Raw genomic sequence first — 57,671 nt, 5'->3', positions numbered from 1 at the left:
TCACGTCCGTGGCGACGACCGTGGCACCCTCGCGCTCCAGGGCTGCCGCCTCGGCCGCGCCCTGGCCGCGGGCGGCGCCCGTGACGACGACGACCTTGCCCGCCAGGCGCCCGCCGTTCACGGCCGCTCCCGGTTACGGCGCCGGCCCTTGGGCAGCGCGACCGGCTCGGTGCCCGGGACCACGCGGGTGGTGAGGGAGCCGATGGCCTCCACGGTCAGGGTGACGGTGTCGCCGGGCTTGAGCGGCGGCGGGGCCTGCCGGCCGTTGCGGCCCCAGAGCTCGGCGAGGCACCCGCCGTTGCCGCAGGTCCCGGAGCCGAGGACATCGCCGGAGGCGATCCGGGTGCCGCGCGAGGCGTAGGAGGTCATCTCCTCGAACGTCCAGCTCATGTTGGACAGCAGGTCGCTGCCGACCTTCTCGCCGTTGACCTCGGCCGTCAGGGCCAGCCGCAGGAAGCCGTCGGCATCGCGGTAGGGCTCCAGCTCGTCCGCCGTCACCAGGTAGGGGCCGAGGGTGGTGGCGGTGTCCTTGCCCTTGCAGGGGCCGAGTCCGACCTTCATCTCGGCGGACTGCAGGTCCCGCGCCGACCAGTCGTTGAAGACCGTGTACCCGACGATGTGCTCCCGTGCCTGCTCCGGGGTGAGATCACGGCCCTCGCGGCCGATGACGGCCGCCACCTCCAGCTCGAAGTCGAGCACGGACGACCCGGGGGGCATGGGGACGTCGTCATGGGGGCCGAAGACGGCGTGGGGGTTGGTGAAGTAGTAGGTGGGTGCCTCGTACCACTGGGCGGGCACACCGGATTCGCCGCTGACGGAGCGGCGCACGCCTTCGACGTGCTCCTCGAAGGTGACGAAGTCCCTGATCGAGGAGGGCTGGAGCGGCGAGAGCAGCCGGACTTCGGAGACGTGCGGTCCGGGCGGAACGTCCAGGGCCGCGGCTCCGGCGGAGAGGAGGCCCGGCAGGCCGTCGGTGTCGCGGATCAGGTCCGTGAGCGAGGTGACTCCGGGCAGCGGGAACAGGGTGCCGTCGTCCTCGACGACGGCGACGCGGTTCCGGTGCCGGTATGCGTAAGCGGCGAAGCGCATGGTGCGGCTCCCAGGTGGAGAAACGGGGGACACGGGACCGGGCCGTCCGGGACGGAGGGAAGGCCCGTTGCCGGCCTTCTTCGGGCGGCCCGGTCCCGTGGACCGGAGCCGGGAACGCGGCGGTGGCAGTCAGGGCGGACAGGGTCCGCCGCGTTCCCGGGGATCGGGCGGCCGGAGGCCGGGCCGGCCGGACGCCGGCTGTCGGACTAGACCGGCGGGGCGAGGAAGCAGCCGCGGTCGGGGTCGTTGAACGACTCCTTCGCGACGAGCTCGTTCATCGCGTTGGCGGTGCCCCACTGGTCGGTGACCTCGGGCTGGGAGAAGTCGTAGACGTGGGGGTGCCAGGTGTCCTCGTCGAGGTTCTCCAGCTCGGTGGTGTACTCGACGGTGTTGCCGTGCGGGTCGAGGAAGTAGGTGAAGGTGTTGTCGCCGGCCATGTGCCGGCCCGGCCCCCAGATCTTCGTGTGGCCGGCCCGCAGGACCCGGCCCGAACCGCGCATGTACTCGTCGATGCCGCGCATCTCGAAGGAGATGTGGTGCAGGGAGGTGTGCGGGCCCTTCGCCAGTGCCATGGAGTGGTGCTGGGAGCTGATCCGCATGAAGTGCATGACCTCGCCCATGTGGGGCGAGCTGAGCGTGTCGGACAGCCGGAAGCCGAGGTGCCGCTCGTACCAGGCGCGGGTGCGCTCCAGGTCGGGGGAGTTGAGCACGACGTGCGACAGCTTGACCGGGATCGCCTCCTTCTCCTCGATCTTGCGGTGCCGGCGGACCGCGACGTCGGCGGAGACCTCGATGGTGCGGCCGTCGATGTCGAAGAACCGGAAGCCGTAGCCGCCGCCGGGGGTGTCGACCGTGCCGGGCCGCGAGACCAGCTGCACGCCGCCGGCCAGGAGTTGTTCGGCGAGGGTGTCCACGTCGGCCGGGGCCGCGGCGCCGTAGGACACCAGGTCGAGACGCTTCTCGTCGGCCTTGCGCAGCCGGACGACGTACTGCTCGGGGCTGCCCTCGGCGGCGAGGAAGGAGATGCCGGAGTCCTCCGCGACCTTGGTCAGCCCCCACACCCCGGCGTAGAAGTCGAGCTGCTTGTCGTAGTCGGGCACGGCGAGGTCGACGTGTCGCAGGTGGGTGAGCAGGCGGTTGTTCGTCATGGGGTGCCTCCTCAGGCGGGGGAGAGGTCGAGCAGGGCGGCGGCGTTGCCGCCGCGGACGGCGTGGAAGTCGGTCTCGGACAGGTCCGCCGCGCGCAGCGCGCCGACGGGGTCGTCGGATCCCATGTCGAAGGGGAAGTCCGAGCCGAGCACCACCCGGTCCGCGCCGGCCGCTTCCACCAGGGCCCGCAGCACCTTCGGGTCGTGCACGAGCGAGTCGAAGTACAGGCGCCGCAGGTAGCTGCTGGGGAGCTCGGCGCATCCGGCCGACGCGTCGGTCCTGGCCCGCCAGGCGTGGTCGCTGCGCCCGATGTGGGTGGGCAGGTAGCCGCCTCCGTGAGCCGCGACGATCCGCAGCCCGGGGTGCCGGTCGAGGACGCCGGAGAAGATCAGGTGAGAGAGGGCGACGGCGTTCTCGGTCGGCTGGCCCACGGTGTTGGACAGGTACCACTGGCTGATGCGCTCGTCGAGGGTGCAGCCGAAGGGGTGCAGGAAAATGACGGCCCCGGTCTCCTCGGTGCGCGCCCACAGCGGCTCGTAGGCCGGGTCGGACAGCTCCCGGCCGGGGGCGTGGCTGGAGATCTCCACTCCGGCCAGCCCCTGCTCCAGAGCGTGGTCCAGGGCGGGAACGAGGAGTTCGGGGTGCTGGAGCGGGGCCAGCCCCAGGCCCTTCAGCCGGGCGGGTGCCGCCGCGCAGTGCGCGGCGGTCGCCTCGTTGGCCAGGCGGTAGACCTTCTCCGCTGTGTCCGCGTCCGCCCAGTAGTGGTAGTGCGACGGCGAAGGGCTCACGAGCTGCACGTCGACGCCCTGGGCGTCCATCCGCGCGAGCCGGACGGCGGGATCGGTCAGGGCCGGGATGCGGTCGCGGACCATGGGCCCGCTGACGGCGAGCGCGTCGGGCCCGTTGCGACGGGCGTCGAGCGCCTTGGCCTCGGCGTGTCCGGGAAGGCCCGCGACGAGCGCCTCGATCTGCGGCAGCAGGACGTGGGCGTGGACGTCCACGGTCGGGGTGGTCACGGGAGCTCCCTGAGCATGGTCATGGTGCGGGCCATCAGCCCGGGGACATCGGCGTCGCGGACGCCGTCGAGCTGCCACTGGCCGATCTGGACCGAGCCCTCCACGACCGGGCGGACCCGTGCGATCCGGCGTTCGTAGTAGGCCTGGAGCAGTTCGTCGTCCCAGGTGTCCGAGGCGATCAGCATCTGGGCCAGGACCCAGGAGTCCTCCAGGGACAGGGCCGCTCCCTGCGCCATCGTGGGCGGACAGCAGTGGGCGGCGTCCCCGACGAGCACGACCCGGCCGCGGTGCCAGGCTCCCTCGACGAGCAGCCGGTCGAACCACGTGTAGTTGACCTTCGACGGGTCGGTGATCGTCGCGGTGATCTCCGGCCAGGCGCCTCCGTAGGCCGAGGCGAGACGGACCATCTCCCGGGCGTAGGACTCGGGGGGTATGGAGGAGCGGTCGCGGTTCTTCTCGACGACGTACGCGTACAGCGTGGTGTCGCTGGTGGGGCAGTAGCCGGCGATGAACGCGGGCCCACCGTAGGCGAGGTCGGTGTGCTGGACCCCGGCGGGCCGGGGGGCGGCGACGCGCCAGATGGCCATGCCGGTCGGTTCGGGCTTGTCGGTGATCCCGATCTGGGCCCGCGTGGCGGAGCCCAGACCGTCGGCGGCGATCACCAGGTCGTAGCGGTGCTCGCTGCCGTCACCGAACAGGACCGAGACACCGGTGGCGTCCTGGTCCTGGATCGTGGCGGTCGTGCCCAGGCGGACGGTCGCGCCGCTGGCGCGGACGGCGTCGATCAGGATCTGCTGGAGCCGCGGCCGCTGCATGCCGACGGTGGCGGGCAGGTCGTCGCCGCCGGTGCGCAGGTCGCGCTGGACGTGCAGGACGGTGCCGTCGGGCGCGGTGATGCCGACCGATCCGAAGGGGAAGCCGGAGGCCTTCACCTCGTCCCAGACGCCGAGTTCGCGCAGGACGCGCAGCGCGTTGCCCTGGAGGGTGATGCCGGAGCCGGCGGTGGCGTTCCAGTCGTCCTTCGCCTCGACGAGGTCGACGTCGATCCCGGCGCGGCGCAGCAGGATCGTGGCGGCGTTGCCGGCCGCTCCGCCTCCGACGACCAGGACCTTGCGGGGTGTGCTCATGGGGAACTCCCTTGTTCCTCGGGCTGTGGGCCCCGGGACTACTTGACGGCGACGGGGTTGACGGGGGACCCGACGGCGCCGGTGATGGGCAGGGGGGCCGCGGTGAGCCAGAACGCGTACACGCCGTCGGCCGCGCAGTCCTCGGCGAGGGCCTCGAAGTCCCACATCTCGCCGATCAACAGGCCGATGTGCGGGATGGCGACCTGGTGCAGGGGCTGGAAGGCGTGGTCGAACTCGTTGGGCCGCACCTCGAAGCCCCAGGTGTCGGTCGCGATCGCGGCGATCTCGCTGCCGTGCAGCCAGGACGCGGTGGTGAACGACAGACCGGGGGCGGCGCCGCCGGCGTAGTCGCCCCAGCCATTCCGGCGGACCCGGGCGAGCTGCCCGGTCCGTACGAGGACGATGTCGCCGCGCCCGACCGCGACGCCGTGGGCCTCGGCGGCGGCCGTCAGGTGTTCTTCGGTGATCGCGAACCCGTCCGGCAGCTCGCCGTCCTCGCCCGCGACGCGGCCGACGTCGAGGAGCACGGCACGGCCGGCGACGTGCGGGGCCATGTGCTCGATGCCGGTGACCTGGTCGCCGTCGGAGGTGACGACCTGTTCCGCGGGCCGCCCGTTCCACGCCTTGCCGTGGTCGAAGATGTGGCCGAGCCCGTCCCACTGCGTGGAGCACTGCAGCGGCATCGCGATCACGTCGTCGGCGCCGCCGATGCCGTGGGGGAGTCCCTGGTTGCCCAGGGCCGCGTCGGTTCCGGTGTCCAGCATGGTGTGGACGGGGTTGGTCCGGCGCCGCCAGCCCTTCTGCGGGCCGTCGATGTCGAAGCGCTGCGAGAGCGAGAAGCTGACGCCGCGCCTGACGAGCGCCGCACCTTCGCGGCGCTTGGCCTCGTCCAGGAAGTTCACGGTGCCCAGCCGGTCGTCCTGCCCCCAGCGGCCCCAGTTGGAGCATTCCTTGGCGGCCTGGGCGATCGCGCCCTCGGGATCGGTACGGTTCACGACTCCTCCGCGAGGCAGCGGGTGCGCTGAGCACCGAGACCGGTGATGGACGCGTCCATGACGTCGCCGTCGCGCAGCAGCCGGCCCCAGTGCATGCCGTTGCCCGCGGGGGAACCGGTGAGCACGAGGTCGCCGGGCAGAAGCCGCGCCGTCTGGGAGGCGTAGGCCACCATGCGCGCGACGTCGAAGATCATGTCCTTGGTGGACTCGTCCTGCATGACCTCGCCGTTCAGCTTCAAGGTCAGCTGCAGGTCGCCGGTGTCGCCGATGGACTCGGCCGGCACGATCCACGGCCCCAGCGGGGTGAACCCGGGGGCGTTCTTGCTGCGCAGCCAGTCCGTGCCGATCTGCGGCATGTCCCTGCGGAACACCGTCGCCCGGTCGGTCAGGTCGTTGGCGATCGTGTAGCCCGCGACGTACTCCAGCGCCTCCTCGACGGAGACCTGATGGGCGGGCCGGCCGATCACCGCGACCAGCTCCAGCTCCCAGTCCGGCTTCGCCGCCCAGGCCGGCAGCGTGACGTCGTCGTAGGGGCCGGTGACCGAACTGGGCAGCCCGATGAACACGTAGGGCAGGTCCTCCGCGGCACGGCGGTCCATGATCTCGGCCGCCTCGGCGCGCCGCTCCTCCTCGGGGCGGTCGTCGTCCGGAGCCCGATGAGCGACATGCAGGTCGATGACGTGCTGGCGGTAGTTCGCGCCGGACTGGAAGATCTGCCGCGGCTCGACGGGCGCGAGCACACGGAGTTCCTCCAGCGGGCGCCGTACGGGCTCGGAGCTGGAGGCCAGCTCGCGCAGCTGCGGGAGAACGGCCGACCAGCGCTCCAGCAGACCCCGCATCGTCAGCGCCGGGTCGGACAGAGCCGTCCGCAGGTCCAGGACCTGCCCCTCGCGGTCGATGAGACCAGGGAAAGCCGGACCGCTCGCGGCCGAGAAAGTACCGAGAGCGAAAGGCCCGGAGAAAAGCTCAGAAGCGGATTCAGGTTTCACCGACATGTCCTCCTGATTGCGATGGGACTAATCTGGACCCGCCCCAAGCAATCAGGGAAATCGATTATGTGGATGCTCGCCATTTGCCTGGCGAATAGTTCCTGACCGGCTCACACCCAACGGAGGCAATCCCGTGAATCTCGCCCGCCTCGACCTCAACCTCGTCGTCGCCCTCCGTGCCCTTCTCGAAGAACGCAACGTCACGAAAGCAGGACAGCGCGTCGGCCTCAGCCAGCCGGCCATGAGCGCCGCCCTGGGCCGGCTGCGCCGCCACTTCGGCGACGAGCTCCTGTCCAGAGTGGGCAGTCAGTACGAACTGACCGCCCTCGGCCAGGTCCTCCTGGACCGCACCGCCACCGCTTACGACGTCCTCGAACGGCTCTTCACCAGCCAGGCCGCCTTCGACCCGGCGACCGAAACCCGCGAGTTCCGCCTCGTCGCCTCCGACTACGCCGTCGACGTCTTCGGCGTGGAACTCGCCCGCGTCATCCACGACGAAGCCCCGGGCATCCGCCTGCGCTTCACCCGCACCCCCCTCACCGTCGTCGATGACACCGCCAGCCTCCTCAGCGCCACCGACGGCCTCCTGATGCCCCACGGCGTCATCAGCGACTTCCCCGCCACCGACCTCTACGACGACCGGTGGGTCTTCGTCGTCGCCGACGACCACCCCAGCATCGAGGACCGCCTCACCCGGCAGGACCTCGCCCGGCTCCCCTGGGTGACCTACCAGCGCACCTACGACGCCCCCGCCGTGCGCCAGCTCGGGATGCTCGGCATCGAACCCCGCGTCGAGGTCTCCGTCGACAGCTTCCACGCCCTGCCCGCCCTCGTCGCCGGCACCCGCCGCATCGCCCTCGTCCAAGCGCGCCTCGCCCGCCTCATGGCCCCCCTGGCCCCTGTCCGGCTCCTCGAACCCCCCTACGAAGCCGTCCCCCTGCGCGAGGCCCTGTGGTGGCACCCGGTCCACACCCACGACGCCGCCCACATCTGGCTCAGGGAGACCGCGGCCCGCGTCGGCCGGCGCATCGCCGACACCTGAACCGCCCCAGCACCGGCGAAACACCCCCCATGACACCCAAACCCCTGCTCAGCCCCTATCCACCCGGTGGATCCGACCCATCGCGAACCTGGATGACCAGGGGGGTGGGCACCACGCTCACCGGCACGCATAGTCGAGGGCACCTCCGCCCCCGGTCCCGGCACCGCTCCCTACACACCTGCCGCCACCGACCGGGCGCCTCCACCTCCCTCGCGCTCTGGAGTGCCGTCGTGCCCGCACCCCTCGCACCGCCGTCCCCCGACCACATCGGCGCCCCCGCCGGGCGCCTCCCCGCCGCCGTCCTCATGACCGGCAGCTGCCTGCCCGTCCTCGGCGCAGTCCTCCTCGCCCCCGTCCTGCCCCGCATGCAGGACCACTTCGCCGACGTGCCCGGCAGCGCGGCCCTCGTCCCCGTCGTCCTGACGATCCCCGCGCTCGCCCTCGCCCTCCTCGCCCCCTTCGCCGGCATGATCGTCGACAGGCTCGGCCGCAAGCGACTCCTCGTCGCCGCCACAGCCCTCTACGCGGTCTTCGGCACCGCGCCGCTCTGGCTCGACTCCCTCCACGCCATCCTGATCAGCCGCGTCCTCGTCGGCGTCACCGAAGCGGCCATCATGACCGCCTGCACCACCCTCATCGGCGACTACTACGACGGCCGACTCCGCGACCGGTACCTCGCCCTGCAGACCATGTGCGCCTCCGCCTCCGCCACCCTCTTCTTCGTCCTCGGCGGAGCCCTCGGAGCCGCGAACTGGCGCGCCCCCTTCTGGCTCTACGCCGTCGGCCTGCTCATCGCCCCCGTCATGGCCCGGGTCCTGCCCACCCCCGCTCCGCCGGCACAGGACGACAAGACGCGGGCGCGGACCGCCCCCCGCTCCTTCCCCGTACGCCGCATGGCGGGCATCTGTCTCCTCACCGTCTTCGGAGCCGTCGTCTTCTACACCGTCCCCGTCGAGATGGCCTACCTCCTCGACGACCTGGGTACCGACTCCACCGGCACCATCGGCGCCGTCACCGCCGTCGCCAGTGCCGCCACCGTTCTCGGCTCGATCCTCTTCACCCGCCTCGCCCCGCACCGGCGGCCCCTGCCGGCGCTCCTCGCCCTGTGCGCACTCGGCTTCCTCCTGATGGGGCTCGCCGACGACCTGCCCCTGCTGATCACCGGCGCCGTCCTCAACTGCATCGGCACCGGCATGCTGCTCCCCTCGCTCGTGACCCGGGCGATGGACCGGCTCGACTTCGCCGACCGCGGCCGCGGCATGGGCCTGTGGACCGCGGCCTTCTTCCTCGGCGAGTTCCTCTGCCCCCTGGCCCTGCTGGCCGGCAAGGAAGCGGTCGGCAGCCTCGCCGCCGCCGTCGGCGTCCTCGGTGCGGCGACCGCCCTGCTCGCCGCCGCCCTGCTGCCCCGGGCCCGACGCCGAGCGCACTCGGTCGTACCGGTCGGCGACCCGTGATGACGCTGTCCTGCCGCGAAGCCGCACCCAGTTCGGAGCGCCGTACCGCGATACCGGGCGCCGGCACTTCGTGAGCGTGAACCTGATAGCCCGTCCGGGCCGTGTGCTCCGTGAGCAGACGGCCCGGACGCATGCCCGCTACGCCTGTCGGTTCCCGTCCCGGCAGCAGCGGCGCCGACGGAAACCCGGTGCCGGCCCGTCGCAGCGGCCGGGCCCCCTCGGCTCAGGTCCGCGCCTACCGCACGTGCGGGGCACCGGTGCTGCGGCGCACCACCAGCCGGGGAGTCATCGTGGTCTGCATGGACCGGTCGCGCCTCCCTTCGACCCGCTCGATCAGCATCCTCGCGGCCGTCGCTCCCATGGTGTGTCCGGCCTGATCGACGCTGGTGAGCTGGACGGGCGCGAGCGAGGCGATCGCGGTGTTGTTGTAGCCGACGAGGGAGACGTCCGCCGGGATCGACAGTCCCAGTTCGTCGGCGGCGCGGTAGATGCCGAGCGCCGCGACGTCGGCGCCGGTCAGGATCGCCGTGGGCCGGTCGGGCCCGGACAGCAGGGCGAGGCCGGCCGCATGGCCGCCGTCGTCGGAGTACGCGGCGTGGTGAACCCGTGCGTGCCCGGCGAGACCATGACGGTCCATCGCCCGCAGGTATCCGTCCGCCAGGGCGATCTCCGGTGTCCGCTGCCAGCGGCCGGTCCTGCTGCCCGCTGCCGCGACCAGGGCGATGTCCCGATGGCCGAGCGCGACGAGGTGGTCGACCACCAGGCCCGCGCCGACGTCGTCCGCGTCGACGACGGAGTCGTGGACATCGGAGGCGTCGTGGTGACCGATGACCACCGTGGGCGTCGCCTGTGCCGTCGCCAGAACCTCGGCGCGCGGAGTTCCGGGGGCGATCAGGACCAGGCCGTCCATCTGACGGTCCACCAGCGAGCGGATCGTGCGCGCCTGTTCGTCGGCGCCGAATCCGGCCGCGCCGATCAGCACGGTGTACTCGCTGTCCTGCAGCTCCTCGTGGATGCCGTCCAGGACGTCGGCGAAGAAGGCGTTGCGGACGTTGTCGAGCAGCACGCCGATCGTGTACGTCCTGCCGCGCATTCCCCGCGCGGCGGCATGGGGCCGGTATCCCAGCTCGGCCATCGCCGTGCGGACCCGCTCCTGCATGGCCGGGCTCGTGCCGTAGGCGTTGCGCATGACCTTCGACACGGCGGCGGTGGACACGCCGGCATGGCGCGCGACATCGGTGATCGTCACCCGCTTGGTGTTCCTGGACGAGCTGTCCGGAGTCATGAAGGACCCCGCCTCCTCACACGTAGTGCAACGTTCTACACGCTTGGTCTTAAGGGGATTCCCTTATTCGACCAGGCAAAGGCGATGTTACGCGTCTGTGTCTTGACGACGCCAGAGGGATGGCGTCATGGTGTTGCCAGTTCGGATGGAGAACGTTCTACACGCTCCGTCTCTGCGCGGCCGGTTTTCCCCGCCGCCCCTTGCGCCCGCTGAGCGCCCCTTCTTCTCTCACGATCCTGGGAGTCTCCAGTGCCCCACCGCACGATCCGCGCCCGCCGCCTCGCCCTCACCTCGGCCGGCGTCATGTCCCTGGCCCTCCTCGCCACCGCCTGCGGCGGCAGCAACGGCGGTGGCACCTCCGCGGCGCCCAAGGACTTCACGTACCTCAGCGTCACCGAGAACACGACCACCCGCACGGCGCTCACCACGCTCTCCACGAGCACCTGCAAGGCCGAGAACGATGCCCTCCCGCTCAAGGTCGAGACCATCCCCCAGGCGCAGCTCGACCAGAAGCTCCAGCTCCTCGCCGGCCAGGACGCGCTGCCTCCGATGTTCGCCGCGGGCAACGCCCCCGCGCTGACCAAGCAGCTGGCCAAGGGCAACAAGGTCGCGGACATCGAGCTGGAGCTGAAGCGTCTCGGAGTGCTCGACCAGCTGGAGCCGGCCGCCGTCTCCACGATCAAGGCGCTGTACGGCGGCAAGCTGATGGCGCTGCCGTACGAGTACAACATCGAGGGGATCTTCTACAACAAGAAGCTCTTCCAGGAGAACGGCATCGCCGTCCCCGGCACGTGGGACGAGCTGCTGACCGCCGCGGACAAGCTGAACGCCAAGGGCGTCCAGCCGTTCTCCGCCTCCGGCGCCCAGGGCTGGCCCCTCACCCGACTCATCAGCGGCTACCTCTACCGCAGCCTCGGCCCCGACGCCCTCGACAAGGTCGACGCCGGCACCGCCAAGCTGACCGACCCCGAGTACGTCAAGGCAGCCGAGGAAGTCGCGGCCCTCGGCAAGAAGGGCTACTTCGGCAAGGGCGTCGGCTCCATCGACTACGACACCGCGATGAACCAGTTCCTCACCGGCAAGTCCGGCATGTTCTACATGGGCAGCTGGGCCCTGGCGAACATCGCGGACCCCAAGCAGAACAAGGTCGGCACCGAGAACGTCGGCTTCATGCCCTTCCCCGCCGTCAAGGGCGGCAAGGGTTCCATCGACCAGTACCCCTCCAACATCGGCCTGGCCGTCACCCTCGGCTCCAAGAGCTTCGGCGACAAGACCGGCGCCTGGGTCGGCTGCATCGCCAAGAACTTCGGCAGCACCGCCCTGAAGGACCACGGCACGATCACCGGCTTCAAGGTGAACACCCCGGTCAAGGACACCAGCGAGGTCGCCGGCACCGTCCGCAAGACGATCAGCGGCTCGAAGCAGAACGTCCTGTGGTTCGAGGCGCTCTTCAGCACCAAGGCCACCACGATCAGCAACACCAGCGCCCCCGGCCTCGTCAACGGCAGCATCAGCCCTGAGAAGTTCATGGCCACCGTCCAGGACGCGCTCGGCAGCCAGTAACACCCCGTGAGGCGGGCGGCCCGCCGGCCCAAGGCGCGCCGCCCGTCATCGTCTGGCCGGCCCTTCACAGAAACGAAGTGGACACCACTCATGCACCGCGTACTCGGTGACCGCAGGGCGATCATGATCCTGCTCGGTCCCGCACTCCTCCTCTACACCTTGATCATGCTCGTCCCGATGGTGTGGTCGCTCGGGTACTCCTTCACCAAGGGCAACTCCATCGAGGGCTTCACCGGCAGCGGCCTGGACAACTTCACCCGGCTCCTCGACGACCCGGCCGTCCACGACGCCCTCTGGTTCACCCTCAAGTACGCGGTCATCGTCACCGCCGGCCAGGTCATCGCCGGCTACCTCCTGGCCCTGCTCTACGTCTTCTTCCTCAAGAAGGCCTCCGCGCTCATCCGCACCCTGGCCTTCTTCCCCGTCATCCTGCCGACCGTCGCCGTCGGCCTGCTCTTCCAGAAGCTCTTCCAGGTCGCCCCCCAGCCGGGCCCCGTCAACTCCCTGCTCAACGCCTTCGGCCTGGAGTCCATCGACTTCTTCGGCAACGCGGGCAGCGCCTTCTGGGTCCTGATCATCATGGACATCTGGCGGTCGATGGGCTTCTACGCCGTCCTGCTGTTCGCCGGGCTCGTCGACATCCCCGACGAGGTCCTCGAATCCGCCCGCCTCGACGGCGCCTCCGGCCTGCGCCTGATCCGCCACATCGTCCTGCCGCTCTCGCTGCCTGTCCTCATGTCGTCCCTGATCTTCAGCATCAACGGCACCCTGAAAGTCTTCGACTCCGTCGTCGCCCTCACCAACGGCGGTCCCGGCAACGGCACCACCCCCCTGACCCTGTACATGTTCCAGTCGTCGTTCACCTACAGCGAGTACGGCTACGGCAGCACCATCGCACTGCTCCTCACCGTCGTCTGCCTCCTGGTGAGCCTGGCGGTCTACCGCGTCTCCCGGCGCGACAACACGGAGAGCTGAACGCCATGGCCATCGACACCCTCCACAAGACCACCGGCAGCGGTCACAAGCGCCCGAAGCAGCCGCCGCTCCGCGCCGCCCGCAAGGCCGGCGGACGGCTGTGGGTCAGGCTCGCCGTCGCCCTCCTCCTCGTCGTCGAGGTCTATCCGCTGATCTGGATGTTCCTGACCTCGGTCAAGTCCAACAGCGACTACCTCAACAACTCCACCTGGAGCCTTCCCGCCACCTGGGAATGGGCCAACTACGCCGAAGCCTGGACCACCGGCAACATCGGCCTCTACGTCAAGAACAGCCTCCTGGCCGTCGTCCCCGCACTCGCCCTCATCCTCCTGCTCGGCACCGCAGCCGGCTTCGCCCTGCAGATCATGGTCTGGAAGGGCCGCAGCCTCACCCTCCTCGTCTTCCTCGCCGGCATGATGATCCCCCCGCAGATGATCCTGCTGCCCCTGTTCACCCTCTACTTCCAGACCGGCCTCTCCGGAACCCTGTGGCCGCTGATCCTCACCTACACGGGTACCGGTCTGCCCCTGACCGTCTTCATGATGGCCACCTACTACAAGACCGTCCCGCGCGAACTCTTCGAGGCCGCCACCCTCGACGGCGCCGGCATCCTGCGCGCCTTCTGGACCATCAGCCTCCCCGTGGTCCGCAACGCGCTCCTCACCGTCGGGCTGGTGCAGTTCTTCTTCATCTGGAACGACCTGCTGATCGCCCTCACCTTCACCAACAGCCAGGACCTGCGCACCGTCCAGGTCGGCCTGCTGAACTTCACCGGCGACTTCGGCGCCACCCAGTACGGCCCCCTGTTCGCGGCCATCTGCATCAACGTCTTCGGCACCCTCGTGATCTACCTCTTCCTCAACCAGAAGGTCATGAAGGGCCTCACCTCGGGAGCGGTCAAGGGCTGAGCACACGCCCTCCGGCCCACACCCGAGCACACGAAAGGCCCCTTCCTTGCACCCCCACCCGCCCTCCCCGGTGCGCTTCGAGCACCTCACGGACGGTCTCGGCATCGGCACCGCCGCCCCCCGGCTCTCCTGGACCCCCGCCGCCGAAGCCGGCGACCAGCACGCCTACGAAGTCGACATCGAACGCCACGGCCACACCCGCCGCACCGGCCGCGTCACCGGTTCCGACCACGTCCTCGTCGCCTGGCCCGCCGAACCGCTCACCTCCCGCGAACACGCAGTCGTCCGCGTCCGCACCTGGTCGGCGGGCGACGGCGAGCCGTCGGAGTGGAGCGAGCCCAGCACCGTCGAGGCCGGTCTGCTCGCCGCCACCGACTGGTCCGCCGTGCCCGTGGGCGCCGCCTGGGACGAGGACCCCACGGCGGAACGCCGCCCGGCCCGCGTACGCAAGCATTTCCGCCCCGACGACAAGCCGATCGAGCGCGCCCGGCTCTACATCACCGCCCACGGCCTGTACGAGGCCGAGATCAACGGCGTCCGCGTCGGCGACGAAGCCCTCGCCCCCGGCTGGACCGTCTACCCCCACAGGCTCCGCTACCGCACCCACGACGTCACCGGCCTCCTCGCGCCCGGAGCCAACACCATCGGCGCCTGGCTCGGAGACGGCTGGTACCGGGGCAAGTACGGCTTCGACGGCGGCACCCGCAACATCTACGGCACCGACCAGTCCCTCATCGCCCAACTGGAGATCACCTACACCGACGGCACCACCACCGTCGTCGCCACCGATCACACCTGGCACGCCGCTCCCGGACCGATCCTGACCAGCGGCCTCTACGAGGGCGAGACCTTCGACGCCCGTCTCGACGACGCCGACTGGGCCACCCCGGCCGCCTCGCCGGACGGCTGGACCCCCGTGCGCACCGGCACCCGCGACCCCCGCACGCTCGTCGCGCCCGACGGGCCCCCGGTCCGCTGCACCGAGGAGATCGCGCCGGTCTCGATCACCCGCACCCCCGACGGCCGCCACCTGCTCGACTTCGGACAGAACCTCGTCGGCCGCCTGCGCGTCACCGCCGACGGTCCCGCCGGCACCACCCTGGCCCTCCGGCACGCCGAGGTGCTCCAGGAAGGAGAACTCGCCACCCGCCCGCTGCGCGAGGCGTACTCCGCGGACACCCTGATCCTGCCCGGCACCGGGCCGTACACCTGGGAGCCCCGCTTCACCCTGCACGGCTTCCGGTACGCCGAGATCTCCGGATGGCCCGGCGAGCTCGACCCGCAGGCCGTCACCGCCCGCGTGTACCACACGGACATGCGCCGCACCGGCTGGTTCGAGTGCAGCGACCCGATGGTCAACCGCCTGCACGAGAACGTCCTGTGGAGCATGCGCGGCAACTTCGTCGACATACCCACCGACTGCCCCCAGCGCGACGAACGCCTGGGCTGGACCGGCGACATCCAGGTCTTCGCTCCCACCGCGAGCTTCCTCTACGACTGCGCCGGCATGCTCGACTCCTGGCTCACCGACGTCGGACTCGAACAGCTCCCGGACGGCACCATCCCCTGGTACGTCCCCGTCATCCCCGGCGAACCGATGTGGACCCCCATCCAGCCCGGAGCCGCCTGGGGCGACGTCGCCACCCTCACCCCCTGGACCCTCTACCAGCGCTTCGGAGACCTCGAACTCCTGCGCCGCCACTACCCCATGGGCAAGGCGTGGGTCGACCTCGTCGAGAAGCTCGCCGGCCCCGACCGGCTCTGGGACACCGGCTTCCAGCTCGGCGACTGGCTCGACCCCGCTGCCCCGCCCGACGACCCCGCTGCCGGACGCACCGACCGCTACCTCGTCGCCACCGCCTACTTCGCCCACTCCGCCCACCACCTCGCCCGTGCCGCCCGCGAACTGGGCGACACCGCCGAATCCGCCCGCTACGCCGCACTGGCCGAAGAGGTCACCACGGCCTTCCGCCGCCGCTACCTCCGCCCCGACGGCCGCCTGACCAGCGACAGCCCCACCGCCTACGCCCTCGCGATCGCCTTCGACCTCCTGGACCCGAGCCGACGCCGGACCGCCGGCGACCGCCTGGCCGAACTCGTCGAGCAGGACGGCGCCCGTATCGCCACCGGCTTCGTCGGCACCCCCCTCATCTGCGACGCGCTGACCGACACCGGCCACCTCGACACCGCCTACCGGTTGCTGCTCCAGACCGAATGCCCGTCCTGGCTCTACACCGTCTCCATGGGCGCCACCACGATCTGGGAACGCTGGGACAGCCTCCGACCCGACGGCGCCCTCAACCCGGGAGGCATGACCTCCTTCAACCACTACGCCCTCGGCGCCGTCGCCGACTGGCTCCACCGGGTCGTCGGCGGCATCGCCGTCACCGCACCCGGCGCCCGGACCCTCGTCTTCCGGCCCCGCCCCGGAGGCGGGATCACCTGGGCACGCACCCGCCACGAGACACCCCACGGCACCGCGTCCCTGTTCTGGGAGGCCACCGCGGACGGGATGAAGGCAGAGATCACCGTCCCCCCGAACTGCACGGCCGTCGTCGACCTGCCCGGAGGCGAACCCGGCACGCTCGCCCCAGGCACGCACATCCTCCACTCCTCGGACGTCACACCGAGATAGCGAGCGACAACTCAACAATTCGAGCGTACCCGGCATGGAATTCCAACCATGTCGGGAACGCGTGCATGGGCACGAAAAGAGTGGCCTCATCCATGCGATCGATGAGGGATATTCGATATGTGCATGGTGGCGCGAAGATGCCTCGTCGATCTGTTGCTGAAATTGTTCATGCTCGTAAATGGTTGATATATCTGCGCAGCTCAGAGTGCATGCACCGAATTAATGGAACCCCGAGGGTTGACCGGTACTGCCCTTGGTCATATTTTTCGGCTTGCGTGAAGTGCTGATTGCGACACCTGAAATACCTGAAGGCTCCCGCGGGACTCGGGAAGGCTTTCCGGAGGGTGTCGATCGGCCTGGCGTATCCCCACGGGCTGGAGAGCGGCAGTCGATTCTGCGGCGCCGGCCCCTTCACCCCCACCGCCCGGAGAGTCGCCGTGAACCGACGTACCTTCCTGTCCGCCGCCATCGCCACAGCGGCAGTCGCCACCCTGACCCCTGGAGCCACCATTCAGGCCCTCGCCGCCACCGATCCCCGCGCCTTCGACCGCGCCGACGCCCTCCTCGCGCGGATGACGGCCGCCGAGAAGGAGTCGCTCGTCCGATGCGACTTCGCCTCTCTGGCCCACCTCGGCATCCCCGCGCTGGCCATGGTCGACGCCTCCGCCGGACTGCGCGGCGAGCGGAACGTCACCGCCTTCCCCGTTCCCCTCGCGCAGGCCGCGGCCTTCGACGAGGACCTGGCCCGCCGCATCGGCACCGCCATCGGCACAGAAGGACGCGCCAAGGGCTACAACACCCTCCTCGGCCCCACCATCGACCTCACCCGCACCTGGCACTTCGGCCGCCAGGCCGAGAGCCTGGGCGAGGACCCGCTGCTCGCCGGCAGGCTCGGGGCCGCCCTCACCACCGGCATGCAGAGCCGTCAGGTCACCGCCACCGTCAAGCACTTCGCCGCCTACACCCAGGAGGTGAACCGCTTCTTCACCGACACCCTGGTGTCCGACCGGGCCCTGCACGAGACCTACCAGAAGCCCTTCCGCCACGTGATCGCCGCGGCCCCCACCACCTCGGTGATGATGGCCTACCCGAAGATCAACGGCACCTTCGCCACCGAAAGCCCCGCACTCTTCGGCGACGTCAAGAACCGCCTCGGCCTGCAGGGCTACACCGTCCCCGACTTCTGGGCCGGCGCCGACCAGGTCGCCGCCGCCAAGGCGGGCATGGACCTCGCGGGCCTCGGACCCGGTGGAGTCAAGCTTGCTCCCGGTTCACTCACCGGCGGCTCCATCCCGGCCGCACGCCTGGACGACGCCGCCCGTCGCATCCTCATCACCATGTTCGCCAACGGCCTCATCGACAACCCCCTCCCCGCACCGGCCCAGGACGTCAGCACCGCCGAACACAAGAGCCTCGCCCACGAAGCGGCCCTCGGCTCCACCGTCCTGCTCGCCAACCGCGCCGCGGCCCTTCCCCTGCCCGCCACCCTGAAGTCGCTCGCCGTCATCGGCCCCGCCGGCACCGACGCCCTCACCGGCGTCGCCGGCTCCACCTACGTCGACCCCGGCACCTGGACCACGCCCCTCCAGGCCATCAAGGCCCGCGCCGGCAGCACCATCACCGTCACCCACGCCCAGGGCACCACCGGCGACATCCCCCTCACCACCGTTCCCTCCACCGTCCTGCGCACCCCCGGCGGGACCGCCGGCCTCACCGGCCGCTACTACGCCTCCGCCCAGCCCACCGGCACCCCGGTCGCCACCCGCACCGACCCCGTCGTCGACTTCACCAGCACCCCGGTCGAGAACCTCCCCACCGTCTGGTCCGCGACCTGGTCCGGCACCCTCACCCCGACCCACACCGGCCTGCACCGCTTCTCCCTCCTGCCCGCCGGCACCGCCACCCTCAAGATCGACGGCGCCACCGTCGTCTCCGGCTCCCGCGGTACCCGCCGCTTCTTCCTCGGCACCCACGACTACCCCCTCCAGGGCACCATCGAGCTCACCGCCGGCCAGGCCGCGACCATCGAGCTCACCTACGACAACGCCAACGCCGACCCGGACGCCATGGGCCGGAGCACCTGCGGACTCACCCTCGGCTGGCAGCCCGCCTCCCTCATCCCGGCCGCCGTCCAGACCGCACGCGCCGCCGACGCCGCCGTCGTCTTCGTCAACCGCATGGCGGGCGAGGCGATGGACCACGAGCAGCTCGCCCTCCCCGCGGACCAGAACCAGCTCATCACCGCCGTCGCCGCCGCCAACCCCCGTACCATCGTCGTCCTGAACACCGACGGCCCGGTCGCGATGCCCTGGCTGGGGGACGTCGAAGCCGTCATCCAGGCCTGGTACGGAGGCCGCGGCATGGGCACCGCGCTCGCCGCCGTCCTCTTCGGCGACAGCGACCCCTCCGGTCGGCTGCCCGTCACCTTCCCCGCCGGCACCGCCCAGGGCCCCGGCACCACCACCGCGACCTACCCCGGCGCGAACGCCACCGTCTCCTACGACGAGGGCACCGCCATCGGCTACCGCTACTACGACGCCAAGGGACAGCAGCCCCTCTTCCCCTTCGGGCACGGCCTGTCATACGCGTCCTTCGCCCACGGCTCCCTGGAAGCCGCCTACAACACCGTCGCCAAGACGGTCACCCTCTCCGTCACCGTCACCAACAGCGGCACCCGCCAGGGCACCGACGTCGTCCAGGTCTACGCGACCCTCCCGGCCGCGGCGGCAGCCGAACCGCGCCGCCTCGTCGCCTTCCGCAAGGTCGCCCTCGCCCCCGGCGCCAGTCAGCGCATCACCTTCACCGTCCCCGCCGACGACCTCACCATCTGGAGCGCCGGCACCTGGAAGCTCGTCCCCGGCCTCTACACCTTCGTCGTCGCCCGCGACTCCCGCACGGTGACCGCACAGCGGGCGGTCACCGTCAACTGACCGCCAGGAGGCCGGCGCGCCCGGCAGCCGGCGTCGGCTGTCGGGCTCCGGCCGGAACGCCGGTGTGAGCCGCCTCGGGTGGGGTCGGCCGCAGTGGCCCGTGGGCCCACCGGACGGGGGCGGGGCGGCGGGTCAGAAGACGCCGTCGGTCGTCGTGACGACGGCGCAGCGGCCGGCCGCCCACTCCAGGGCCATCCGGTGCTCCCGCTCGGAGAAGTCCGCCACTGCGTCCGCCACGACGAAGGCCTGGACGTCGCGCATCCACGCGTCGCAGGCCGTCATCAGGACGCCGATGTGCGCGTACACGCCGGTGATCACCAGCTGGTCGCGGCCGTGGGCGCGCAGCAGCTCCAGGAGGTCGGTGCGGACGAAGGCGCTGTACTTCCACTTGGTGAGGCGGATGTCGCCGGGCTCGGGCGCGACGGCGTCGGCGACGGCGACGGCGTGCGGGTCGTCCGGGACGCCGGGGCCCCAGAAGTCCTGCTGGAGGCCGCGCTGTTCGGGCGTCTGGCCGCCGGGCTGGGCGGTGTAGACGACGGGCACGCCGAGCCGGGCGGCCTCCTCGCGGAGCCGGTTCAGGTTGCCGAGGAGGGCGGTGAGCGGTTCGGCGCCGTCGTCGAAGGGGGCCAGGAAGTGGTTCTGGAGGTCGTGCACGAGGAGCACGGCGCGGTCGGGGTCGACGGTCCAGTCCACGCGGTTGGCCGGCAGCTCGCCGGGGCGGGGCATCGGGTAGGGCGGGACGGCGGGGAGGCTCATGGCGGTCCGTTTCGGAGGGGGGCGGAAGGGGGGAGGGGACGGTCAGGTGTCCGCGCTCTCCGCGCGGAGGTCCTTCTTGGAGATCTTCCCGACGCCGGTGGTCGGGAAGGCGTCGACGAAGACGATGCGGTCGGGGACCTTGTAGGCGGCGAGCCCGCGGTCCCGGACGAAGCGCTTGAGGGCGAGGGCCCGCACCTCCTCGGCGCCCCGGCGGCGGATGACGTACGCGCAGCTGCGCTCGCCCAGGTACGGGTCGAACTCGCCGACCACGTTGGCGTCGTGGACCGAGGGGTGGGCCAGGAGGTGGTTCTCGACCTCCTCGGCCGCGATCTTCTCGCCGCCCCGGTTGATCTGGTCCTTGGCGCGTCCCTCGACGACCAGGTGGCCGCTCGGGGTGAGCCGGACGAGGTCGCCGGTGCGGTAGAAGCCGTCCTCGGTGAAGGCGCGGGCGTTGTGGTCGGGGGCGTTCCAGTAGCCGCGGATGGTGTAGGGCCCCCGGGTCAGCAGGTGGCCGGTGGTGCCGACGGGCAGGTCCTCGTCCGCGTCGTCGACGATCCTGATCTCGTCGTCCGGTGAGATCGGCCGGCCCTGGGTGGTGACGATCGTCCGCGGGTCGTCGTCGAGGCGGGTGTAGCAGACCAGCCCCTCGGCCATGCCGAAGACCTGCTGGAGGGTGCAGCCCAGGGCCGGCCGGACCCGGCGGGCCGCCTCGTCGGAGAGCCGGGCGCCGCCCACCAGGAGCACGTCGAGGGTGGAGAGGTCGTGGGCGGAGCCGGGGGCGGCGTCGATCCAGGCGAGCGCGAGCGGCGGCACGAGGCCGGTGACGGTCACGCCCTCGTCCTGGATCAGCGGGAAGGCCACGTCGGGCGCGGGCTGCGGGCACATGACGACCCGCCCGCCCGCGTACAGCGTGCCCAGCGAACCGGGCGACGAGAGCGGGAAGTTGTGGGCTGCGGGCAGGGCGCACAGATAGACGCTGTCCTCGTCGAGCGCGCAGATCTCGGCGGAGCCGCGCAGCGAGCAGACGTAGTCGTCGTGCGTCCGGGGGATGAGCTTGGGCACGCCGGTGCTGCCGCCGGAGAGCTGGAGGAAGGCCACGGCCGACGGGTCGGGGTCGGGCAGGTCGACCGGCTCGGCGGGGACGTCGGAGAGCGCCTCGAAGGGACCGGCGTCCCCGCCGGCGACGAGGACGTGCCGCAGCTCGGGGCAGCGGGCGAGGACCGTGGTGCCGAGGGTGCGGTAGTCGAAGCCGGCGTGGGTGTCCGGGACGACGTAGGCGACCGCGCCGGTGAAGGAGCAGAAGTAGGTGATCTCCGACTCGCGGTGCGCGGGCAGCGCGAAGACCGGCAGCGCGCCGAGCCGGAAGAGCGCGAAGATCACTTCGAGGAACTCGGCGACGTTGGGGAGCTGGACGACGACGCGGTCGCCGGCGCCGATGCCGCGGGCCGCGAGACCGGCCGCGAGCCGGTCGGCGCGCAGGTCGAGTTCGGCGTAGGTCCAGGAGCGCCGGGTCCCGCCGGGCCCGGCGCGGTCGACGACGGCGACCCGGTCGGGGTGGGCCGAGGCGCGTCCGCGGAGCATCGCGCCGAAGGTGAGGCCCTCCCAGTGGCCGGCCGCCCGGTAGCGCTCGGCGAACGCGGCGGGCCAGGTGGGGGCGGCGTACGGGGCGGACCCGGTGCCGGGGGCCGGAGGGGCGGGGGTCGGCGCGGTCACAGGGAGGCCCCCACGGCGTCGAGGAAGGTGCGGAACTTGGCGGCGGTCTCGGCGGTCTCGTCCTCGGGGACGGAGGCGGCGACGACGCCGGCGCCCGCGTAGAGGCGCAGGGTCCGCTCCTCCGCCTCGGCGCAGCGGATGGTGACGACCCATTCGCCGTTGCCGTCCGCGTCGCCCCAGCCGACGATGCCGGTGAAGAAGCCGCGGTCGAAGGGCTCGGTCTCCCGGATGACCCGGCGGGCCAGGGGGGTCGGGGTCCCGCACACCGCCGGGGTGGGGTGGAGCGAGGAGGCGATCTCCAGGGCCGACACCTCGGGGCGGGCCAGGGTGCCGGTGACCGTGGTGGAGAGGTGCCACATGGTGGCGGTGCGGATCAGCGACGGCCGGGCCGGGACGTGGAGGGCGGAGCAGTACGGGGCCATCGTCTGGTGCACGGCGTCGACGACGACCGCGTGTTCGTGGAGGTCCTTGGCGGATTCCAGGAGCGCCGCGGCGCGCCGCACGTCCTCGGCGAGGTCGTCGCTGCGGGGGGTGGAGCCGGCCAGCGGGTTGGAGACCAGCCGGTCGCCGTGTCTGGACACGAGGAGTTCGGGGCTGGCCCCGAGCAGGGTGCGGCCGGGGCGGGTGGGGAGCGCGAAGGTGTAGCCGAGCGGGTCGCGGCGGGCGAGCCGGCGGACCATGGCGGCGACGTCCGGTTCGCCGGGGCCGGTGAGCTCCAGGGTGCGGGCGAGGACCACCTTGCTGAACTCGCCGTTCCACATGCGGTCGACGGCGGCGCCGACGCCCCGGGCGTACTCCTCCGGGGCCGGATGCGGGCGGACGGTCCAGGCGCCGGCGCGGGGGGCCCCGGCGGGCAGCGCGACGAGCGGGTCGGAGGCGAGGGCCGGTCCCGTGCGGACGGTCCCGGGCACGACGAGCGCGGCCGGCGCGTCCTGGTCGAAGGGGATGGCGCCCATCACGACGGCGGCGGCGCGCCGGCCGGCGCGGGCCTCGGCGAGGGCGTCGGCCACCCGTCCGGCGATCGGTCCGGCACCGTGCGGGACCTCCTCCAGCACGCCGTGGGCGAGCAGGGTCCGGGTGGGCGTGGCGAGGAAGCGGTCGCCGGCGCGGTAGGCGTCGAGCAGGCCGGTGGCGGCCCCGACGGCGGAGGAGGTGGGCGTGGGGGAGGGGGCGGTTATGGGGGCGGGCGCCGGCGGATGCGCGGCGACCTGGGGGACCGTCGACACGGGTGGGCTCCTTGGTTCGGTGAGGTGGGTGGGCGACGCGGTGCGGTGGCGGCCGCGGACCGTCAGCGCAGGGTGGCGCCGCCGTCGACGTAGAGGTCCTGCATGGTGATGTGGCGGGCCCGGTCGGAGGCGAGGAAGACGACCGCCTCGGCGACGTCCTCCGGCTGGGCGATGCGGCGCAGCGGGATCCCGGTGCGGTGGGCGGCGAGGTCTCCGTCGAGGACGCTGCCGGGCACGGACTCGCCCTCCCACAGGGCACGCTGCATCGGCGTGTCGGTGGAGCCGGGACAGACGGCGTTGCAGCGCACGCCCCGGGCGGCCACTTCGAGGCCCAGGCACTTGGTGAAGGCGACGGCGGCCGCCTTGGAGGCGGCGTACACGCTCATGTCCGCGCGGGGGATGCCGGCGGCGTTGGAGGCGACGGTCACCACGGAGCCGGAGCCCCGGGCGGCCATGCCGGCGACGACGGCGCGGGAGAGGTGGAAGACCCCGGTGGTGTTGACCGCGAAGACGTCCGCCCAGTCGCGGTCCGTCGCCTCGACGGCGGGGCCGGTCCGCAGCACCCCGGCGACGTTCACCAGGACGTCGACGGGGCCGAGTTCGCGGGTGACGCGGGCGACCGTCGCCGCGACGTCGTCCGGTGCGGTGACGTCGAGCCGGTACGGGACGACCGGCCCCGCGGCGGGGTCCGTGCCGGCGCCGGCGGCGAGCCGTGCGAGGCTCCGGCACAGCTCCGGCTCCGAGCGGTCGGTCGCCGCCACGGTGGCCCCGCGCGCGGAGAGCGCGCGCACCACCGCCTCGCCGATGCCCTGGGCGGCGCCGGTGACCAGCGCCACGCGGCCCGCGAACTCGCCGCCCGGCCCGGTGGCGCGCGGCGCGTAGTCGTCCATACCGATCTCCTTACTTAGGTAAGCCTAACTTAAGTCGTGTTGATTGTCCGTCAGTTCCGCCGGCCGGCCGCGGCCGGCCGGGACCCGGACGCCCGCCGGAGCGCCACCGCGCGCAGCGCCCCGTCCAGGAGCGGGCCGATCTCCGCCAGCGCCTCGGGGGCCATCAGCTCGTCGTGCCCCCGGTCCAGGACGTGCTCGGTCAGCACCCCCGACACGTGCGCCGGCCACACCGCGCCCGGCACGTCCCCCGGCGCGGTCGTGCGGGAGGCGGTGAAGAACAGCACGTCACCGTCGAAGTGACGGGTCGTGCTGCGCGAGAGCAGCCGCACGCAGTGCACGTGGGTGTCCACGATCGACCGCAGCAGCTCCTCGTCGAACCCGGCGAGCAGGCCCTGGCTGTCCCGGATCGCCGCGACCGCCTCCTCCCGCGTCAGCCCGTCCCGGCCGGACTCCTCCGCGCCGAGACCGGCCACCGAGAGCAGGAAGCCGTTCTCCTCCCGCTCCAGCAGCTCCCGCCAGTCCGGACCGTCCAGGTACGACCAGTCGTCCCGCTCCGGCGGATAGGCGTCGAGCAGCGCCAGGAAGGCGACCTCCTCGCCCCTCTCCCGGAGCATCGCGGCGAGCGTGTGCGCCACCGTCCCGCCGAAGGAGTAGCCCGCGAAGTGGTACGGACCCTCCGGCTGCACCTCCCGGATCGCCGCCAGGTACAGCCCGGCCAGCTCCGCCACGTCGGCCACCTCCGGCAGCTCCCCGGCCAGCCCCGGCGACTGCACGCCGTACAGCGGCCGGTCCGCGTCCAGGTGGCGCAGCAGGCCCGTGTACTGCCAGCTGAAGCCGGACGCCGGGTGGAAGCAGAACAGCGGTTCCTTCGTGCCCCGTTCGCGCAGCGGCAGCAGCACCCGCAGCGCGTCCCGGCGCGCGTCCGACCCGATCCGGGCCGCCACGTCCGCGACCGTCGGCGCCGACATCACCGTGGCCACCTGGACCGGCACGCCCAGCTCGTCGCGGATCCGCCCCACGAGCCGCATCGCGAGCAGCGAATGCCCGCCCAGCTCGAAGAAGTTGTCCTCGACGCCGACCCGCTCCAGGCCGAGCACGTCCGCGAAGATCCCGCAGAGCAGCTCCTCCCGGGCGTCCCCAGGCGGCCGCCCGCCGCCCGCGTCCGCGAACACCGGGGCAGGCAGCGCGGCCCGGTCGACCTTGCCGTTCACCGTCAGCGGCAGCGCCGCCAGTTCGACGAACGCCGACGGCACCATGAACTCCGGCAGCGTCGCCGACAGCAGCGCGCGCAGCGCGGCCGTCCCCGTCTCCGGGCCGGCGCGGACCGCGTCCGACGCGGGCACGGTGTAGGCGACGAGCCGCTTCACGCCGTTCGCCCCGGCGTGCACGACCACCGCCGCGGCGGCCACCCCCGGAGCGGCGGCGAGCGCCGACTCGATCTCGCCCGGCTCGATCCGGAAGCCCCGGATCTTCACCTGGTGGTCGGCCCGGCCCAGGTAGTCGATCTGCCCGTCCTCGCGCCAGCGCACCAGGTCGCCCGTGCGGTACATCAGCGTGCCCGGGGCGCCGAACGGGTCGGCCACGAACCGCTCCGCCGTCGGTGCCGGCCGAGCGAAGTAGCCCCGGGCGAGGCCCGCGCCCGCCAGGTACAGCTCGCCCGGCACCCCGCGCGGCACCGGCCGCAGCGCGCTGTCGAGGACATAGGCCCGGGTGTTGAAGATGGGGCGGCCCACGCAGGACGAGACGCTGGTCTCCACGTCGGCGCCGAGCGCGTTGATCGTGTACTCGGTGGGCCCGTACAGGTTGTAGCCCCTCGTGCCCCCGGTCTCCTTGAGGAGCGTCCAGAGGCAGTCGGGCACGGCCTCGCCGCCCAGCAGGACGAGCGCGGGACGGTGCCGGTCCGCGTCCAGCAGACCCGCGTCGACCAGCTGCTGCCCGTACGACGGGGTGACGTTGACGACGTCGATGCCGACCCGGTCGTAGTGCGCCGTCAGGGCCGCCGGGTCGAGCCGCAGCTCCTCGCCGATCACGTGCACCTCGTGCCCGTCGACCAGCCAGAAGAACTCCTCCCACGACATGTCGAACGCGAACGACACCGTGTGCGCCACCCGCATCCGGCGCCCGCCCGCCGGCTTCACCGCCGGGTCGAAGATCCGCTCCCGGTGGTTGAGCAGCATGTTCACCAGACCCGAACCCGGCACCACCACGCCCTTGGGGCGGCCGGTCGAACCCGAGGTGTAGATCAGGTACGCCGGGTGGCGGCCGTCGCGCGGCTCGGTCAGCTCCTCCTCCGCGACCGGGGCGCCGGACAGCGCCGCCAGCTCCGCGACCGTCGCCGGGGCGTCCAGGGCCAGCTGCGGCACCCCGTCCACGACCGGGACCCGGCCCGCCACCGCGTCCACCGTGACCAGGCAGACCGGCAGCGCGTCCTCGACCATCGCGGCCAGCCGGTCCACCGGGTGGTCCAGGTCCAGCGGCAGGTACGCCGCGCCCGCCTTCAGGACCGCGAACAGCGCCACCACGAAGTCCGCCGAGCGCGGCAGCCCCAGCGCCACCGTCCGCTCGGGGCCCGCCCCGCGCGCGATCAGCGCCCGCGCCAGCCGGTTGGCCCGTTCGTCCAGCTCCGCGTAGGTCAGCCGCTCGTCCTCGAAGACCAGCGCCGTGGCCTCCGGCGTCCGCGCCGCCTGCCGCGCGAACAGCTCCACCAGCGGCACGTCCGGCACCTCGTGCCCGGTGTCGTCGCCCAGCGCCAGCAGCGCGTCCCGCTCGGCCGTCTCCAGGGTCCGCAGCCGGCCCACCGGCGTCGCCCCGCCCGCCGCGAACTGCTCCACGAGCAGCCGCAGCCGGCCCGCGAGCCGCCGGGCCGCCTCCCGGTCGTACAGGTCGGGCCGGTACGCCAGGCTCAGCTCCAGCGACCGCCCCGGGGTGACCGCCAGCGTCAGCGGGTAGTGCGTGCCGTCGACGCTGTGCGTCCGGCCGATCCGGTACCGCTCCACCGCCTCCTCGCGCGCCGCGTCGTCCAGCGGCGTGTTCCGGAACACGTACAGCGTGTCGAAGAGCTGCCCGATCCCCGTGCCCTGCTGGATCGGACCGAGCCCCAGGTAGTGGTGGGGCAGCAGCTCCGCGTGCTCGCCCTGCATCCGGACCAGCAGGTCCCGCAGCGTCTCCGAGGGACGCAGCGTCACCCGGAACGGCAGCGTGTTCATGAACATGCCGATCATCCGGTCGACGCCCGGCACGTCCTCCGGACGGCCCGAGACCGTCGCGCCGAACACCACGTCGTCCCGCCCGGTCATACCGGACAGCGACAGCGCCCACGCCGCCGACAGGACCGTGTTCAGGGTGACGCCGCAGCCCCGCGCGAACGACCGCAGCCGGTCGCTGGCCTCCTCGCCGAGCGCGATGTCCACCACCTCGGCCGTCACCGGCCGCCGCGCCGGATCCGCCGGCGCCACCAGCGTCGCCTGGTCGAGGCCCGACAGATGGGCGCGCCACGCGGCCCGCGCCGCCTCCCGGTCCGTGCCGGCCAGCCGGCGCAGGTACTCCCGGTACGGCGTGACCGGCGGCAGCACCTCCTCGCGCCCGCCCGCCCCGTACAGCGCGAACAGCTCCTCGAAGAACAGCGACTCCGACCAGCCGTCCGTCAGGATGTGGTGCTGCGTCACGCACAGCATCCAGCGCTCCTCGGCGAACTTCAGCAGCGTCACCCGCATCAGCGGCGGCACCGACAGGTCGAACCGGGTCGCCGCGTCGGCCAGCGAGAACTCCCGCTGCGCCTCGTCCTGCCCCGCCCGGTCGAGCGCCGTCAGGTCACGGACCTCCCACGGCAGCTCCCACTCCGCGGGCACCACCTGCACCGGGCCCGGCAGGCCCTCGTGCCAGAACGCGGAGCGCAGGTTCGGGTGGCGGCGCAGCATCGCGTCGAAGGCCGAGCGCAGCGCGGCCGTGTCCACGGCGTGCCGCAGCTCCACGAAGTTCTGCATCAGATAGACGTCGAGCGCCCGGTCGTCGTACTGGGCGTGGAAGTACAGGCCCTCCTGGAGCGGTGCCAGCGGCAGCACCTCCCCGGCGCCCGGGAACACCCGCTCCAGGGCCGCCCGTCCGGCCTCGTCGAGGACCACCAGCGGCGCGTCCGCGTCGACCGCCGCACCGGCCTCCTTCTCCTCCGGCGTCCGGGCCGCGAGCGCCAGCGCCGCGACCGTCCGCCGCTCGAACACGTCGCGCGGGGTCAGGACCAGGCCCTCCTTGCGGGCCCGGGTCACCAGCTGGATCGAGACGATGCTGTCGCCGCCCAGGGCGAAGAAGTCGTCGTCCACGCCCACCGACGCGAGTCCCAGGACGTCCGCGAAGACCCGGCACAGGGCCTCCTCGCGCTCCCCCTCCGGCGCCCGCGACCCCTCCGAGCCGCCGAACACCGGCGCCGGCAGCGCCGCCCGGTCCAGCTTGCCGTTCACCGTGAACGGCAGCGCGTCCAGCACCACGACCGCCGCCGGCACCAGGTGGTCCGGCAGCGAGGCCGCCAGCTCCTCGCGGGCCGCGACCGGATCGGCCGTCCCCGTCACATAGCCGACGAGCCGCTTCACCCCCGGCGTGTCCTCGCGGACCACCACCGCCGCCGCGCCGACCCCGGCGACCGCCGCCAGCGCCGACTCCACCTCGCCCGGCTCGATCCGGAAGCCCCGGATCTTCACCTGGTCGTCGGCCCGGCCCAGGTACTCGATCTCCCCGTCCGCCCGCAGCCGCGCCAGATCGCCCGTGCGGTACATCCGCGACCCCGGCGCGCCGTACGGATCGGCGACGAACCGCTCGGCCGTCAGCGCGAACCGGCCCAGATAGCCGCGCGCGATGCCGTGCCCCGCCAGGTACAGCTCGCCGGTCGCCCCGGCCGGCACCGGCCGCAGCGCCGCGTCCAGCAGGTACGCCCGCGTGTTGCCGATCGGCCGGCCCACCACCGGCGTGGCCGAGGCCGCCAGGTCCGCCGCCAGCGCGTCCACCGTGTACTCGGTCGGCCCGTACAGGTTCACCGACATCACGCCGGTCGCCGCCCGCACCGCCGACCACAGCGCCTCCGGCACCGCCTCGCCGCCCAGCAGCAGCAGCGCCGGCCGGTGCGCCGCCGGGTCGAGCAGCCCCTGGTCGAGCAGGCCCAGCGCGTACGTCGGGGTGACGTCCATCGTCTCGATCCGGTGCTCCCGCACGTACGCCACGACGAACTCGGCGTCCCGCCGGCCCACCTCGTCCAGGACGTGCAGCTCGTGCCCGGCGATCAGCCAGAACAGCTGCTCCCACGAGGTGTCGAAGCTGAACGACGCCGTGTGCAGGGCGCGCAGCCGCCGCCCGCCGGTCGCCTCGACCACCGGGCCGAAGACGTCCGCGACGTGGTGGGCGTACAGGTTCGACAGACCGCCGTGGGTGAGGACGACGCCCTTGGGGCGCCCGGTGGAACCGGACGTGTAGATGACGTACGCCGGATGCCCGTCCACCACCGGCGGGGAGACGAACTCCACCGGGGCCGCCGCCAGCGCGGCGGCCGTCTCCGGCGCGTCCAGGACGAGCCGCTCCGGCCCGTCGCCGGCCTCCGGCAGCAGCCCCGCACCGCGCGCGGTGGTCACCACGCACACCGGACGCGCGTCGTCGACCATCAGACCGAGCCGCTCCGCCGGATGGTCCAGGTCCAGCGGCAGGTACGCGCCGCCCGCCCGCAGCACGGCGAGGATCGCCACGACCGTCTCCGCCGAGCGCGGCACCGCCAGCGCCACCACCGACTCGGGACCCACGCCCCGCCCGGCCAGCAGCGACGCGAGCCGCGCGGACCGCGCGTCGACCTCCGCGAAGGTCAGCGACTCGCCGCCGCACACCACCGCGACCTCGCCCGGGGTGCGGGCCGCCCGCTCCGCGAACACGTCCGCGACCGTGCCCGCCGGCACGTCCCGCACCACCCCCGGCCAACTGCCGCGCACCCGCGCCGACTCCGCCCCGGGCAGCAGGGGCAGCGCCCCGACCTTCGTCCCCGGCTCGTCGGCGATCCGGTCCAGGACGTGCGCGAGCCGGTCGGCGATCAGCCCGGCCCGCCGGTCGTCGAAGACGTCCGGGCGGTACTCCAGGCGCAGCAGCGCCCGCTCGTCCAGGGAGACGGCGAGGGTCAGCGGGTAGTGGGTGGCGTCCTCGGCCTCGACGCCGGTCACCCGGACCCCGGCGGCGACGGTCTCGCGCGCCGCCGGGTCCACCGGGTAGTTCTCGACGACCACGAGGGTGTCGAACAGCTCGCCCGCGTCGCTCTGCTTCCGGATGAGCCGCAGCCCCAAGTGGTGGTGGGCCAGGAGGGCGTTCTGCTCGTCGCGGAAGCGGCGGAGCAGCCCCTCGACGGTCTCCTCGTGCCGCACCGACAGGCGGACGGGGACGGTCGTGATGAACAGGCCGAGCATCGACTCGACGCCGGGTATCTCGTCCGGACGGCCCGACACGGTCAGCCCGAACAGCACGTCCCGACGGCCCGTCAGACCGCCGAGGAGCAGCCCCCACGCGCACTGGACCAGCGTGCTCGGCGTCGTGCCCAGCCGGCGGGCCGCCGCCGTCAGCCGGGCGGTGGCCTCCTCCGACAGCTCCAGCGACCGGACGCCCGGCCGCACCGGGACGCGCGCCGGATCCGGCGCGGCGACCAGCGTCGCCTCCTCGACCCCGGCCAGCGCCTCGCGCCAGGCCGCCTCCGCCGCCGGGGCGTCCTGCTCCTTCAGCCACTTCAGGTAGGCCCGGTACGGACGCACCGGAGGCAGCCCGGAGGCGTCCCCGTCCGCCGCGTACAGGGCGAGCAGATCACCGACGAGCAGCGGCATCGACCAGCCGTCGACCAGGATGTGGTGGACGGTGATGACCAGGCGGTGGTCGTCCTCCGCCATCCGCGCGAGCACCAGCCGCAGCAGCGGCGGCCGGTGCAGCGGAAAGCGGCGGGCCAGCTCGGCCCGGCGCAGCACCGCGAGCCGGTCCTCCGGCGTGGCGCCCGCCGCGCCCTTCGCACCGGCCTCCGTCAGATCGGCCCGCTCCAGGCCGAAGGAGACCTCCGCCGGCACGAACTGCACCGGCTGCGGCACCCCCTCGTGCCAGAAGCCCGCCCGAAGGTTCGGGTGCCGGCGCAGCAGCGCCGCCGCCGCCCGCTCCAGGCGGCCGGCGTCGACGGGGCCCGCGAGCCCCACCGACACCTGCACGGTGTACACGTCCGCCGCCCCGTCGTCGTAGACGGAGTGGAACAGCATGCCCTGCTGAAGGGGGGACAGCGGCAGCATGTCCTCGATACGAGCCTGCGTCACTGCTGGGCCCTCCACATTTCTTCGAGCATGGTGATCTGGTTCTGGTCGAGGTCGAGCAGGTCGAGGTCGGACGGGGTGTGCCCGCCGGTGACCCCGCCCGCCGCCCAGGCGGCGAGCGCGTCGAGGGCGGCCGTCCAGCCGTCCGCGAGCTGCGCGACCGTGTCCTGGGACAGGGCGCCGCCCGCCCACAGGAAGGAGGCGGCCAGCTCCGGCCCGTCCGGGCCGTGCTCCACCTCCGCGTCCACCTGGAGGGGGTACGCGAGCGGGGCGGCCGGCTCCGGGCCGACGGCGAGCGCGTCGGACTCCCCGGCCGGCCCCCAGGGCGACTCCCGGGCGGCGGTCTGCCGGCCCAGGTAGTTCCACAGGATCTCGGGGCGGTCCCCCGGGTCGAACAGCCCGGCGGTGGCGGCGTTGGCGTACCGCAGCAGCCCGGCGCCGATCCCGCCGTCGGGGACCGCGCGGATCCGCTCCTTGATCTCCTTCAGGGCCGCCCCGGCGTCCTGCGTCCCGCCCACGACCGCCCGCGCGTCGTACGAGTCGGCGGTGAGCCGCAGCGGGTACACGCCGGTGAGCCAGCCGACCGTACGGGTCAGGTCGGCGCCCGGGACGAGGTCCTGCTCCCGGCCGTGGCCCTCCAGTTCGACGGTCAGGCCGTCCGCCGGCTTCCCGTGCCGGGCCGCCCAGTCGCCCACGGCCAGCGCGAGCGCGGTGAGCAGCGTGTCGTTGACCGTGCCGTGGAAGGCCTGCGGCACCGCCGTCAGGAGCGGTCCGGTGCGCTCGGCGGAGAGCCGCACGGTCAGCCGCCGCGCGCTCGCCACCGTGTCCCGCGCCGGATCCAGCGGACGCTCCGTCAGGAGCCGCCCGCCGGTCGCGGACTCGGCGAGCCACCGGTCGAGCTCGGCGGTCCGCCGGGCGCTGTGCGCCTCGGCGAGCAGCCCCGCCGTCCAGGTGCGCAGCGCCGTCGGCACGGCGTCGAGGGCGGGCGTCCGCCCCTCCGCCGCCGCCTCGCACGCGACCCGCAGGTCCGGCAGCAGGATCTGCCACGACACCTCGTCCACCACCAGGTGGTGGGCGACCAGCAGCAGCCTGCCCGGCTCACCGGGCCCGCCGTCGAAGCGCACGGCCCGCACCGTCCGGCCGGACTCCGGGTCCAGCTCTCCGGCGGCCCGGTCCGACTCGCGGGAGACCAGCTCCCGCAGCGCCTCCGCGCCGAGCCCGGCGGCGTCCACCGTCCGCAGCACCGAACCGGCCGTCAGCGAGCCGGCCGGGGCGATCCCGGCGCTCCACACGCCGGGCCGCGCCACGGTCAGCACCTGCCGCAGCCCGTCGTGCCGGTCCAGGACCGCCTGGAGCGCGGTCTCCAGGTCCGCGTGCCGCACCCCGGCGGGCAGCAGCACCAGACGCGCCTGGCAGAACCGCCGGTACGCACCGCCGCGCTCCGCGAACCAGCGCGCCACCGGCGGCAGGACCAGCGGCCCCGTCGCCTGCTCGGCGGGTCGCTCCGGGGCCGTGCCCGCCGGGGCGGCGGGCGCGGCGACGGCGGCCAGACCGGCCGGCGTCGGATGCTGGAAGACCTGCCGGGCCGTCACCGTGAACCCGGCCTTGCGGGCCCGGCTGACGTACCGGATGGAGACGATGCTGTCGCCGCCCAGCTCGAAGAAGTTCTCCTCGGGGCCCACCTCGGGAAGCCCCAGGACCTCGGCCATCAGCCGCGCGAGCAGCTCGGCCGGGGTCCCGGAGACGGCCGTCGGCGCGGGCGCCGCGGGGGTGGCGCGGCGGGGGTCGGGCGGCGCGGGCAGGGCGCGGCGGTCGAGCTTGCCGTTGGGGGAGAGCGGCACGGCCGGGATCTCCACGAACACGGCCGGGACCATGTACTCCGGGAGCCGCGTCGCCGCGTGCGCCCGCAGCGCCTCCGGGTCGAGCGGTCCGTCGCCCGCCGGTACGGCGTAGGCGACGAGCCGCTGCACCCCGGGCCGGTCCTCGCGGACCAGCGTGACGGCACGGGCCACCCCGGGAGCCCCGGAGAGCACGGCGTCGATCTCGCCGGGTTCGATGCGCAGGCCGCGGAGTTTGACCTGGTCGTCGGTGCGGCCGAGGTAGTGGAGTCGTCCGTCGGGGTGGCGGACGGCGAGGTCGCCGGTGCGGTACATGCGGGTGCCGGCGGGGCCGTGGGGGTCGGCGACGAAGCGTTCGGCGGTGAGGTCGGGCCGGGCGAGGTAGCCGCGGGCGAGTTGGGTGCCGGCGAGGTAGAGCTCGCCGGGGACGCCGACGGGGACGGGCCGGAGGTGTGCGTCGAGGACGTGGACGCGGGTGTTCCAGACGGGGGAGCCGATCGAAGCGGAGGCGGTGGTGGCGCCGGGGTGGGCGGTGGCGGCGGTGACGTCGACGGCGGCCTCGGTGGGGCCGTACAGGTTCTCCAGGGCGACCGTGCGCTTCCCGGCGGAGACGTGGAACCGGTCCACGAGCTCGGTGGGCAGGGCCTCGCCGCTGCACACCACGAGCCGCAGGCTCGGGCAGTCCGCCACGTCCGTCGAGTCCAGGAACGCCTGGAGCATCGAGGGGACGAAGTGCAGGACGGTGACGTGCTGTTCGCGGATCAGCTCGGCCAGGTACTCGGGGTCCTTGTGTCCGTCCGGGCGTGCGACGACGAGCGGCACGCCCTGCGCGAGCGGCCAGAACAGCTCCCACAGGGAGACGTCGAAGGTGGTCGGGGTCTTCTGGAGGACGCGGTCGCCGGACGCGAGCCGGTACGTGTCCTCCATCCAGGCCAGACGGTTGACGATGGCCTCGTGCTCGACCATCACGCCCTTGGGGCGTCCGGTGGAGCCGGAGGTGAAGAGGACGTACGCCGGGTGGCGCGGCAGCAGCGGCGACCGCCGGTCCGCGTCCGTGATCCCGGTGTCCGCGAACCCGTCGAGCTCCGCGCGCACCTCGGGCGCGTCCAGGACCACCGGCTCGGCCTCCGTCCCGCCCGGCAGCGCGCCGAGCGACGGAAGGTCCGTCAGGACGCACAGCGGACGCGCGGTGTCCGTCATGTGGGTGAGGCGGTCGGCGGGCAGGGTGAGGTCGAGCGGCAGGTAGGCGCCACCGGCCCGCACGACGGCGTGGATCGCGACCAGCAGGTCGAGGGAGCGGGGCAGCGCCACGGCGACGATCGACTCGGGGCCCACGCCCCGGTCGACGAGCAGCCGGGCGAGGCGGTTGACGCGGGCGTCGAAGTCGGTACGGGACAGCTCCTCGCCCTCGAAGACGAGCGCCGGCCCCTGGGCCTTCGCGGCCCCCGCCTCCACCAGGTCCGCGAGGGTCCGGGGACCCTCCACGGCACGGTCGGTCGCGTTCCACCCCTCCAGGGCGCGCCGCTCCCCGTCACCCATCAGGGCCGCCGCGGAGACGGGCGCGCCGGGAGCGTCCGCCACGGCCTCCAGGAGCCGTACGAGCCGCTCCGCGAGGCGCTCGGCGCTCTCGCGCTCGAACAGGTCGGTCGCGTAGCGCAGACCGAGGGTCAGTCCGTCGCCGCCCGCGCCCCGGGTGCGCCGGAACAGGATCTCCAGGTCGAACTTGGCCGCTCCTCCCCGCACCGGGAACTCCCCGGCGTCCGTGCCGAACAGCCGGGAGAGGCCGGGCCCGTCGCCCTCGTACGCCACCATCGTCTGGAACAGCGGGTGGCGGGCGAGCGAGCGGACCGGCGCCACGGCCTCCACGACGGCCTCGAAGGGCAGGTCGGCGTGGTCGAGGACCGCGAGGCCCGCCGTACGGACGCGGCCGAGGAGTTCCGTGAAGGACGGGTCGCCGGACAGGTCGGTGCGCAGCACCGCCGTGTTGACGAAGAAGCCGACGAGCCCGTCGAGGGCGCCGTCGCCGCGCCCCGCCACCGGGGTGCCGAGGGGGATGTCGTCGCCGGCGCCGAGCCGGTGCAGCAGGGCCGCGACGGCCGCGTGCACCACCATGAACACCGTCGCGCCGGAGTCCGCCGCCAGCCGGTCGAGGCGGACCGCGAGGCCGGCGGGGAGCTCGGCGGTGACGGTGTCGCCCCGGTGGGTCGGGACGGCGGGCCGGGGCCGGTCGGTGGGGAGCGCCAGTTCCTCCGGGAGTCCGGCCAGGGCCTCGCGCCAGAAGGCGGACTGGCGGGAGGCGAGCGAGGAGGCGTCCGCGGCCTCGCCGAGGAGCGCGCGCTGCCACAGGGCGTAGTCGGCGTACTGGACGGGGAGTTCGGGGAACTCCGGGGCGCGGCCGGCGAGACGGGCCGTGTACGCGGTGTCCAGGTCGGCCAGGAGCGGTCCGGTGGACCACTCGTCGGTGGCGATGTGGTGCAGGAGCACGACGAGTACGTGCTCGTCGTCGGACGTGCCGAACAGGGTGGCCCGCAGCGGGAGTTCGTCCTCCAGGACCAGGGGCCCGGCGACCGCCGCCTCCACGGCGTCCGCGAGCGACCCGGGGGCCACCTCCCGCACCGCGAAGGGCACTTCGGCCTCGCCGGGTGCCAGGATCCGCTGGTACGGCTCGCCGTCGGCCTCCGCGAACACGGTCCGCAGCACTTCGTGGCGGGCCACCAGGTCCCCGAACGCGGCGCGCAGCGCGTCGGCGTCGGGCCGCTCCCGCAGTCGCAGGGCCAGCGGGACGGTGTACGTGGAGCTCGCGCCGTCCATGTCGTACTGGAACCACAGGCGCCGCTGCGCGTACGAGAGCGGCAGCCGCTCGGGGCGTACGGCGGGGGCGAGCGCGGGCCGCGCGGAGGCGGTCCGCTCCGCGAGCCGGGCGGCGAGCGCCGCGACCGTCCGCGCCTCGAAGACGTCCCGCACCGAGCAGGCGCGGCCCGCCGCCCGCACCCGGGCCACCAGGCGCGTCGCGAGCAGGGAGTGCCCGCCGAGCGCGAAGAAGTCGTCCTCGGCGCCGACCGACGCGAGGCCCAGGGCATCGGCGAACGCCTCCGCGAGACGCTCCTCCGCCTCGCCGCGCGGCGCCCGCGACGGCGCCGCGGACGTCACCGCGGGCACGGGCAGCGCGGCCCGGTCCAGCTTGCCGTTGACGTTGACCGGCAGCACGTCCAGGGGGACGACCGCCGCCGGGACCATGTACTCCGGCAGCCGCGAGGCGACCTCGCGGCGCACCGCGTCCGGGTCGGCGCCGCCGGTCACGTACGCCACCAGGCGCGGTACGCCCGGCACGTCCTCGCGGACCAGGACGGCGGCCGAGGCGACCCCTTCGCAGCCCGTCAGCTCGGCCTCGACCTCGCCGAGTTCGACGCGGAAGCCGCGGATCTTCACCTGGTCGTCGGCGCGGCCCAGGAACTCGATCAGGCCGTCGGCGCGGCGGCGGGCCAGGTCGCCCGTGCGGTACATGCGGGAGCCGGCGGGACCGTGCGGGTCCGCGACGAACCGCTCCGCGGTGAGCACGGACCGGCCCAGGTAGCCGCGGGCGTTCTGGACGCCCGCGAGGTACAGCTCGCCGGGGACGCCGGGCGGCACCGGCCGCAGCCGGGCGTCCAGGACGTGCGCGCGGGTGTTGTCGAGGGGACGGCCCACCACCGGGGTCGCGCAGTCGGTGACCCGGGCGACGAGGGCGTCCACCGTGAACTCGGTGGGACCGTAGTAGTTCACCGTCTCCACGCCGGGCACCGCGCGCAGCTCCGTCCACAGCGCGGGCGGCACGGCCTCGCCGCCGAGCAGGAGCAGCGGCGGCCGGTGCGCTCCCGCGAACAGGCCCGCGTCGAGCAGGTGGCGGCCGTACGACGGGGTGACGTCGAGCGCGTCGATCCGTGCCTCCCGCACGTGGGCGACGACGGCCTCGGCGTCGCGGCGCCCGTACTCGTCGAGGACGTGCAGCTCGTGGCCGGCGATCAGCCACAGCAGCTGCTCCCACGAGGAGTCGAAGGAGAACGAGGCGGTGTGCAGGGCCCGCACGCGCCGCCCGAGCCGGTCCGCGACCGGGCGGTACAGCTGCCGCTCGTGGTCCCGGTACAGGTTCGTCAGGCCGGCGTGGTGCAGGCCGACGCCCTTGGGGCGGCCGGTGGATCCCGAGGTGTAGACGACGTACGCCAGGTCGTCCGGGCGGGGCGCCGCGGGCGCCGGACCGTCGGCGGCGGCGAGCCGGTCCCGCACCTTCGGATCGTCCAGGACGAGCCGGGTCGCGCCCGGGGTGTCCGGGACCCGGGCGTCCACGGCCCGGGTGGTGACGACGCAGACGGGAGCGGCGTCGTCCAGCATGTACGCCAGGCGCTCCTCCGGGTGGTCCAGGTCGAGCGGCAGGTAGGCGCCGCCGGCCTTCAGGACGGCGAAGGCGGCGACGACGGACTCCGCCGAGCGGGGCACGGCGAGCGCCACGACGGCGTCGGGTCCCGCGCCCTCCCCGGCGAGCAGCAGGGCGAGCCGGGTGACCCGGTCGTCCAGCTCGGCGAAGGTGAGCCGCAGGCCGCCGCAGACCAGGGCGGTGGCGTCGGGGGTCGCGCGGACGCGCTCGGCCAGGACCTCCAGGACGGTGGCGCCGGGGTGGCCGACGGCGGTGTCGTTCCACCGCTCCAGGAGCGCCCGCTCCTCCCCGGAGCGCAGCTCGTACGAGGAGACCGGGGCGTCCGGGTCCGCGACGGCCCGCTCCAGGAGGCGCAGCAGCCGGTCGGCGAGCGCGTCGGCCGTCTCCGCGTCGAAGAGGGCGGACGAGGAGAAGACCTCCAGGTCGAGCTCGTCGCCGTGGGCGCTGTCGGAGAAGGTGACGTCGAGGTCGAACTTGGTGACGCCCGGGTCGGTCCGGTCCACGGTGGCGTCCAGGCCGAACAGGGCGCGCACGTCCTGGGTGACGGTGCTGTGCGACACCATGGTCTGGAAGAGCGGGTGCCGGGTGAGGGAGCGCTCCGGGTTGAGCGCCTCCACGACGGCGTCGAACGGCAGGTCGGCGTGGTCGAGCGCGGCCAGGTCGGTGGCGCGCACCCGCTCCAGGAGGGCGGCGAAGGTCGGGTCGCCGGACAGGTCGGCGCGCAGCACCACGGTGTTCACGAAGAAGCCGACGAGGCCGTCGAGGGCCGGGTCGGAGCGGCCGGCGACCGGGCTGCCGAGCGGGATGTCGTCACCGGCGCCGAGCCGGTGGAGCAGGGTGGCGACGGCCGCGTGGACGACCATGAAGACGCTGGTGCCGGAGTCGCGCGCCAGCCCGCGGATGCCGGCGGCGAGGGCGGCGGGCACCGCGCGGTGCGTCAGGCGGCCCGCGTGGTCGGGCTCGGCGGGGCGGGGCCGGTCGGTGGGCGCGGTGGCCTCGGCCGGCAGACCGGCGAGCGCCTCGCGCCAGTGGGCGGCCTGCCGGGCGGCCGGGGACCCCGGGTCGGCCGGGTCGCCGAGGGCCGCGCGCTGCCAGAGCGCGAAGTCGGCGTACTGCACCGGCAGCGGGGCGGACGCGGGAGCCTCGCCGCGGAGCCGGGCCGCGTAGGCGTGTTCGAGGTCGTGGAGGAACGGGCCCATCGACCACTCGTCGCTCGCGATGTGGTGCAGCAGCACGACCAGGGCGTCGGTGCCGCGTTCGCCGTCGCGGACCAGGGTGACCCGCACCGGCGCCTCGGCCGACAGGTCGAAGAGGTGGCCGAGGGCCGCCGCCACCGCCGCGTCCACGCGGTCGGGGGCGGTCGGTGCCACCCGGAGCCGCACCCCGGCGTCGGCCGGGTCGAGGATCCGCTGGTACGGCTCGCCGTCGCGCTCGCCGAAGACGGTGCGCAGCGCCTCGTGCCGGGCCACCACGTCCCCGAGGGCCGCGTCCAGGGCGGCCGGGTCGAGGAGCGTGCCGAAGCGGGCGACGAAGGGGATGTTGTAGGTGGCGCTCGGGCCTTCGAGCTGGTGCAGGAACCAGAGCCGGTGCTGGGCGTCGGAGAGCGGCAGGACCTCGGGCCGCTCCCCGGCGGTGAGCGCGGGACGGGGGCCGGTCGCGGTGCGGGCGGCGAGCCGCTCGGCCAGGGCGGCGGGGGTGCGGGCCTCGAAGACGTCCCGCACGCCGCAGTCGGTGCCGAGCGCGGCGCGCAGCCGGGCCGCGACGCGCGCGGCGAGCAGCGAGTGGCCGCCGAGGCCGAAGAAGTCGTCGCCGGGACCGACCGAGGCGAGCTCCAGGACGTCGGCGTAGGCGCCGGCGACGATCTCCTCGCGGGCGTCGCGCGGTGCCCTGCCGGTGGTCGTGGCGAGGCCGGCCAGGTCCGGGGCGGGCAGGGCGCGCCGGTCCACCTTGCCGTTGGCGGTGAGCGGGAAGGCGTCCAGGACCACCACGGCGGACGGCACCATGTGGGCGGGCAGCCGCTCGCCGGCGGCGGTGCGCAGCCCGGCCGGGTCGGGGGCGGTGCCGCCCGCGCCGGTGACGTAGGCGACCAGGAGCGGGGAGCCGGGGACGTCCTCGCGGACCACGACCACCGCCCGGTCCACCTCCGGACGGTCCGTCAGGGCGGTCTCGATCTCGCCGGGTTCGATGCGGAAGCCGCGGACCTTCACCTGGTCGTCGGCGCGGCCGAGGAAGTCGACGACGCCGTCGGGGCGGCGGCGCACCAGGTCTCCGGTGCGGTACATGCGGGAGCCGGCGGGGCCGTAGGGGTCGGCGACGAACCGCTCGGAGGTGAGCGCCGGGCGGCCGAGGTAGCCGCGGGCCAGCTGGTCGCCGGCGAGGTACAGCTCGCCGGGGCGGCCGTGCGGGACGGGGCGGAGGGCGGAGTCGAGGACGTGGGCGCGGGTGTTCCAGAACGGCAGGCCGATGTCGGGGGTGCCGGTGTGGTCGGGGGAGAGCACGGAGGAGGTGGCCCAGACGGTCGCCTCGGTCGGCCCGTACACGTTGGTGACGGAGGCGGCGGTGCGGGCGAGGCGCTCGGCGAGGGCGGCGGGCAGCGCCTCGCCGCCGACGAGGACCTTGGTGCGGGCGAGGGCGCGCGGGGCGCCCTCCTCCAGGAGCGCGTGCCACAGCGACGGGGTCGCCTGCATCACGGCCGGGCGGTGGGCCTCGACCAGGGCGGCGAGGGCCGCCGGGTCGCGGACGGTGTCGCGGTCGGCGAGGACGACCGCCGCGCCGCTGATCAGCGGGACGTGGAGTTCCAGGGCCGCGATGTCGAAGGAGACGGTGGTGACGGCGACGAGTCCGTCGCCGGGCGCCATGGCCAGCTCGTGGGCCTGCACGCGCAGGAAGTTGGCGAGCGCGGAGTGCGGGATCACCACGCCCTTGGGGCGGCCGGTGGAGCCGGAGGTGTGGATGACGTACGCCGGGTGGGCGCCGTCGGGGGCCGGAAGGGGCGCGGCGGGAGCGCCGGCGAGGTCGGCGAGGGCCGACAGGGCGTCGGGGGAGTCCAGGACGAGGGTCTCGGTGCCGGGTACGTCGGGTGCGTCGGGCGCGGCGGCCAGGGTGGTGAGGACGCAGACCGGGCGGGCGTCGCGGACCATGAACTCCAGCCGCTCGGCCGGGTATTCGAGGTCGAGCGGCAGATAGGCGCCGCCCGCCCTGAGGACGGCCAGCAGGGCGACGACCAGTTCGGTGCCGCGCGGCAGGGCGATGCCGACAAACCGCTCGGGGCCGACGCCGCGCGCGGCGAGCAGCCGGGCCAGCCGGTCGACCCGGGCGTCGAGTGCGGCGTACGTGAGCTCCTCGGCGCCCGCGACGAGGGCGACGGCCCCGGGGTGCTCCCGCACGCGGGCGGCGAAGGCGTCGACGACGGTGCCGGGCGGGATCGCGCGGCCGGTCGCGGCGGCCCGCTCGGCGAGCGCGCGCAGGGCGCCGGCGTCGAGGAGGTCGGGGCGGCCCAGGGGGGTGTCGGGGGAGGCTCCGGCGGCCTCGGTGAGGAAGTGGACGAACTCGGCGCAGCGGGCGTCCAGGCCCTCGGCGTCGTAGGCGCGCGGGTTGGCGTCGAGCTCGAAGGCGATCCGGCCGGCGGCCGTGTCGTGGCGGACGGCCAGGGTGAGGTCGTCGACCGGTCCGGCGGCCACGTTGTGCACGGTGCCGGGGGCGCCGGCGAAGTCGAGGGCGTCGTCGAAGGCCTTGACGTTGACCATCGGCCCTAGCGGGCCCCGGTCGCGGCCGACGAGGCCGAGGTCGCGGCGGATGTCCTCGGCGCGGTAGCGCTGGTGGCGGCGCAGGTCACGGACGCCGGCGGCGACCTCGGAGACCAGTCCGGCCAGGGGGAGGTCCGGGCGGACCGCGACCCGCAGCGGCAGCACGTTGACCACCATCGCGGGGACGGAGAGGGCGGCCGAGCCCAGGCGGGCCATCGCGGGCAGCGAGAGCAGGACGTCCCGGGTCCCGGTCGAGCGGTGCAGGAAGGCGGCGAAGGCGGCGGTCACGACGTCCGCCCAGGTGGCCTTCGCGGTCCGGGCCAGGGCGAGCACCCCCGCGGTGGCCTCGGGGGAGAGCGCGCCCTCCACGCGCAGGAAGCCGGGGGCGGCGGGGAAGGAGGCGCCGGCCAGCGGCTCGTGGTCGCCCGGCTCCGCGAGCCGGTCCAGCCAGTGGGCGCGGTCGGCGGCGCACCGCTCGTCGCCGCGGTAGGCGGCCTCCTCCTCGACGACGGCGGAGAGCGGGCCGAACGGCGACGGGGCGGGGTCCTCGCCGCGCGCGAGCGCCGTGTAGACCTCGGCGGTGCGGCGGGACAGCAGGGAGAAGCCGTAGGCGTCGAGCGCGATGTGGTGCACGCGCTGGTACCAGAGCGTGCGGTCCGGGGCGACCCGGTGGAGGACGAAGGCGAACAGCGGGGCGGTGGCCGGGTCGGCGGGGGCGGCCATGTCGGCGCGCATCCGGGCGAGGGCGGCGCCCTCCGGGTCCGGGGCGTCCCGGTGGTCCACGACCGTGACGACGGGGCCGCCCGGGGGCGCGTCGGCGAGGATCTGGACGGGCTGTCCGTGCGCGTCCTCCTCGAAGCGGACGGTGAGGGCCTCGCACTCCCCGACGACCCGGGTCAGGGCCGCGGCGAAGAGGTCCGCGTCGAGCGTCCCGTCGACGGCGACGTACTGGCCGACGTTGTAGACCGGGGAGTCGGGGTCGAGCCGCTGGCCGTACCAGACTCCGGTCTGGGCCCCGGTCAGGGCGAGGCGTCGCTGGGCACGCTCGGTCATGGATCTTGCTCCAGGGTTCACCCGCGGCGGCCTGGGCCGGCCGCGGGACGGGACGGAGAGAGGGGGGTGGGGGAGGGCGTGGCGGCACCGGCGGGCGGGGTCAGCCGCCCGCCGGCCCCGTGGCGTCGATCCGCCCGGCGGGGGCGGGAGTCTTCGCGAGGACGTCGTCCTCGGGCGGCCCGTCGCCCTCGGGCTCCTCCCCGGGGAGGGTGGCGTGCCGCAGTCCGGGGACCGCGAGGGCGACGGCCACGGCCGCCGCCGCGCACACCACGCCGTTGACCACGGCGGCGCCGGCCGGGCTGAACCACTTGGCCACCAGGGCGACTTCGACGTCGCCCGCGATGCCGCCGGTGGTGCCCTGGGCGGTGAGGACGCTGACCATGCGGCCGCGCAGCCGGTCCGGGGTGTTGTGCTGGACGAGGGCGTACTCGAGGATCTCGTACACCGTGCCGGCGGCGCCGCCCACGGCCAGCGTCGCGAAGGCGAGCACGGGGCTGCCGCTGAGCCCGAATCCGAGGACGGCCAGACCGCCGGTGAACGCGGCGGTGAGCAGCAGGCGTCCGGGCCGGGCGGCGCGGGCGATCCAGCCGCTGGTGGCGGAGACGAGGATCGCGCCCACGGCCGGGGCGGTGTACAGCAGGCCGAGCATCATCTCGCCGCCGCCGAACCGCTTGTCCACCAGCTCGGGGAAGACGACGACCGGCATGCTGAACAGCGCGTTGATCCCGCCGAGGGCGAGGAGGCCGCCGACGACGCGGTTGCGCACGGCGAACCGGAAGGCGGCGAGCGGCGAGCCGGAGTCCTCGGGGCCGTCCTCCTCGCCGTCCGCGTCCGCGACCGGGGGGAGCGGGCGGAGCCGGAGGAGCAGGAGGGTCGTGACGCCGGTGGTGACGGCGGTGAAGGCGTAGACCGGTCCGGGGCCGCCGGTCAGGGCGAGGACCACACCGCCGAGGAAGGGGGCGGCGATCGAGCCGAGCTCGCCGGTGAGGGAGATCAGGGCGCCCGCGGCGGGCAGCTGGTCGGGCCGGACCAGGGTCGGGGCGACGGCCATCAGGGCGGTGACGCTGACCCCGGTGGCGAGTCCGTCCAGGGCGACGAACAGGTAGACCGTCCACAGCTGCGGGTCGGGCAGGAAGGCGTTGACCGCGAGTCCGGCGAAGGCGAGGGCGGCGGAGGAGCGGCCCCACAGGATCAGCTTCCGCCGGTCCTTCCGGTCGGCGGCCCAGCCGCCCCAGAGGGAGCCGAGCAGGACGGTGACGCTCATGATCATGCTGGAGACGGCGACTCCGAAGGTGGAGCCCGTCAGGTCGTAGACCTGCTTGGCCAGCGCCACCATGGCCATGCCGAGACCGAAGAGGGACACGATCCGGGCGATGAAGATCGCCCGGAAGTCGCGGCTGGCCCGCAGCGGGCCGATGTCGAGGAGGAGGTCACCGGCCCGCACGGGACGCTCCCGACGGCTGCCCGAGGAGGGCGGCCCACTCCCGGAGGGTGGGGCGCTCGGCGAGTTCGACGAAGCCGGTCACGGCGCCGTCGGCGCGCCACGTCTCGACCAGGGCCATCAGCCGGATCGAGTCGAGGCCCTGGTCGAGCAGGCTCTCGTCCGGGTCGACCTCCTCGGCGTCGACGTGGAGCACGTCGGCGACGTCACGCGCGAGCCGCTCCAGGGCGAAGGTCTGCTGTCCGGCCGTGTCGGCCATGGGTGGGTCCTCGTCTTCCCGTTCCGGTGGTGCAGGTTGGAGTTGGTTAGGTAAGGCTTACCTAAGTAGCTATCGTGCAGTCAAACGCGTGCCGTGATCTCACGGCGATCCGTCAGTTGTCAGAGAGCGAGAAGACGTTGAACACTGCACCGTCCCGCCCGGCGCGTCCGCCGCTGCCCCTCGCCGAGGTCAGGGCGGCCGGGGCCGGGGACGCCGGCGCGGTCCACGGCCTGTCGCGGCCGTTCGTGCGCGCAGGGGCCCTGCGCGACCGGACGCTCGCCGAACTGGCCCGCCGCGCGGCGGACTTCCTGGTCGTGGAGGCGGGCGCCGAGGGGCCGGTGGGCTGTGCGGGGCTACGGCCCTGCGCCGACGCGCGGGGCCGGGCGGCGGTCGTGCTCTACAACTTCTGCGTGGCGCCCGGGCATCAGGGGCGGGGCATCGGCTCCGCGCTGCTCGACGCCGTGCTCCGCGAGGCGGGCGCGCGGGGCGCGGGCCGGGTCTTCGCGGCGACCGTCGGCAGCGGACTGCTGTTCCTGCGGCACGGGTTCGCCGCCGGCCGCGAGGAGGAGGCGCCGCCCGCGTGGCGGGCCGCCCTCGACCCCGCGCGCGGCTCCCGGATCCTCACCCGCGTCCTGGGCTGAGGCGGCCGCGTCCGGCCCGCCCCCGGCCGGTGCGCGACGACGCCGGGAGCGGGCGGCCGGAGGTGGGCGGGGGACGGCTCGGGGGCGGACGGGGTGAGCCGGGTGGCTCGGGTGGGGGACGGCTCAGGAACGGGCGGCGAGGCTCGCCGGGCGCAGGTCCGTCCAGTGCTCCTCGGTGTACGCGGCGCAGCCCTGCCGGGAGTCCTCGCCGTGCACCACGGTCCAGCCGTCCGGGACTTCGGCGAAGGCCGGCCAGAGCGAGTGCTGGTTCTCGGCGTTGACGAGCACGTAGTAGCGGGCGTCGTCGTCCTCGAAGGGGTTGGTCGCGGTCATGGGTCTCTCCTCGCGCCGGGACGGCCCCGCGTGCCGCGCCCTTCGGGGCGGAGCGCGGGGGGCCGTGGGTTCGGGTCAATGGGGCGCCCAGGAGCTGGGCGTTTAGGTAAGGCTTACCTAAAATCACCTAGGGTGCGGTGGCTGTCAAGTCACTCCCCGGCGACCGGCTTTCGCGCGGAGGGGGCGCTCCGGGCCCGCCCGGAAGGTGCGGGGGAGCGCCCTTCGTGCTCCTTGATCCAGACGCCCGGGGTGCGCCCGAAGTGCCGCCTGAACGCCAGGATGTAGCCGTTCGTGCTCGTGAATCCGACCTTGGCGGCGACCGCGCCGACCTGGTGCCCCCGGCTGAGCAGCGCGAGCGAGTGATTGAGGCGCACCCGGGTCCGCCACTCGGAGAAGGCGATCCCGGTCTCGGCGCGGAAGGCCCGGCGCAGGCTGGTCGCGCTCACGTAGAGGCTCTCGGCCCATTCCGTCGCGGTGCGCTGGTCGTCGGGGCTGCGCAGCAGGGTCCCCGCGACGGCGCGGGCCGCCTCGCTGGTCGGGCGGGGCAGCGGCAGCCGGGCGTCGCGGTGGTTCCGGGCGCAGGTCAGCGCGGCGAACATCACCGCGTCGTCAACCTCCGCCCCCTCCCCGCGGGTCCGGGCGAGCAGGTGCCGGCGGGCGGCACCGTCGAGATGGACCGCGGTGGTCCGGGCGAACGGCAGGCGGTGCAGGGCGGGGTCGAACGACTCGGCCAGGACGAGGGATTCGGGGTCGAACCGGGCGCTGTGCGGCGTGCCCGCCGGGAGCCAGAGCGCCAGGGGCGAGGTCAGCTCGTGCTCGCCGTCCGGCGTGGTGACGGTGATCCGTCCCAGGGGTGCGTACAGGAGCTGGTGGTAGTCGTGCGCGTGCGTCGGGTGCCCCGTCGCGGTGATGAGGTCCTCGTCCGTCGTCTGCGTCATGCGGTCGGCCATGACGGCCACCCCCCGGTGTCTGAGGGGCGGTCGGACCCCGACCCCTCGGTGTGATCGGTCGGCCCCGGGGTTGGATCCCCGAAGGTTAGGCAAGGGTAACCTAAGTTGCCGTACGAGTAGTGAGAACAAGGACGAGACATGACACAACCACCCACATCGGTGGTGAACCCCTCGATACCGGAGCGGCCCCCGGCCTCCCCGGCCCGCACCCGGACCTCGCGGGGCACGACCGTCGCCGTCCTCGCCGTCGTGGCGGTGGGGGCGACCCTCGTCGCGGGCATCGGGCTCGGCGCCCGGGACATCTCGCCCCTGGAGGTCGTCCGCATCCTGCTCCACCCCGGGGAACAGGCCTTCGACACGCACGTCCTGTGGACCGAGCGCATCCCCCGCACCTTCCTCGGCCTCGCGGTCGGCGCGGCGCTCGGCGCCGCCGGTCTCGTCATGCAGGCCCTCACCGCCAACCCCCTCGCGGACCCCGGCGTCCTCGGCGTCGAACAGGGCGCCTCGATGTTCGTCGTCCTCGGCATCATGCTCCTCGGCGTCACCGACACCGGCGACTACTTCTGGCTCGCCCTCCTGGGCGCCTCCGTCACCGCCACCCTCGTCCACCTCATCGGGACCCGCACCGACGCGGGGAGTTCGGCCGTCGGCCTCGTCCTCGCCGGCGTCGCCCTCGCCGCGGTGATGTCCTCCCTCATCACCCTCCTCGTCGTCCGCGACAAGGAGGCCTTCTTCCACCTCCGCTTCTGGTCGGTCGGCCAGCTCACCGGCCGCGCGGAGGTCCTGGGCAGGCTCCTGCCCTTCGTCCTCGTCGGACTCCTCCTCGCGCTGCCGCTCGGACGCACCCTCAACATCCTCGGCCTCGGCGACGACACCGCCCGCGCCCTCGGCGTCAGGGTCGAACGCGCCCGCCTCACCGCCGCGGCCGTCGCCGTGCTGCTCTGCGCCGCCGCCACCGCCGCCGTCGGCCCCGTCGCCTTCGTCGGACTGGTCGCCGCCCACTGCGCCCGGCTCCTCGTCGGACCGGACCACCGCTGGTCGCTGCCGGTCTCCATGGCCGCCGGCGCCGTCCTCCTGACGGGCGCCGACACCGCCGGCCGGCTCGTCCTCGACCACGGCGAGGTCCAGGTGGGCCTCATGACGGCCGTCATCGGCACCCCCTTCTTCGTCTGGCTGGCCCGCCGCCGCGACCTGGTGCGGATGTGATGACCCCACTCGGCCTCCGGCCCCCGAAGCCGGACGCACCGGCCACGCCCGCCGTCGTCGCCCGCCTGCGCGCCGACCGCCGCGCCCGCGACCGCCGTGCCGCCCTGACCGGCGGCGTGCTCACCGCCGCGCTGCTCGGACTCACCACCGCCTCCGTCCTGCTCGGAGGCGTCGGCCGGCTCGACCCCGCCGACGTGCTCCCCGCCGCCTTCGGCCTGCGGGACGGCCTCGCCGACTACACGATCTTCCAGCTGCGGATGCCGAGGGCGCTCTCCGCGCTGCTCGCCGGAGCCCTCTTCGGCCTGGCCGGCTCGCTCTACCAGCGGCTGATCCGCAACCCGCTCGCCACCCCCGACATCGTCGGCATCTCCGCCGGAGCCGGCGCCGGCGCCGCGACCGCGCTGTTCTACGCGCCCGCCGCCTTCGCCCTCGGCGTCCCGGTCGCCGCCGTCATCGGCTCGTTCGTCCTCGTCGCCGCCGTCCAGGGGCTCAGCTGGCGCGGCGGGGTCGACACGTACCGGCTCGTGCTCGTCGGCATCGGGCTCAGCGCGGTCTGCACCGCCTACACGAACTACCTCTTCCTCGCGGCGGACCGGCAGAGCCTCGCCATCGCCCTGCGCTGGACGGTCGGCACCACCAACGACGCGGACTGGGACGGCGTCACCACCCTCGCCGTCGGCTTCGCCGCCTGCGCGCTCGCCGCCCTCCTCCTCGCCCGGCCCCTCGCCACCCTCACCCTGGGCGACGGCTTCGCCGCCGGCCTCGGCACCCGGGTGACCGCCACCCGGGTCGGCGTCCTGCTCGTCGGCGCCGCCGCCGCGGCCCTCGCCACCAGCGTCGTCGGCCCCATCGGCTTCGTCTCCCTCGTCAGCGGACCCGTCGCCGTCCGCCTGGTGGGGACCGAGCGCTCCACCCTCCTCGCCCCCGCGACCGGCGCCGTCATCGTCCTCGGCGCCGACGTCCTCGCCCAGCACGCACCGCTGATCAGTCCGGTGCCCACCGGTGTCCTCACTGCGCTGCTCGGCGCCCCCTACTTCGTCTGGCTGATCCTCCGACGCAGGCAGGGAGCCTCGTGACCCCCACCGTGACCCCCCGGGCCGAGAGCCCGGAAGCCACCGCGACCCACCAGCTCGAAGCCCGCGGCATCAGCGCCGGGTACGGCGGGTCGCCCGTCATCGAGGGCCTGGACCTCCGGATCGAGAAGGGCCGCATCACCGCCCTCGTCGGCCCCAACGCCTGCGGCAAGTCCACCCTCCTCAAGGCGATCGCCCGCCTCCTGCCGCTCGCCGCCGGATCGGTCCTCCTCGAAGGCGCCGACATCCACCGCCTGCCCACCCGCGAGGTGGCGCGCCGGCTCGGCGTCCTCCCGCAGTCCCCGGTGGCCCCGGAGTCCATCACCGTCGGCGACCTCGTCCGGCGCGGCCGCCATCCGCACCGCCGGTTCGGCGGGCACCGCGACGCGCACGAGGACGTGATCGTCGCCGAGGCGCTGAAGGCCACCGGAACCGCCGAACTCGTCGACCGCCCGGTCGACCAGCTCTCCGGGGGCCAGCGCCAGCGCGTGTGGATCGCCCTCGCCCTCGCCCAGGACACCCCCACCCTGCTGCTCGACGAACCCACCACCTACCTGGACGTCGCGCACCAGATCGAGGTCATGGACCTCCTCGCGGACCTCAACGAACAGACGGGCAAGACCATCGTGCTCGTCTCCCACGACCTCAACCAGGCGGCCCTGTACGCCTCGACGATCGTCGCCCTGCGCGACGGACGCGTCATCCGGCAGGGCCCGCCCGACGAGGTCCTCGATGAGAGCACCGTGGCCGAGGTCTTCGGCCTCCGCTGCCTCGTCGTACCCCACCCCCTCACCGCACGGCCGCAGATCTTCCCCCTCGGCCGCCGTCACCACCCGCAGGAGAACCGACCGTGAACCGCCTTGCCAGACCGCTCGCCCGGCGCTCCGCCGCCCGTACCCTCCTCGCCGCCGCCGCGTGCGGCGCCCTCCTCGCCGGCTGCGGCGGCACGGGCGAGGCGAAGACCGACGCGGCGAAGCCCTCCGACGGCGCGACCGCGGCCGCCGCCGAGGCAGCCTTCCCCGTCACCCTCCCCAACGCCTGGGGCACGACGGAGGTCGAGAAGAAGCCGCTCAAGGTCGCCACCGTCTCCGACGGCGACACCGACATCGCCCTCGCCCTCGGCCTCGTCCCGGTCATCACCCCGGACGCCGAGGACGGCGGCCCCGTCCCCGAGTACAAGCAGCGCGCCATCGACAAGCTCGGCGCCGGCAAGCTCAGGACGTACGACGACACCGACGGCACCGACTACGAGGCCATCGCCGCCGAGGCCCCGGACGTCATCCTCGGCATGAACACCTGGTCCATGGACGCCGACTACGCCAAGCTCGCGCCGATCGCGCCGGTCGTCACCTTCACCGACGAGGCGCACGCCGACACCCTCACCTGGCAGGAGCGCCTCAAGACCGCCGCCAAGGCGCTCGGCATGAGCGCCGAGGCCGAGAAGGTCATCGCCGCCAACGAGAAGGCCACCGCCGACGCGGCCGCCGCGCACCCCGAGTTCAAGGGGAAGACCTACACCTACGCGGTCGTCCACCCCGAGCAGATCACCTTCATGTCCTACGCCGACCAGGACCCGGGCGTCTTCGAGCAGCTCGGCTTCGAGAAGACGGCCAAGGCCAAGGCCTACACGGCCGACAAGAACGCCGTCAGCCTGGAGAAGCTGGACGAGCTGGAGGCCGACGTCCTCCTCATGACCTACCCCTTCGGCGACAACGGCCTGCTCGGCGCCAAGGAGCTGGAGGGCAACAAGCTCTTCCAGTCCCTGAAGGCCGTCAAGGGCAAGCACTACGCGGTCATCCCCTCGGAGAACACCCTCTCCTCCGCCGTCGCCTACCCGGACGCCCTCAGCGCCCCCTGGATCGTCGAGAAGCTGACGCCGATCCTCGCCGGAGCCGTCGCCGGCACGTGACCCCCGCTCCCTCCGGGGAGCACCCACCGCCACCCTCACGGGCCGGACGGGCCGGGCGCACCGCGCCACCGGCCCGCCCGGCCCGCAGGTCCGTCCCGCGGCGCCCGTCCGGCGCCGCGTCCGAAGGAGCAGTACCCATGCCCACCCGCAGCCCCCGCTCGGTCGTCACCTTCCCCATCGTGCTGCGCGAGCTGACCGTCCTGCGCGCCGAGAACGTCACCCCCGGGATGCGCCGCCTCACCCTCGGCGGGCCGCAGCTCGACGCCTTCGCCAAGGACGGTCTGGAACTCCCGGCCCTGCGCACCGAGGGCTTCGACGACCACGTGAAGTTCTTCTTCGCCGACGAGACGGGGCGCCTGGTGCTGCCCCGGCAGCGGGTGAGCAGCCTCGACTGGTCGGACGGGCGGCCCGTCGCCAAGGACTACACGCCGGTCCGCCACGACCCCGGGAAGGGCGAGATCGACTTCGACTTCGTCCGCCACGACGGCGGTGTCGCCTCCACCTGGGCCGAGAACGCCGTCCCGGGCGACACCGCCTGGATCGCCGGCCCGAAGATGTCCCACAGCCACCCCGAGGGAGCCGACTGGATCCTCGTCGTCGGCGACGAGACCGCCCTGCCCGCCATCGGCCGCTGGCTCGCCGAGATGCCGGCGGGCACCAAGGCCCGCGTCTTCGTCGAGGTCGGCGAGGACAGCCACCGCCAGGAGCTGCCGACCGAGGCCGACGCCGAGATCGTCTGGCTCTCCCGCAAGGGCGCCCCGGCCGGCACCACCGACCTCCTGGAGCAGGCCCTCCGCACCGCCGAGTGGCTGCCCGGCACCGTCTTCGCCTGGGTCGCGGGCGAGGCCGTCACCCTCAAGGGCATCCGCCGCCACCTGGCGACGGAGCGTCAGGTCCCGCGCGAGCAGACGCACATCACCGGCTACTGGCGCCGCACCGCGCCCGCCGTCGCCGCCGGGGACGCGCCCTCCGGCGCCGTTGCCGTCCAGGAGGCGGAGGAGGACGGGGACGACGCGCACGAGCGCCTCCACGCGCTGACCGACCTGGCGCCCCCGTACGCCATCCGGACCGCCGTCACCCTCGGCGTCTTCGACCTGGTCGACCGGGGCGTGCGGCACGCCGCCGAACTGGCCCGCCGCGCCGGGGCCGACCCGGCCACCCTCCGGGCCCTCCTCGACTACCTCGTGGGGATCGGCCTGCTCGCCACCGACGGCGAGGGCCGCTACAGCCTCACCCCGATCAGCGAGGAGCTGGTCGAGGACGACCACTCGGCGGAGGAGTACCACCTGGAGGGCGCCCAGGCCGCGCTCGACGCCTCCCTCTCCGGTCTGCTCCGCACCGTCCGCACCGGCCGGGCCGGCTACCGCACCCTCGCGGGCCGCACCCTGACCGAGGAGATGGCCCGGGAGTCCCGGATCGCCGACACCGCGCGCGCCGCCGTCGAGGACGAGGCCCGCTGGACCGCCCCCGGCGTGCTGCGCGCCCACGACTGGTCGGCCGTCACCGAGCTGACCGCCACCGGCCACGGGTCGGCCACCGTCGTCGAGACGCTGGTCAAGGAGTTCCCGCACCTGCGGGCGCGGATCGTCGCGATGCCCTCGGTGCTCCGGGTGCTGCGCGAGGCGGTCCTCGACGAGGAGCTGCTGCCCCGGATCGACCTGGTCGCCGGCTCCGGCGCCGTACCGGCCGGCACGCGCACCCTGCTGATCTCCCGTCAGCTGGAGTGGCTGGACGACGAGGACGCGGTGCACGCCCTCTCCGAGGCGGCCGGCGCCCTCGCGCCGGACGGCACCCTGCTCCTGGTCGAGCAGGTCGCGACCGGCGATCCGGAGGACATGGAGGAGGTCCTGCACCACCTGCGCCTCAAGTGCGCCTTCGGCTCCGGGGTGCGCGACGCGGAGGCGATCGCGGCACTGGCCGGGCGCGCGGGCCTCGGGGTCCTCTCCCGCGCCGACGTCGGCTGGGACCACCGCCTCTGGACGCTCGCCCGCCGCGTCTCCTGAGCGCCGGAAGGGGGCCGGACCGGCGCGTCGCCGGTCCGGCCCTCGTCACGTCCGGCTTTCGTCACGTCCGGCCCTCGTTACGTTTGGCTCTCGTCACGTTTGGCTCTCGTCACGTCCGGCTCTCGTCACGTCCGTTCCCCGTCACGTCCGGCCCGTGCCGAAGTGCTCCTCGGCGTCCGTCTCGCCGGCTCCTTCGGCCCGGACCCGGCCCAGCACGAGCCCCGGCCGGCCGGCGCCGCCGAGGTCCGCGCCGGTGACGACGACCACGCCCTCGTCCTCGGTCCGCAGGATGAGGCCCGGCTCGCCGGAGTGGAGGCCCCGGGAGACCGTCGCCGTGAGGACGTCGAGCCGTCGGCCGGCGTGGTGGGTGAAGGCGGTCGGGTGCAGCGGCCGCCGGGTCTCGACGAAGCGGGCGACGGCCTCAGCGGGGTGCGTCCAGTCGATGCGGCCGTCCTCGTCCGAGCCGCCGGCCAGGATCTCGACGTCCCGCGGCGGGTCGTGGACCACGCCCGCGGGGCTCGGTTCGAGGTGCCGGTGGACCCGGCGGAGCAGGGAGGCGAGCACGACGCGCTCCTCCTCGCTCAGCGGGGCGAGGACCTCGTCGTCCGTCGCGGCGATCTCCGCGTTGAGGCGGGTCAGCCAGGTCCGTCCCTCGGGGGTCAGCCGGACGAGGACCCGGCGCCGGTTGGCCGGGTCGCGGGCGCAGTCGACGTGCCCGGTCCGCACCAGGTCGTTGACGATCTTCACCAGGTCGCTGGAGTTCATGTCGAGCCGCGCGGCCAGGACGGTCTTCATCTGCGGGCCGAGATCGGCGACGAGCGCCATCACGGTCAGATGCCATAACCGCAGGTTGTGGGCGGCGAGTCGCTCGGTGAGCCGGCGGCGTGCGGCCTTGCCGAGCGCGTACAGGAGGTAGGCGTTGAGGTGCAGCACGCTCGGTGGCGTCATGCTCAGGCGGGGCGGCCCGGAGGGCCCGGCGCCGGGCCCCGCGGCGGCGCGTGCCGGGTCCGGCGCGGGAGCCGGGCGCGGCGTGCCGGGCAGGGCGGCGCCCTGGATCGTGAGGTCGGTGTTGGCCAGTGCCCTGAAGATCTGGGCCCAGTCGGTCGTCGGCAGACTGGATATGCCGACGACGGCGAATGCGGCTCCGGACGCGTCGTGCGCGACGCCGGAGACGGCCGGTCGTTCCATGGGGCTGTCCCTTGATCGCGGAGTGAGTGAGGTGTGCCTAACCTACTTATGTCGTCATGAAACCGTCGCCCCTCAGGACCGTCCGAGGGGCGACGGGGTGCGGGGGCCGGAGCCCCTGCGCTCAGGGGCGGCCGGTGAGGTAGCCGCCCATGGAGGTGAAGTACTCGGTGGCCGGCAGTTCGCGGCCGTCCTCCGTGCGGACCCGGGTGACCGCGAGTCCGTGGTTGCGGCCGGTGCGGGCGTCGGAGCCGGCGACGATCACGACGCCGGCGCCCTCGCGGTAGAAGATCCGCCCGGGGGTGCCGCCGTAGCGGCCCTCCGAGACGACGGCGGAGAGGATCTCCAGGCGCTTGCCCCGGTGGAAGGTGAAGGCGCTGGGGTAGGGCGCGGACTGCGCGCGGACCAGGCGCTCCAGGGCGTCGGCCGGCCAGCCCCAGTCGATGCGGATGTCCTCCTCCGCCCGCTTGTGGAAGAAGCTGGCCTGCGAACGGTCCTGCCGGGTGAACTCGGTCTCCCCGGCGGCGATCCGGGCGAGCGCGCCGATCGTGACCGGGGCGATGAGGTCGACCGTCTTGTGGAACAGGTCGGTGGTCGTGTCGGTCGGCCCCACGGGGACCGCGCGCTGGTCCACGATGTCGCCGGCGTCGAGCACCTCGTCCATCATGTGGGCCGTGACGCCCACTTCGGACTCGCCGTTGACGAGCGCCCAGATGAGCGGCGAGAAGCCGGCGTACTTGGGCAGCAGCGAGTCGTGGACGTTGAGCGTGCCGTGGCGCGGCAGCGAGTAGATGTGCGGCGGGATCCAGGTGCGCCAGTTGTTGGCCACGATGATGTCCGGGTCGGCGGCCTTGAGGAGGTCGAACAGCTCGTCGTCGTCGGGCCGGTTGCGGATCGCGACGGGTACGCCGTGCTCCTCGGCCAGGTCGGCGACGGAGTCGCTCCAGATCTTCTCGTAGGCGTGCTCGCTCTTGGGGTGTGTCACGACCATCACGACATCGTGCTCGGACTCCAGGAGTGCCTTCAGGGTGCGGTGACCCCATGTCTGGTAACCGAACATGACGACCCGCATAAGGACTTCCTCCTCGGTGGAACGAATGGCCGCGCCAAGTAAAGCAAGGCTTACCTAAGATGTGCAAGTACCGCTTATTTCAGGCCAGTTGACTTGCTCCATTCGTCGCATGTCCGTTTTGCCCTGTCGACAGTCCCTCTCAGGTCAGGTTAGCTTTACCTAAGTTGCGGCTGGCCTGCGGATGACACCGGTCCGCTGTCGCGCTCTTTTCGTCCCACGCCTCACAGGCGGCAGTTCCGCACGATGGGAGTGACATGTCTCAGGGTCTTCCTGGCGACGCCCCTCTGGTCCACGACCTCATAGGCATCGGCTTCGGGCCGTCCAATGTGGCCATGGCGATAGCGCTCAGTGAGCACAACGCCGGCGTAGGAAGGCAGGAGGCCGTCACCGCGCACTTCTTCGAGCGGCAGTCCGGCTTCGGCTGGCACCGCGGGATGCTGATCGACGACGCCACCATGCAGGTCTCCTTCCTCAAGGACCTCGTGACGCTGAGGAATCCGACCAGCGAGTACAGCTTCCTGTGCTACCTGCAGAGCAGGGGCCGCCTGATCGACTTCGTCAACCACAAGAACCTCTTCCCGCTCCGCGTCGAGTTCCACGACTACTTCGAGTGGGCGGCGGCCAAGGTCGACGACATGGTCTCCTACGGCCACGAGGTCGTCGCGATCGAACCCGTCGTACGGGACGGCGTCATCGAGTACCTCGACGTCACCGCCAGGACCGGCACCGAGACCGTGGTCCACCGGGCCCGGAACCTCGTGATCGGCACGGGCCTCCGCCCGCTGATGCCCGAAGGCGTCGCGCGCACGGACCGCGTCTGGCACAACTCCGAACTCCTCGCCAGGGTCGACACCCTGGACGGCACGAACCCCACGCGCTTCGTCGTCGTCGGCGCGGGCCAGAGCGCGGCCGAGAACGTCGCCTACCTCCACCGCCGCTTCCCCGAGGCCGAGGTGTGCGCCGTCTTCTCCCGCTACGGCTACAGCCCCGCGGACGACAGCAGCTTCGCCAACCGGATCTTCGACCCGGCCGCCGTCGACGAGTACTTCACGGCGCCCGGCGACGTGAAGCAGAAGCTGATGGACTATCACGGCAACACCAACTACTCGGTCGTCGACATCGACCTGATCGACGACCTCTACCGCCAGGCGTACCAGGAGAAGGTCCTCGGCACCGAACGCCTCCGCTTCATCAACGTCTCCCGGCTCACCGGGGTCGAGGACGACGGCGAGAGGGTCCGCGCCTCCATCACCTCCCTGGTGACCGGCGAGGAGAGCTTCCTGGACGCCGACGTCGTGGTGTACGCCACCGGCTACAGCCCCGCCGACCCCGTCGGACTGCTCGGCCCGGTCGCCGAGCACTGCCGGCGCGACGAGGAGGGCCGCGTCCGCGTCGAGCGCGACTACCGGCTGACGACCGGCCCCGAACTGCGCTGCGGCATCTACCTCCAGGGCGGCACCGAGCACACCCACGGCATCACGTCCTCCCTGCTCTCCAACACCGCGATCAGGGTCGGCGAGATCCTCGACTCCCTCCTCGACCAGGGGCGGACGCCCGCGCCGGGCGAACCCCGGCCGGTCGCCGACGGCATCGGCTCGCCGCGCTAGAGCCGCCGGGGGCCACACCCTGGCCGGCCCCCCCCACACCCACCCCTCCCGCCGGGCGGCGCCGTCGCATCCGGCGGGCGAGGCATGCACCGTGAGAACCTTCGAAAGGAACGTCCGTGTCCCTTGGTACGCGTCCCACCCCGCGGAGCTCCGGCAGACACCTGCCGGGCGTGGCCCTCGCCGCGGTCGCCGTGCTCGCCCTGTCGGCCTGCGGGGGCGGAACGGAGAAGGCGGAGCCGAAGCCCGGCGCCCCGAAGAGCACCGACGCGACCACCGCGTCGTCCGCCTTCCCGGTGACCGTCGAGCACAAGTACGGCAGCACCACCATCGACGAGGAGCCGAAGCGGATCGTCACGCTGGGCCTGTCGGACCAGGACGCGGTGCTCGCGCTGGGGGTCAAGCCGGTCGGGGCGGTGGACTGGTTCAAGGAGGACCCGTACGGCAAGTGGCCCTGGACGAAGGACAAGTGGGGGTCCGACAAGCCGGAGATTGTCGGTGAGCGCGACGAGTACAACATCGAGAAGATCGCGGCGCTCAAGCCCGACCTCGTCGTCGCGCAGTACTCGGGCATGAAGAAGGAGCAGTACGACACGCTCTCGAAGTTCACCAAGGTCGTCGCCCAGCCCAAGGGGGTGCCCGACTACGGCGCCTCGTGGCAGGTGATGACCCGCCAGATCGGCAAGTCCCTCGGCAAGGCGGACGAGACCGAGAAGCTGATCGAGGGCATCGACGCGCGCTTCGAGGCCGTGCGCGGCAAGCACCCGGAGTGGGCGCAGAAGACCCTCGCGGTCGCCGACAGCTTCGAGGCCGGCAAGTACTCGGCGTTCACGAAGACCGACCCCAAGTCGATCTTCTTCCAGGAGCTCGGCTTCCAGCTGAAGCCGGAGATCGACACGCTCGCCAAGCCCGGCTGGAACGTCGCCGAGCTCAGCGCCGAGAAGCTGAACGTCCTCGACGTCGACCGACTGGTCTGGGTGACCTCCAGCACCGACGCCAACACCCGGATCAAGGCCGAGCCGCTCTACAAGAAGCTCAAGGTCAACCAGGAGAAGCGCGACCTGTTCGTGCCCTACCAGGACCCGGACATCGGCGCCGCGTTCTCCTTCAACACCGTCCTGTCGATCCCGTACGCGATCGACGAGATCGAGCCGCTGCTGACCGCCGTCAAGTAGCACCCCACCGCCGAGGCGGGGCGGGGGAGGGCACCGACGTCCGGCACGCCGTGCCGGACGCGGGCGGCCTCCCCCGCGGCCGGTCCTGCACCCCGCCCCTCGCCGCCGCACCCCAGGGAAAGGCCACCACGCACGATGTTTGACGTCGAGTCGGATCCGACGCCCGCAGCCGGAACGCCCCTGACGGGCGGGCAGAACGGCATCTGGCTGGCCCAGCAGCTAGAGCCGGGAACCTCCGCCTACAACATCGTCTTCGCCCTGGACCTGCGCGGCGACATCGACCTGGAACGCCTCGGCGCGGCGGTGCGGCGGACCGTCGCGGAGGCCGACTGCCTCCACGTCCGCATCGCACCGGGGAAGGACGGCGCGCCCCTCCAGACACCCGTCGCCGCCGCCTTCGACGTCCCGGTCGTCGACCTGCGCGGCGCCGCCGTCCCGGAGGAGGCCGCCGCCGCCTGGATCACCGCCGACCGCGACCGGCCCGTCGACCTGGAGGCCGGCGGGCCGCTCTTCGCCCAGGCCCTGCTCCGGCTCGCCGACGACCGCGTGTGGTGGCACCAGCGCTACCACCACATCCTCGTGGACGGCATGGGTGTCGCGCTGATCTCCCGGCGTGCGGGCGAGCTGTACACCCTGGGCGACCGGGCCCCGGCGGGCCCCGACTGGTCCCTGAACCGGCTGGTGGACGCCGACCGCGCCCACCGCGCCTCCGAGCGGTACGCGGCCGACC

The 57,671-nt window shown here is 73.6% G+C and carries 36 protein-coding genes (2 of these 36 cut by a window edge); 16 read left to right on the top strand and 20 right to left on the bottom strand.

The features are described 5' to 3' along the window. The 7 genes from IE287_RS10925 to IE287_RS10895 form a co-directional block, all read right to left on the bottom strand. Positions 1-121 carry the start of an SDR family NAD(P)-dependent oxidoreductase gene (locus IE287_RS10925; protein ID WP_189848761.1) on the bottom strand. 626 nt of this gene lie to the left of the window's left edge, so the window shows 121 of its 747 coding nt (coding positions 1-121); it begins with the start codon at positions 119-121; its stop codon lies off the left edge, out of view. Further along, positions 118-1,089 (bottom strand): fumarylacetoacetate hydrolase family protein, encoded by a 972-nt coding sequence (locus IE287_RS10920; protein ID WP_189848760.1) that lies wholly within the window; start codon positions 1,087-1,089, stop codon positions 118-120. The genes IE287_RS10925 and IE287_RS10920 overlap by 4 nt, the downstream gene beginning before the upstream one ends. 206 nt (positions 1,090-1,295) lie before the next feature. Beyond that, positions 1,296-2,237 carry a VOC family protein gene (locus tag IE287_RS10915; protein WP_189848759.1) on the bottom strand — a complete coding sequence of 314 codons (942 nt, stop codon included), beginning with the start codon at positions 2,235-2,237 and terminating at the stop codon, positions 1,296-1,298. Between the two features lie 11 nt (positions 2,238-2,248). Further along, positions 2,249-3,253: an amidohydrolase family protein gene (locus IE287_RS10910; RefSeq protein ID WP_189848758.1), complete on the bottom strand. Its 1,005-nt coding sequence runs from the start codon at positions 3,251-3,253 to the stop codon at positions 2,249-2,251. Then, positions 3,250-4,380 carry an FAD-dependent oxidoreductase gene (locus IE287_RS10905; protein WP_189848757.1) on the bottom strand — a complete coding sequence of 377 codons (1,131 nt, stop codon included), beginning with the start codon at positions 4,378-4,380 and terminating at the stop codon, positions 3,250-3,252. Before IE287_RS10905 ends, IE287_RS10910 begins: the two co-directional genes overlap by 4 nt. 38 nt (positions 4,381-4,418) lie before the next feature. Beyond that, a complete protein-coding gene (locus IE287_RS10900; RefSeq protein WP_189848756.1) occupies positions 4,419-5,375 on the bottom strand; it encodes a cyclase family protein in 957 nt (318 codons plus the stop codon). Beyond that, a complete protein-coding gene (locus tag IE287_RS10895) occupies positions 5,372-6,370 on the bottom strand; it encodes a fumarylacetoacetate hydrolase family protein (RefSeq protein ID WP_189848755.1) in 999 nt (332 codons plus the stop codon). Before IE287_RS10895 ends, IE287_RS10900 begins: the two co-directional genes overlap by 4 nt. Positions 6,371-6,497: 127 nt before the next feature. Here IE287_RS10895 and IE287_RS10890 point away from each other — a divergent pair, with 127 nt between their 5' ends. Both IE287_RS10890 and IE287_RS10885 read left to right on the top strand, forming a co-directional pair. Then, on the top strand, positions 6,498-7,406 hold the full coding sequence (locus IE287_RS10890) for a LysR family transcriptional regulator (protein ID WP_189848754.1): 909 nt from the start codon (positions 6,498-6,500) through the stop codon (positions 7,404-7,406). Positions 7,407-7,636: 230 nt separating this feature from the next. Beyond that, positions 7,637-8,860 carry an MFS transporter gene (locus tag IE287_RS10885; RefSeq protein ID WP_373307830.1) on the top strand — a complete coding sequence of 408 codons (1,224 nt, stop codon included), beginning with the start codon at positions 7,637-7,639 and terminating at the stop codon, positions 8,858-8,860. Between the two features lie 235 nt (positions 8,861-9,095). Here IE287_RS10885 and IE287_RS10880 read toward each other — a convergent pair whose 3' ends face one another. Continuing rightward, positions 9,096-10,145 carry a LacI family DNA-binding transcriptional regulator gene (locus IE287_RS10880; RefSeq protein ID WP_189848753.1) on the bottom strand — a complete coding sequence of 350 codons (1,050 nt, stop codon included), beginning with the start codon at positions 10,143-10,145 and terminating at the stop codon, positions 9,096-9,098. A gap of 249 nt (positions 10,146-10,394) precedes the next feature. Between IE287_RS10880 and IE287_RS10875 the strand changes: the two genes are divergently transcribed. The 5 genes from IE287_RS10875 (at position 10,395) to IE287_RS10855 (ending at position 19,156) form a co-directional block, all read left to right on the top strand. Continuing rightward, positions 10,395-11,708, top strand: a complete 1,314-nt coding sequence (locus IE287_RS10875; protein ID WP_229883399.1) for an ABC transporter substrate-binding protein — start codon at positions 10,395-10,397, stop codon at positions 11,706-11,708. 90 nt (positions 11,709-11,798) lie between these two features. Further along, positions 11,799-12,683 carry a carbohydrate ABC transporter permease gene (locus IE287_RS10870; RefSeq protein WP_189848752.1) on the top strand — a complete coding sequence of 295 codons (885 nt, stop codon included), beginning with the start codon at positions 11,799-11,801 and terminating at the stop codon, positions 12,681-12,683. 5 nt (positions 12,684-12,688) lie between these two features. Beyond that, positions 12,689-13,591, top strand: coding sequence for a carbohydrate ABC transporter permease (locus IE287_RS10865; RefSeq protein WP_229883398.1), 903 nt, complete (start codon positions 12,689-12,691; stop codon positions 13,589-13,591). Between the two features lie 46 nt (positions 13,592-13,637). Continuing rightward, the gene (locus tag IE287_RS10860) at positions 13,638-16,226 is read left to right on the top strand and encodes a family 78 glycoside hydrolase catalytic domain (RefSeq protein WP_189848751.1); all 2,589 of its coding nucleotides are present in this window, start codon (positions 13,638-13,640) and stop codon (positions 16,224-16,226) included. Positions 16,227-16,663: 437 nt separating this feature from the next. Further along, positions 16,664-19,156 (top strand): glycoside hydrolase family 3 protein, encoded by a 2,493-nt coding sequence (locus tag IE287_RS10855; protein WP_189848750.1) that lies wholly within the window; start codon positions 16,664-16,666, stop codon positions 19,154-19,156. A gap of 132 nt (positions 19,157-19,288) precedes the next feature. Here IE287_RS10855 and IE287_RS10850 read toward each other — a convergent pair whose 3' ends face one another. From IE287_RS10850 to IE287_RS10815, 8 genes are all read right to left on the bottom strand, one after another. Further along, positions 19,289-19,912 carry an isochorismatase family protein gene (locus tag IE287_RS10850; protein ID WP_189848749.1) on the bottom strand — a complete coding sequence of 208 codons (624 nt, stop codon included), beginning with the start codon at positions 19,910-19,912 and terminating at the stop codon, positions 19,289-19,291. 42 nt (positions 19,913-19,954) lie between these two features. Continuing rightward, positions 19,955-21,625: a (2,3-dihydroxybenzoyl)adenylate synthase gene (locus IE287_RS10845; protein WP_189848748.1), complete on the bottom strand. Its 1,671-nt coding sequence runs from the start codon at positions 21,623-21,625 to the stop codon at positions 19,955-19,957. Beyond that, positions 21,622-22,851 carry an isochorismate synthase gene (locus IE287_RS10840; protein ID WP_373307829.1) on the bottom strand — a complete coding sequence of 410 codons (1,230 nt, stop codon included), beginning with the start codon at positions 22,849-22,851 and terminating at the stop codon, positions 21,622-21,624. Before IE287_RS10840 ends, IE287_RS10845 begins: the two co-directional genes overlap by 4 nt. A gap of 62 nt (positions 22,852-22,913) precedes the next feature. Next, complete coding sequence (locus IE287_RS10835; protein WP_189848747.1) at positions 22,914-23,741, bottom strand: 2,3-dihydro-2,3-dihydroxybenzoate dehydrogenase; 828 nt, start codon at positions 23,739-23,741, stop codon at positions 22,914-22,916. Between the two features lie 50 nt (positions 23,742-23,791). Beyond that, positions 23,792-31,021: a non-ribosomal peptide synthetase gene (locus IE287_RS10830; protein ID WP_189848901.1), complete on the bottom strand. Its 7,230-nt coding sequence runs from the start codon at positions 31,019-31,021 to the stop codon at positions 23,792-23,794. A gap of 20 nt (positions 31,022-31,041) precedes the next feature. Then, on the bottom strand, positions 31,042-42,090 hold the full coding sequence (locus tag IE287_RS10825) for a non-ribosomal peptide synthetase (protein WP_189848746.1): 11,049 nt from the start codon (positions 42,088-42,090) through the stop codon (positions 31,042-31,044). A gap of 100 nt (positions 42,091-42,190) precedes the next feature. Beyond that, positions 42,191-43,534, bottom strand: coding sequence for an enterobactin transporter EntS (gene entS / locus IE287_RS10820; protein ID WP_189848745.1), 1,344 nt, complete (start codon positions 43,532-43,534; stop codon positions 42,191-42,193). Further along, positions 43,521-43,790 carry a phosphopantetheine-binding protein gene (locus IE287_RS10815; protein WP_189848744.1) on the bottom strand — a complete coding sequence of 90 codons (270 nt, stop codon included), beginning with the start codon at positions 43,788-43,790 and terminating at the stop codon, positions 43,521-43,523. Before IE287_RS10815 ends, entS begins: the two co-directional genes overlap by 14 nt. A gap of 137 nt (positions 43,791-43,927) precedes the next feature. On the opposite strand from IE287_RS10815, the gene IE287_RS10810 reads away from it, so the two are divergent. Beyond that, positions 43,928-44,431 (top strand): GNAT family N-acetyltransferase, encoded by a 504-nt coding sequence (locus tag IE287_RS10810; RefSeq protein WP_189848743.1) that lies wholly within the window; start codon positions 43,928-43,930, stop codon positions 44,429-44,431. A 123-nt stretch (positions 44,432-44,554) separates the two neighbouring features. Here IE287_RS10810 and IE287_RS10805 read toward each other — a convergent pair whose 3' ends face one another. Then, entirely contained in the window at positions 44,555-44,764 is a 210-nt protein-coding gene (locus tag IE287_RS10805; protein ID WP_053642930.1) for an MbtH family protein, read from the bottom strand. 149 nt (positions 44,765-44,913) lie between these two features. Then, on the bottom strand, positions 44,914-45,714 hold the full coding sequence (locus IE287_RS10800; RefSeq protein ID WP_189848742.1) for a helix-turn-helix transcriptional regulator: 801 nt from the start codon (positions 45,712-45,714) through the stop codon (positions 44,914-44,916). A gap of 138 nt (positions 45,715-45,852) precedes the next feature. Between IE287_RS10800 and IE287_RS10795 the strand changes: the two genes are divergently transcribed. The 5 genes from IE287_RS10795 (at position 45,853) to IE287_RS10775 (ending at position 51,905) form a co-directional block, all read left to right on the top strand. Beyond that, positions 45,853-46,920, top strand: a complete 1,068-nt coding sequence (locus IE287_RS10795; RefSeq protein ID WP_189848741.1) for a FecCD family ABC transporter permease — start codon at positions 45,853-45,855, stop codon at positions 46,918-46,920. Then, complete coding sequence (locus IE287_RS10790; protein WP_189848740.1) at positions 46,920-47,996, top strand: FecCD family ABC transporter permease; 1,077 nt, start codon at positions 46,920-46,922, stop codon at positions 47,994-47,996. The genes IE287_RS10795 and IE287_RS10790 overlap by 1 nt, the downstream gene beginning before the upstream one ends. Next, positions 47,993-48,847 carry an ABC transporter ATP-binding protein gene (locus IE287_RS10785; protein WP_308436861.1) on the top strand — a complete coding sequence of 285 codons (855 nt, stop codon included), beginning with the start codon at positions 47,993-47,995 and terminating at the stop codon, positions 48,845-48,847. The genes IE287_RS10790 and IE287_RS10785 overlap by 4 nt, the downstream gene beginning before the upstream one ends. Continuing rightward, complete coding sequence (locus IE287_RS10780) at positions 48,844-49,902, top strand: ABC transporter substrate-binding protein (RefSeq protein WP_189848739.1); 1,059 nt, start codon at positions 48,844-48,846, stop codon at positions 49,900-49,902. Before IE287_RS10785 ends, IE287_RS10780 begins: the two co-directional genes overlap by 4 nt. 137 nt (positions 49,903-50,039) lie before the next feature. Beyond that, positions 50,040-51,905: an SIP domain-containing protein gene (locus tag IE287_RS10775; protein WP_189848738.1), complete on the top strand. Its 1,866-nt coding sequence runs from the start codon at positions 50,040-50,042 to the stop codon at positions 51,903-51,905. Between the two features lie 141 nt (positions 51,906-52,046). Here the strand turns inward: IE287_RS10775 and IE287_RS10770 are convergent, their stop codons facing one another. Together IE287_RS10770 and IE287_RS10765 are read right to left on the bottom strand one after the other, a co-directional pair. Beyond that, positions 52,047-53,093 (bottom strand): winged helix DNA-binding protein, encoded by a 1,047-nt coding sequence (locus tag IE287_RS10770; protein ID WP_189848737.1) that lies wholly within the window; start codon positions 53,091-53,093, stop codon positions 52,047-52,049. A 121-nt stretch (positions 53,094-53,214) separates the two neighbouring features. Then, entirely contained in the window at positions 53,215-54,162 is a 948-nt protein-coding gene (locus IE287_RS10765) for a methionyl-tRNA formyltransferase (RefSeq protein ID WP_189848736.1), read from the bottom strand. Between the two features lie 254 nt (positions 54,163-54,416). On the opposite strand from IE287_RS10765, the gene IE287_RS10760 reads away from it, so the two are divergent. The 3 genes from IE287_RS10760 to IE287_RS10750 form a co-directional block, all read left to right on the top strand. Beyond that, positions 54,417-55,769: a lysine N(6)-hydroxylase/L-ornithine N(5)-oxygenase family protein gene (locus tag IE287_RS10760; RefSeq protein ID WP_189848735.1), complete on the top strand. Its 1,353-nt coding sequence runs from the start codon at positions 54,417-54,419 to the stop codon at positions 55,767-55,769. A gap of 116 nt (positions 55,770-55,885) precedes the next feature. Next, complete coding sequence (locus IE287_RS10755) at positions 55,886-56,941, top strand: iron-siderophore ABC transporter substrate-binding protein (protein ID WP_229883396.1); 1,056 nt, start codon at positions 55,886-55,888, stop codon at positions 56,939-56,941. Between the two features lie 135 nt (positions 56,942-57,076). After that, positions 57,077-57,671, top strand: the 5' end (the start) of a protein-coding gene (locus IE287_RS10750; protein ID WP_189848734.1) for a non-ribosomal peptide synthetase. The gene runs 13,655 nt beyond the window's last position; 595 of the gene's 14,250 nt are visible here — the first part of the coding sequence; its start codon is at positions 57,077-57,079; the stop codon falls past the right edge of the window.

The sequence above is a fragment of the Streptomyces omiyaensis genome (assembly GCF_014650895.1).
GTDB lineage: Bacteria > Actinomycetota > Actinomycetes > Streptomycetales > Streptomycetaceae > Streptomyces > Streptomyces omiyaensis.
Note: the sequence above shows the minus strand (reverse complement) of the source record. Positions and strands in the feature narration are given on the sequence as shown.

What these genes read in the sequence shown, in the direction of transcription:
- IE287_RS10920 (WP_189848760.1), bottom strand. Translation starts at nt 1,089, where the DNA reads ATGCGCTTCGCCGCTTACGCATACCGGCACCGGAACCGCGTCGCCGTC.
- IE287_RS10915 (WP_189848759.1), bottom strand. Translation starts at nt 2,237, where the DNA reads ATGACGAACAACCGCCTGCTCACCCACCTGCGACACGTCGACCTCGCC.
- IE287_RS10905 (WP_189848757.1), bottom strand. Translation starts at nt 4,380, where the DNA reads ATGAGCACACCCCGCAAGGTCCTGGTCGTCGGAGGCGGAGCGGCCGGC.
- IE287_RS10895 (WP_189848755.1), bottom strand. Translation starts at nt 6,370, where the DNA reads ATGTCGGTGAAACCTGAATCCGCTTCTGAGCTTTTCTCCGGGCCTTTC.
- IE287_RS10880 (WP_189848753.1), bottom strand. Translation starts at nt 10,145, where the DNA reads ATGACTCCGGACAGCTCGTCCAGGAACACCAAGCGGGTGACGATCACC.
- IE287_RS10870 (WP_189848752.1), top strand. Translation starts at nt 11,799, where the DNA reads ATGCACCGCGTACTCGGTGACCGCAGGGCGATCATGATCCTGCTCGGT.
- IE287_RS10865 (WP_229883398.1), top strand. Translation starts at nt 12,689, where the DNA reads ATGGCCATCGACACCCTCCACAAGACCACCGGCAGCGGTCACAAGCGC.
- IE287_RS10850 (WP_189848749.1), bottom strand. Translation starts at nt 19,912, where the DNA reads ATGAGCCTCCCCGCCGTCCCGCCCTACCCGATGCCCCGCCCCGGCGAG.
- IE287_RS10835 (WP_189848747.1), bottom strand. Translation starts at nt 23,741, where the DNA reads ATGGACGACTACGCGCCGCGCGCCACCGGGCCGGGCGGCGAGTTCGCG.
- IE287_RS10830 (WP_189848901.1), bottom strand. Translation starts at nt 31,021, where the DNA reads ATGCTGCCGCTGTCCCCCCTTCAGCAGGGCATGCTGTTCCACTCCGTC.
- IE287_RS10825 (WP_189848746.1), bottom strand. Translation starts at nt 42,090, where the DNA reads ATGACCGAGCGTGCCCAGCGACGCCTCGCCCTGACCGGGGCCCAGACC.
- IE287_RS10815 (WP_189848744.1), bottom strand. Translation starts at nt 43,790, where the DNA reads ATGGCCGACACGGCCGGACAGCAGACCTTCGCCCTGGAGCGGCTCGCG.
- IE287_RS10805 (WP_053642930.1), bottom strand. Translation starts at nt 44,764, where the DNA reads ATGACCGCGACCAACCCCTTCGAGGACGACGACGCCCGCTACTACGTG.
- IE287_RS10800 (WP_189848742.1), bottom strand. Translation starts at nt 45,714, where the DNA reads ATGGCCGACCGCATGACGCAGACGACGGACGAGGACCTCATCACCGCG.
- IE287_RS10795 (WP_189848741.1), top strand. Translation starts at nt 45,853, where the DNA reads ATGACACAACCACCCACATCGGTGGTGAACCCCTCGATACCGGAGCGG.
- IE287_RS10790 (WP_189848740.1), top strand. Translation starts at nt 46,920, where the DNA reads ATGACCCCACTCGGCCTCCGGCCCCCGAAGCCGGACGCACCGGCCACG.
- IE287_RS10775 (WP_189848738.1), top strand. Translation starts at nt 50,040, where the DNA reads ATGCCCACCCGCAGCCCCCGCTCGGTCGTCACCTTCCCCATCGTGCTG.
- IE287_RS10770 (WP_189848737.1), bottom strand. Translation starts at nt 53,093, where the DNA reads ATGGAACGACCGGCCGTCTCCGGCGTCGCGCACGACGCGTCCGGAGCC.
- IE287_RS10765 (WP_189848736.1), bottom strand. Translation starts at nt 54,162, where the DNA reads ATGCGGGTCGTCATGTTCGGTTACCAGACATGGGGTCACCGCACCCTG.
- IE287_RS10760 (WP_189848735.1), top strand. Translation starts at nt 54,417, where the DNA reads ATGTCTCAGGGTCTTCCTGGCGACGCCCCTCTGGTCCACGACCTCATA.